General features: G+C 54.2%; 48 protein-coding genes and 1 riboswitch (1 of these 49 running past the window's edge). Of the genes, 35 read left to right on the forward strand and 13 right to left on the reverse strand.

Annotated elements, in window-relative coordinates; all coding sequences use genetic code 11:
- Positions 1-249 precede the first annotated feature (249 nt).
- The 16 genes from KDN35_RS15000 (at position 250) to KDN35_RS15075 (ending at position 18079) form a co-directional block, all read left to right on the forward strand.
- Positions 250-1203 carry a quinone oxidoreductase family protein gene (locus KDN35_RS15000; RefSeq protein WP_212133114.1) on the forward strand — a complete coding sequence of 318 codons (954 nt, stop codon included), beginning with the start codon at positions 250-252 and terminating at the stop codon, positions 1201-1203.
- Positions 1161-1646: a MarR family winged helix-turn-helix transcriptional regulator gene (locus KDN35_RS15005; RefSeq protein ID WP_249179132.1), complete on the forward strand. Its 486-nt coding sequence runs from the start codon at positions 1161-1163 to the stop codon at positions 1644-1646. Before KDN35_RS15000 ends, KDN35_RS15005 begins: the two co-directional genes overlap by 43 nt.
- A 148-nt stretch (positions 1647-1794) precedes the next feature.
- Complete coding sequence (locus tag KDN35_RS15010; RefSeq protein WP_171563944.1) at positions 1795-2097, forward strand: ArsR/SmtB family transcription factor; 303 nt, start codon at positions 1795-1797, stop codon at positions 2095-2097.
- Positions 2098-2225: 128 nt separating this feature from the next.
- The gene (locus KDN35_RS15015) at positions 2226-3413 is read left to right on the forward strand and encodes an MFS transporter (protein WP_212133115.1); all 1188 of its coding nucleotides are present in this window, start codon (positions 2226-2228) and stop codon (positions 3411-3413) included.
- Positions 3414-4036: 623 nt separating this feature from the next.
- A complete protein-coding gene (locus tag KDN35_RS15020) occupies positions 4037-4618 on the forward strand; it encodes a TetR/AcrR family transcriptional regulator (RefSeq protein ID WP_171563946.1) in 582 nt (193 codons plus the stop codon).
- Between the two features lie 121 nt (positions 4619-4739).
- Positions 4740-5636 carry an NAD(P)-dependent oxidoreductase gene (locus tag KDN35_RS15025; RefSeq protein WP_212133145.1) on the forward strand — a complete coding sequence of 299 codons (897 nt, stop codon included), beginning with the start codon at positions 4740-4742 and terminating at the stop codon, positions 5634-5636.
- 8 nt (positions 5637-5644) lie between these two features.
- Positions 5645-6868: an MFS transporter gene (locus tag KDN35_RS15030; RefSeq protein ID WP_212133116.1), complete on the forward strand. Its 1224-nt coding sequence runs from the start codon at positions 5645-5647 to the stop codon at positions 6866-6868.
- Positions 6869-7094: 226 nt separating this feature from the next.
- Entirely contained in the window at positions 7095-8717 is a 1623-nt protein-coding gene (locus KDN35_RS15035) for an MFS transporter (RefSeq protein WP_212133146.1), read from the forward strand.
- A 137-nt stretch (positions 8718-8854) separates the two neighbouring features.
- Entirely contained in the window at positions 8855-9310 is a 456-nt protein-coding gene (locus tag KDN35_RS15040) for a ferritin-like domain-containing protein (RefSeq protein WP_212133117.1), read from the forward strand.
- Between the two features lie 168 nt (positions 9311-9478).
- Positions 9479-10408 (forward strand): AraC family transcriptional regulator, encoded by a 930-nt coding sequence (locus tag KDN35_RS15045; protein ID WP_212133118.1) that lies wholly within the window; start codon positions 9479-9481, stop codon positions 10406-10408.
- Positions 10395-10847 carry a VOC family protein gene (locus tag KDN35_RS15050; RefSeq protein WP_212133119.1) on the forward strand — a complete coding sequence of 151 codons (453 nt, stop codon included), beginning with the start codon at positions 10395-10397 and terminating at the stop codon, positions 10845-10847. The genes KDN35_RS15045 and KDN35_RS15050 overlap by 14 nt, the downstream gene beginning before the upstream one ends.
- A gap of 168 nt (positions 10848-11015) precedes the next feature.
- Positions 11016-12281, forward strand: coding sequence for an MFS transporter (locus tag KDN35_RS15055; RefSeq protein WP_212133120.1), 1266 nt, complete (start codon positions 11016-11018; stop codon positions 12279-12281).
- Between the two features lie 418 nt (positions 12282-12699).
- The gene (locus KDN35_RS15060) at positions 12700-14202 is read left to right on the forward strand and encodes a malate:quinone oxidoreductase (RefSeq protein WP_171563952.1); all 1503 of its coding nucleotides are present in this window, start codon (positions 12700-12702) and stop codon (positions 14200-14202) included.
- A gap of 286 nt (positions 14203-14488) precedes the next feature.
- The gene (locus KDN35_RS15065) at positions 14489-16537 is read left to right on the forward strand and encodes a BglG family transcription antiterminator (RefSeq protein ID WP_212133121.1); all 2049 of its coding nucleotides are present in this window, start codon (positions 14489-14491) and stop codon (positions 16535-16537) included.
- Positions 16534-16809: a PTS sugar transporter subunit IIB gene (locus KDN35_RS15070; protein WP_171563954.1), complete on the forward strand. Its 276-nt coding sequence runs from the start codon at positions 16534-16536 to the stop codon at positions 16807-16809. Before KDN35_RS15065 ends, KDN35_RS15070 begins: the two co-directional genes overlap by 4 nt.
- Positions 16810-16816: 7 nt before the next feature.
- Positions 16817-18079 (forward strand): PTS ascorbate transporter subunit IIC, encoded by a 1263-nt coding sequence (locus tag KDN35_RS15075; protein WP_171563955.1) that lies wholly within the window; start codon positions 16817-16819, stop codon positions 18077-18079.
- Between the two features lie 79 nt (positions 18080-18158).
- Here the strand turns inward: KDN35_RS15075 and KDN35_RS15080 are convergent, their stop codons facing one another.
- Positions 18159-18536: a hypothetical protein gene (locus tag KDN35_RS15080; protein WP_212133122.1), complete on the reverse strand. Its 378-nt coding sequence runs from the start codon at positions 18534-18536 to the stop codon at positions 18159-18161.
- A gap of 80 nt (positions 18537-18616) precedes the next feature.
- On the reverse strand, positions 18617-18838 hold the full coding sequence (locus KDN35_RS15085; RefSeq protein WP_171563882.1) for a hypothetical protein: 222 nt from the start codon (positions 18836-18838) through the stop codon (positions 18617-18619).
- Between the two features lie 17 nt (positions 18839-18855).
- Between KDN35_RS15085 and KDN35_RS15090 the strand changes: the two genes are divergently transcribed.
- From KDN35_RS15090 to KDN35_RS15110, 5 genes are all read left to right on the forward strand, one after another.
- Positions 18856-19860 carry a FecCD family ABC transporter permease gene (locus KDN35_RS15090; protein WP_371808863.1) on the forward strand — a complete coding sequence of 335 codons (1005 nt, stop codon included), beginning with the start codon at positions 18856-18858 and terminating at the stop codon, positions 19858-19860.
- Positions 19857-20882 carry a FecCD family ABC transporter permease gene (locus KDN35_RS15095; RefSeq protein ID WP_171563958.1) on the forward strand — a complete coding sequence of 342 codons (1026 nt, stop codon included), beginning with the start codon at positions 19857-19859 and terminating at the stop codon, positions 20880-20882. Before KDN35_RS15090 ends, KDN35_RS15095 begins: the two co-directional genes overlap by 4 nt.
- A 21-nt stretch (positions 20883-20903) precedes the next feature.
- The gene (locus tag KDN35_RS15100) at positions 20904-21728 is read left to right on the forward strand and encodes an ABC transporter ATP-binding protein (RefSeq protein ID WP_212133123.1); all 825 of its coding nucleotides are present in this window, start codon (positions 20904-20906) and stop codon (positions 21726-21728) included.
- 528 nt (positions 21729-22256) lie between these two features.
- Positions 22257-24020 (forward strand): ABC transporter ATP-binding protein, encoded by a 1764-nt coding sequence (locus tag KDN35_RS15105; protein ID WP_212133124.1) that lies wholly within the window; start codon positions 22257-22259, stop codon positions 24018-24020.
- Positions 24021-24022: 2 nt separating this feature from the next.
- Positions 24023-26131, forward strand: coding sequence for an ABC transporter ATP-binding protein (locus KDN35_RS15110; RefSeq protein ID WP_212133147.1), 2109 nt, complete (start codon positions 24023-24025; stop codon positions 26129-26131).
- A gap of 41 nt (positions 26132-26172) precedes the next feature.
- Here the strand turns inward: KDN35_RS15110 and KDN35_RS15115 are convergent, their stop codons facing one another.
- The gene (locus tag KDN35_RS15115; protein ID WP_171563961.1) at positions 26173-26352 is read right to left on the reverse strand and encodes a small acid-soluble spore protein H; all 180 of its coding nucleotides are present in this window, start codon (positions 26350-26352) and stop codon (positions 26173-26175) included.
- A 168-nt stretch (positions 26353-26520) separates the two neighbouring features.
- On the opposite strand from KDN35_RS15115, the gene KDN35_RS15120 reads away from it, so the two are divergent.
- Positions 26521-27882, forward strand: coding sequence for an MATE family efflux transporter (locus tag KDN35_RS15120; protein WP_212133125.1), 1362 nt, complete (start codon positions 26521-26523; stop codon positions 27880-27882).
- 62 nt (positions 27883-27944) lie between these two features.
- Here the strand turns inward: KDN35_RS15120 and lplT are convergent, their stop codons facing one another.
- From lplT to KDN35_RS15140, 4 genes are all read right to left on the reverse strand, one after another.
- Positions 27945-29162 (reverse strand): lysophospholipid transporter LplT, encoded by a 1218-nt coding sequence (gene lplT / locus KDN35_RS15125; RefSeq protein ID WP_212133126.1) that lies wholly within the window; start codon positions 29160-29162, stop codon positions 27945-27947.
- Positions 29159-31273 (reverse strand): AMP-binding protein, encoded by a 2115-nt coding sequence (locus KDN35_RS15130; RefSeq protein WP_212133127.1) that lies wholly within the window; start codon positions 31271-31273, stop codon positions 29159-29161. The genes lplT and KDN35_RS15130 overlap by 4 nt, the downstream gene beginning before the upstream one ends.
- 128 nt (positions 31274-31401) lie before the next feature.
- Positions 31402-32040: a response regulator gene (locus KDN35_RS15135; protein WP_212133128.1), complete on the reverse strand. Its 639-nt coding sequence runs from the start codon at positions 32038-32040 to the stop codon at positions 31402-31404.
- Positions 32041-32054: 14 nt separating this feature from the next.
- The gene (locus KDN35_RS15140) at positions 32055-33443 is read right to left on the reverse strand and encodes a sensor histidine kinase (RefSeq protein WP_212133129.1); all 1389 of its coding nucleotides are present in this window, start codon (positions 33441-33443) and stop codon (positions 32055-32057) included.
- Positions 33444-33598: 155 nt separating this feature from the next.
- Between KDN35_RS15140 and fumC the strand changes: the two genes are divergently transcribed.
- Complete coding sequence (gene fumC, locus KDN35_RS15145) at positions 33599-34987, forward strand: class II fumarate hydratase (protein WP_212133130.1); 1389 nt, start codon at positions 33599-33601, stop codon at positions 34985-34987.
- A gap of 31 nt (positions 34988-35018) precedes the next feature.
- Here the strand turns inward: fumC and KDN35_RS15150 are convergent, their stop codons facing one another.
- A complete protein-coding gene (locus KDN35_RS15150) occupies positions 35019-37199 on the reverse strand; it encodes a histidine kinase dimerization/phospho-acceptor domain-containing protein (RefSeq protein WP_212133131.1) in 2181 nt (726 codons plus the stop codon).
- Positions 37177-37869: a response regulator transcription factor gene (locus KDN35_RS15155; protein ID WP_212133132.1), complete on the reverse strand. Its 693-nt coding sequence runs from the start codon at positions 37867-37869 to the stop codon at positions 37177-37179. The genes KDN35_RS15150 and KDN35_RS15155 overlap by 23 nt, the downstream gene beginning before the upstream one ends.
- A gap of 299 nt (positions 37870-38168) precedes the next feature.
- Here KDN35_RS15155 and KDN35_RS15160 point away from each other — a divergent pair, with 299 nt between their 5' ends.
- Positions 38169-39035 (forward strand): transporter substrate-binding domain-containing protein, encoded by an 867-nt coding sequence (locus KDN35_RS15160; RefSeq protein ID WP_171563970.1) that lies wholly within the window; start codon positions 38169-38171, stop codon positions 39033-39035.
- Positions 39036-39167: 132 nt separating this feature from the next.
- Here the strand turns inward: KDN35_RS15160 and KDN35_RS15165 are convergent, their stop codons facing one another.
- The 3 genes from KDN35_RS15165 to glpQ form a co-directional block, all read right to left on the reverse strand.
- Complete coding sequence (locus KDN35_RS15165; protein ID WP_212133133.1) at positions 39168-40046, reverse strand: putative RNA methyltransferase; 879 nt, start codon at positions 40044-40046, stop codon at positions 39168-39170.
- Positions 40043-40933, reverse strand: a complete 891-nt coding sequence (erm, locus tag KDN35_RS15170) for a 23S ribosomal RNA methyltransferase Erm (protein ID WP_171563972.1) — start codon at positions 40931-40933, stop codon at positions 40043-40045. The genes KDN35_RS15165 and erm overlap by 4 nt, the downstream gene beginning before the upstream one ends.
- Positions 40934-41228: 295 nt before the next feature.
- Positions 41229-42335 carry a glycerophosphodiester phosphodiesterase gene (glpQ, locus tag KDN35_RS15175; protein WP_171563973.1) on the reverse strand — a complete coding sequence of 369 codons (1107 nt, stop codon included), beginning with the start codon at positions 42333-42335 and terminating at the stop codon, positions 41229-41231.
- A gap of 339 nt (positions 42336-42674) precedes the next feature.
- Here glpQ and KDN35_RS15180 point away from each other — a divergent pair, with 339 nt between their 5' ends.
- The 9 genes from KDN35_RS15180 (at position 42675) to KDN35_RS15220 (ending at position 54896) form a co-directional block, all read left to right on the forward strand.
- Complete coding sequence (locus KDN35_RS15180) at positions 42675-44069, forward strand: PTS mannitol transporter subunit IIBC (protein WP_171563974.1); 1395 nt, start codon at positions 42675-42677, stop codon at positions 44067-44069.
- A gap of 60 nt (positions 44070-44129) precedes the next feature.
- Positions 44130-46238, forward strand: a complete 2109-nt coding sequence (locus KDN35_RS15185; protein WP_212133134.1) for a BglG family transcription antiterminator — start codon at positions 44130-44132, stop codon at positions 46236-46238.
- 2 nt (positions 46239-46240) lie between these two features.
- Positions 46241-46678 (forward strand): PTS mannitol transporter subunit IIA, encoded by a 438-nt coding sequence (locus KDN35_RS15190; RefSeq protein ID WP_171564192.1) that lies wholly within the window; start codon positions 46241-46243, stop codon positions 46676-46678.
- A gap of 2 nt (positions 46679-46680) precedes the next feature.
- Entirely contained in the window at positions 46681-47841 is a 1161-nt protein-coding gene (locus tag KDN35_RS15195; RefSeq protein WP_171563976.1) for a mannitol-1-phosphate 5-dehydrogenase, read from the forward strand.
- Positions 47842-47859: 18 nt separating this feature from the next.
- Positions 47860-49587 (forward strand): phosphoenolpyruvate--protein phosphotransferase, encoded by a 1728-nt coding sequence (gene ptsP / locus KDN35_RS15200; RefSeq protein WP_212133135.1) that lies wholly within the window; start codon positions 47860-47862, stop codon positions 49585-49587.
- Between the two features lie 15 nt (positions 49588-49602).
- Complete coding sequence (locus KDN35_RS15205) at positions 49603-49860, forward strand: HPr family phosphocarrier protein (RefSeq protein ID WP_171563978.1); 258 nt, start codon at positions 49603-49605, stop codon at positions 49858-49860.
- A gap of 226 nt (positions 49861-50086) precedes the next feature.
- Positions 50087-51490 (forward strand): alanine/glycine:cation symporter family protein, encoded by a 1404-nt coding sequence (locus KDN35_RS15210; protein ID WP_171564193.1) that lies wholly within the window; start codon positions 50087-50089, stop codon positions 51488-51490.
- A 231-nt stretch (positions 51491-51721) separates the two neighbouring features.
- Positions 51722-51821, forward strand: a riboswitch (purine riboswitch).
- Positions 51822-51909: 88 nt separating this feature from the next.
- The gene (locus tag KDN35_RS15215) at positions 51910-53343 is read left to right on the forward strand and encodes an NAD(P)/FAD-dependent oxidoreductase (protein ID WP_212133136.1); all 1434 of its coding nucleotides are present in this window, start codon (positions 51910-51912) and stop codon (positions 53341-53343) included.
- Positions 53344-53549: 206 nt separating this feature from the next.
- Entirely contained in the window at positions 53550-54896 is a 1347-nt protein-coding gene (locus KDN35_RS15220) for a sigma-54 interaction domain-containing protein (RefSeq protein ID WP_212133137.1), read from the forward strand.
- Positions 54897-55001: 105 nt separating this feature from the next.
- Here KDN35_RS15220 and KDN35_RS15225 read toward each other — a convergent pair whose 3' ends face one another.
- Complete coding sequence (locus KDN35_RS15225; protein WP_171563985.1) at positions 55002-55340, reverse strand: winged helix-turn-helix transcriptional regulator; 339 nt, start codon at positions 55338-55340, stop codon at positions 55002-55004.
- Positions 55341-55605: 265 nt separating this feature from the next.
- Between KDN35_RS15225 and KDN35_RS15230 the strand changes: the two genes are divergently transcribed.
- Complete coding sequence (locus KDN35_RS15230; RefSeq protein WP_171563986.1) at positions 55606-56832, forward strand: MFS transporter; 1227 nt, start codon at positions 55606-55608, stop codon at positions 56830-56832.
- A 34-nt stretch (positions 56833-56866) separates the two neighbouring features.
- Positions 56867-57671, forward strand: the 5' portion of a protein-coding gene (locus tag KDN35_RS15235) for a TIGR03571 family LLM class oxidoreductase (RefSeq protein ID WP_230077857.1). It continues 164 nt past the right edge of the window; only the first 805 of its 969 coding nucleotides appear in the window; the start codon lies at positions 56867-56869; its stop codon lies off the right edge, out of view.

Consider the following 57671-nt stretch of genomic DNA (forward strand, 5'->3'; position numbering starts at 1 on the left):
TTCCCAAGGGGTTTTTCCAATGTCTACTTTAAGGGGTGCACTCTACAATCGGCGGGGGAGTTTTATCTTGTGCCACGGGTGTAAGCAGCGCAGGTGTCGCTCGCATACATGGATAAAATTGTACGGCCCCTTGCCCAGGAGCTGTCTTCACATTGGGCAGAAAAATATGTGCATCATGCACATATTTCGTGCTATACTCAATTATGTGCAAAACGCACATAATTTGAGCGAAAGAAGGGTGAAATTACGATGAGGGCAGCGATCGTGAAGGAGAAGGGAACACCTCCTGTACTGGGCCATTTTGATCCCCCCGTTGTGACAGAGGGGAACGTTGTCGTTAACGTTTCGGCAGCAGCCTTGAGTCGAGTGAGTAAGTTCCGTTCACTCGGCATGCATTACTCCTCTGAAGGTAACTTTCCAATGGTGGCCGGTATGGATGGCGTTGGGACCTTGGAAGATGGGACTCGTGTCTACTTTGCAATGCCTGCATGGCCTTATGGCAGTTTGGCTGAACAAACCATGGTGAGTGAAAAGCTGATTGTCCATTTGCCGGACGGTGTTGATGACGTAACTGCGGCCGCGATAGCCAACCCGGCGATGTCATCATGGGCGGCGTTGGTATTTCGAGCGGGCTTCAAGTCCGGGCAAACGGTTTTGATTAATGGAGCCACGGGGGCATCAGGCAGCTTGGTGGTTCAGATAGCCAAGGGGCTGGGAGCCAGGAAGATTATTGCAACCGGGCGCAGTGAAGCGAAATTACAAGCGCTTGAAGCCGATACAGTCATTTCATTTGATATGACAGCAGAGAACGGACAAACCAGCTTTGAACATGCTCTCATGCCCGTTATGGCTGAAGGCGTTGATGTTGTATTGGATTACCTTTGGGGCGACAGTGCAATCGCCATCATGTCAGCTGTTGCCAAGGTAAATACGGATCGTGCAACCCGCTTCGTGAGCATTGGCACTGCATCTGGTCAAGAAAGCATACCGTTGCCTTCATCAATTCTGCGTGCATCAACCATTGAACTGGCAGGCAGCGGGGGCAAGAGCGTTTCGAAAGCAGATATGTTATCTGCGGTAAAAGGGGTTTTTGAGATGGCAGCCGCGGGCAAATTAACCATTTCCACAACGGAGTTTGCTTTGGAAGATATCGAAGCTGCTTGGAACGCTCCATTGACGCCCCGCCCGGTGGTTACGGTATAATAAATGGCATGGAACGTGAAATTTTCAAAGCGCTGATCGATATCGTTTCCCTTCTCAATCGGCCGGATCGTGATCTGAAAATGATTACCAAGGCCGGTGTGAATTTGGAGGCTGCTGCCTTCCGCGTCCTGGTGGGGATCGCCCATCTCCAATCAACGAGTGTTGGAGAATTGGCTGCCATGATGGGGAAAAGTTATTCGAGTGTCAGTCGGCAAATTGACAAGTTGGAGAATGCCGGGTTGGTTCATACGTATCCGTCACGTTCGGATTCGCGCATACGCGTGTCTGAATTGACAAAACACGGGGAGGAAATCATTGCAATCATCAACCGTACCCGTGAGCGCATGATGCAAGAGGCTTTGGCTGAATGGACTCCGGAGGATAAAGAAAGCATGTTGATGAATTTAAGACGTCTATACCAAACGATGAAGCGGCTAGACTAGCTCCTCTTGTGCAAATCGTGATGCAAGACAGCCCTTGTTGCGGATGAAGGTCCGTTACAGGGGCTGTTTTTTTGCTGCCGGCTTTGTTGACCCGCCTGTGTGCTTGAGTGATATTGACATATCGAAAAATGTAGATATAATAAAAGCCATGGATCCAATTGAAGTATTCAAGGCGTTGTCGAACGAGTCGAGGTTACAGATTTTACAGTGGCTGAAGGAGCCCGAAAAACATTTTGTGCCCCACGAAGGAGTGGATATGAGGGAAGTCGGGGTGTGTGTCAGTCAAGTGACGGAGAAGTTGAACATGACACAGTCGACGGTTTCGCAGTATTTGTCCATTCTGCAGCGGGCCGGACTGATTCGAACCAATCGGATCGGCAAATACACGTACTACAAACGAAACGAAGAGAAAATAAAAGAAATAGCTGATTACTTACATCAGACGCTCTAGTCTGAACTGAATACCTCAACCGTATTCAGTTTTTATTTGGCTAAACAAATCGACATATCGCGATATGTATATTTGATAAAAGTTGTTGCATTGGTACCTATTCGAACAAAAAAGGAGAAGTGAACGCAATGTCTAACACGTGGAGAGTCTATTTATTGGCGTTGGTCACTTTTTTGGTGGGGACATCCGAGTATGTTATTTCCGGCATCCTGGATAAGATCTCGAATACGATGGGGATTTCCGTTACTTCTGCGGGGCAGTTGGTCACGATCTTTTCCCTTGTGTACGCCATCGGCACCCCGATCCTGATGGCGTTGACGGCGAAGGTGGAAAGGCAAAAACTGCTGGTTTGGGCGATGGGTGCCTTCGTAATCGGGAACATTCTCTCTTTCGTTTTGTCTGGCTATGCATCGTTTCTCGCGGCTCGCGTCATCATGGCTCTGGGCGCGGGAATGGTTGTGGTAACCGCTTTGGACATCGCCGCGAAAATTGCTGTCCCAGGCAAACAAGCCAGCGCGATTGCTACCGTGGTCATGGGCTTTACCGCTTCCCTGATTATCGGCGTGCCTCTTGGACGTATCGTTGCAGCACAATTCGGATGGCAGTCTGTTTTTGGCATATTGGCACTGGCCGGTCTGGTGGCGATGTTCATCCTGTATGCTATCCTCCCCCGAGTTCAGGGAGATAAACCGATGCCGCTGTCCAAGCAACTGGCCTTCCTGAAAAACGGAAACGTAGCGCTGGGGCTTACGATTACCTTTTTCTGGCTCGGCGGATACTCGGTCGCCTACACCTACATTTCACCGTATCTGCTGAATGTGGCCGGATTGAAAGAAGGAATGCTGAGCGGAGTGCTGTTGGCGTTCGGCATCGCTAGCCTGGTCGGTTCCAAATTCGGCGGCTTCAGTGCGGACAAATGGGGGGTATTCCCGACGCTGTCAGGGGGAATGCTCTTGCATGTCATAGCGCTGCTTCTCCTCTCGCTAACCGTTACCTACACGCACTCGTGGCTGCCGATTGTCATCCTTCTGATCTTGTGGTCGTTTTCGGCATGGTCTTCCGGTCCAACGCAACAAGTCAATCTGGTGCGGATTGAACCGAATTATTCGGGAATCATGCTGAGCCTGAACCAATCCATGATGCAGCTGTCCATGGCTGCGGGTGCTGCAATCGGAGGCGTTATGGTCGACCGGGTGTCTCTGTCATCCATTACATGGGCGGGGATGGTCGGAGTCGCGATTGCGATCGTGGTGGTGTCGTTCTTGAGGATGCGAATGAGTGCCGGCAGTCAAGGTGCCGGACAGTATCCTGGATGAAGTCTAAATGACTGTAGTGCATCATCTTCTGGTTTTCGGAAGATGATGCATTTTACCTACATGACGCGAGGATGCGGATAAGTGGTGGTGGAAGCAAAATAGTTTACAACATTTATTCGCATGGTTCGTCCTGATCCCGGAACATTCGTTTTATACAATTGATAAGGGATTCAAAATTATTAATATAATAATCGCAGTATTTGGACCAGATGATGAAAATACCGTTCGTCATGGTTCATGGATTTATCACCTGGATATGTTTGATATGGGGATTTATGAAATGGAGCGACGAGCCTTATCAGTGGTCATGAGATAGTGCGGTAAATTGGTGAAAACCAATAAAATGTGACCACCCTCAACATAATACCAATAATTTACATGATTTACTACTTTTTTTTGCGCCTGCTTTACTTACGTTAAATGTATCCAAGCCATCTCTAGCACTTTTGAGATTCAGTTAAACGAATTGACCGCCCGATAAAGACGCCGCCCAATCCACCACTGGATAGCCGAGCTTCAAAGTGAGACCACACAGGAGATCCTGCACAATCTTGACAGAAAGACGATAAAGATTTATGTTTGTTTTGGAATGAACGTTTCAAAACAGAACAGGAGGTGAGCATTTGCGCCCAAAAGAGTTTGATCCAGATGATGTAGTGGATGCAGCCATGCAAGTTTTTTGGCAACGAGGCTATACTGCGACCTCGATTCAAGATTTGGTGGAAGGCACTGAACTGGGACGAAGCAGTATTTATAATGCCTTTGGCAGCAAACACGAACTTTATAAGCATACGCTTCGCCGATATCAGGAGTTGAAGGCATCGCAAATTGCGGTGCTGTCCGGACCCGGTTCAGTAAAAGAGCGCGTTAGGCTGCTATTGATGGATGTCGTCGAGGAAGAGCTTGGCAAAGAAAAAGGACTCGGATGCATGACTGCCAACGCAGCACTAGAGCTTGCAAGTCATGATTCGGAAATCGCTGCTATTGTGGCGCAAAACTTTAAAGAATTGGAATCCGCATTATACGAGGCATTTTCTCGTGCCCAAGAAAACGGTGAAATTGCTTCAGACAAGAATGCTCGCGCACTGTCTCGCTTCATACTGAATACGATTCAAGGGTTGCGCGTATTAAGTAAAGGATATATTGGGCATAACCGGCGTCAACTGTTACTTGATGTGGTGGATGTTGCAATTCAGGCGCTTTAAAGGCGGATTGAGCAGAGCATCTCTGCATCCAACTGGAAAAACCTGCATTACCTTGCAGGAATTTTTTTGCAACGTTTTGTAATGATCGTTCCAAAACATAATGGCGTGAAGCATGTTCGACATGCGGAGCCCTTTTTCCCAAAAGGAGGTTTTTAAAATGAAATTACATCGAAAAACGATCACCGTACTTGGCACCGGCATCATTGGTGCACCAGTGGCTCGTAATTTACAGAAGCATGGTTTTTCCGTGCGTGTATGGAATCGGACACGTGGCAAGGCAGAGGCGCTTGCATCATCCGGTGTGGATGTATTTGAATCGCCACGGGAAGCTGTGCAGGATGCGGATATTATCATTACGCTGCTTAAGGATGGAGCGTCCGTGCTGGATGTGATGGAAAGCGCTGCTTCCGGTTTGTCCAAAGGAGCTATCTGGATTCAGATGAGTACGGTCGGCATCAAAGCGATCGATGAATTGGCGGTCTTCGCCGAGCAGCGCGGGCTCAGGTTGTTTGACGCCCCCATTCAGGGCACCCGTCAACCAGCGGAACAGGGACAACTTGTCATCATGGCATCCGGACCAACTGAAGATCGGGATACCGTACAGCCGGTGTTTGACGCGATCGGCAAACGGACAGTGTGGGTGTCAGAGCGGATTGGAGCGGCCAGCCGTCTCAAGCTGGCATTGAACAACTGGGCGTTTGCGTTGACGCATGGTGTCGCTGAAAGCTTGGCAATAGCCAAGGGGCTTGGCGTCGATCCGGCGTTGGTAGTGGATGTCGTGAAAGGCGGACCTATGGACAGCGCATTTTTTCAGTCTAAAGCTGCTTTAATACTTGCAGATGATTACCCTGTCAGTTTTTCGATTGCGAATGCGCTCAAAGACGCCCAACTGGTTATGGAAGCTGTTGAGCAGGCTGGCATCACTGCGGATGTTGCCGCTGCCGGGCTAGAGAGATTCCGACGCGCGTTCGAAGCGGGCCATTCAGACAAGGATATGGCCGCATCCGGATTGGTGTGAGTAGAGCTATGAACAATGTCAAAAATAATGAATGTACTGGCATTGACTTTCAGGATGCACCTGCTGCAGATCAGCTTCCCGTTTTGCGACTTCTGGCGTTTACAATGGCCGGTTTTATCGCCATATTGACCGAAACGATGCCGGCGGGGTTGCTGCCGCAAATCGGCAGGGACTTTGGCATCTCAGAGGCGTTGTCGGGTCAACTCGTGTCGCTCTATGCTTTTGGCTCGGTGGTGGCGGCAATTCCGATTATAGCCGCGACACGCAGCTGGCGCAGAAAACATGCATTGTTACTGGCAGTCGGAGGCTTGTTTCTTTTCAACGCTGTAACTGCATTGGCCACTGACTATTTCGTGACATTAGGAGCTCGATTCGTTGCGGGCATGGCCGCAGCGTTGACCTGGGGACTGCTTGCCGGTTACGCGCGAAGAATGGTGCCGTATCATCTACAGGGGCGTGCATTGGCGATTGTGGGAGTCGGTCAGCCTATCGCCTTATCTCTAGGCGTGCCGCTTGGTACCTGGCTTGGAACGTTACTCGATTGGCGGGTTATCTTTGGAATGATTTCAATGCTTACGCTTGCCCTGTTCGTATGGATACTTGCTGCAGTGCCCGATTATCCAGGGCAAGCGTACCAACAACGGCAGCCCATTCGCAAAGTTTTCATGCTTCCTGGGATCCGCTCGGTATTGTTTGTCGTTTTTGTATGGATTTTGGCTCACAACATCCTCTATACCTACATTGCGCCATTTATGGCTCACGTCGGGCTCGTGGATCGTTTGGACCTCATCCTGCTAATCTTTGGCTGCTCATCTATAATCGGGATTTGGATTATCGGCCTGTTTATAGACGTACGGCTTCGTTTCCTGACACTTATTAGCCTTGCTGGGTTCGCATTGGTATCATCCATAATGGGGATTGCTGGCGAAGCACATGCGATAACCTATCTAGGCGTATCTATTTGGGGCTTGACTTTCGGGGGCGCACCGACGTTACTGCAGACGGCCATAGCGGATGCAGCAGGGGAGGGAGCTGATGTGGCGCAATCCATGCTGGTGACCATCTTTAACCTTGCAGTGGCCGGAGGTGGCGTCATTGGCGGTCTCCTGCTGGATCACACAGGAGCGGGATCAATTCCTTGGGCCGTTGCACTGCTTAGCCTGATCACCTTGTTCACGGTATGGAAAGGCAAGACTTACGCTTTTAAGCCTGAACGCCGTTCATTCGGATAGCTTCAAATTGATGAATGTTTCCCTTCTCGCCAAGGGGTTAGAGGGCAAGGGATTTGAGGGCTGCGACAGGTTTAGCCGCAAGCAACCTGTGGCAGCCATTGTTTTTCTCGTTTCACGGTAATGTGATATGGATGGAAAGAAATAGAATAAATATCAGCCTTTCCGGACAAGCTGAATGTAGTCTGTCACCAAAATCAAAACAACATGAAATCATTAGTATGTGATCCTGTTGGCAAAACAATCCTCCCAATATTGGGCGCTGATTTTATTTTCAATCGGCGTATTTATGGCACAGCTTGATAACGGGATTATCAGTTCAGCGCTTACCACCATTAATCGTCATTTCGATGTGAGCGATAACTGGGGCGCCTGGGGGATTACCATTTACACGCTGGGTTTAGCGATCAGCTTGCCGATTGTGGGCAAACTTTCCGACAGGTATGGCAGAAAAAAACTATTTATTATCGAAATCGCCTTGTTCGGCATCGGTTCGTTGTTGGTAGCGCTTAGCCCCTCGTTTAGCTTTTATTTGGCTGCACGCTTCATTCAAGCTCTTGGCGGCGGCGGCATCTTCATTATCGGCAACTCGCATATTTTAAGCACGGTTGAGCCGGCGAAGCAGGCCAAATATTTGGGGCTGTTAGGCGCGATGAACGGGGTGGCCGCTATATTGGGACCGAACATCGGTTCATTCTTGCTTGACGTAACAGGGAATTGGCATATTTTATTTCTCATCAACGTGCCGATTGCCATTGGATTGTTCATTTTGGCAATCATGCGGCTGGTGGAATCGTCTGATCCCAGTCCTGGCCGTTTGGATCTGGTGGGAACCGTCATTTTATCGTTTGCCATCTTGTCGCTTATGTATGGCTTGACAAACATCGAAATCGATTTCTGGACAAGCCTTGCCCAACCGGAAGTGTTCGGTTTTCTCGGTGCCGGAATCGGATTGTTTGTCGTTTTGTTCATGTATGAGGCCGCATTCGCGCGCAAGCAAAATGGCGATCCGATCTTACCATTGTATTTAATCAAGCAGCCCCGCTTCTTGCTGGTCCTTGTCATTGGTGCATTATCTGGCGGAATTTTGGCAGCGATGATTTTCATCCCTGGTTTCACAGAAAATGTACTGGGCATCCCGGCGGAAAAATCGGGTTACTGGATGACGCCGCTGGCACTGGCATCAGGTGTAGGTGCCGGATTGGGGGGTGCACTCGTATCGAAACGAGGTCCTGTATTTACGGTGATCATCTCTGGACTCCTCGCATCGGTCGGGTTTGCCTTGTTTCCTTTCTGGATTGAAACGAAATGGCAGTTTGTCATATCCAGCATGGTTGCCGGTATCGGAATCGGTGTCATCTTAGGCGCACCGTTAAACATTCTGGCGACAGAAGGGTTACGATCCAATAAAGGTTCGGCCCTTGCGTCCTTATCACTGCTTCGCCAGGTTGGCATGACCATAGCGCCAACCGTTTACGCAGGCTTTATTGCCCGCGGCTACAACAATATGGGGGAACTGTTCAAGACGGATTTTCCCGATATCCTGCAAGACAACATCGCCAAGGCCAACTTGTCACAGCAGGCACTTGGCGAGTTGGCGCAAATTGGACAGCGGATGGCTTCCGAAGCGGATTCATTCGACGCCAATCAATTGAATGAAATCATTCGCTCCATCCAAGATCCAGCATTAAAGGAAGTGATCCTGGCCAGTGTGTCGGAAGTGACAAAAAGGGCTGCAGAAATCGGTTACGGTGGGCTGTACGGGTCTGCGGCAGTGTTAAGTGTGCTCGTCATCCTCGTTTCGCTTATCTTGGCACCCTTGCGCAAAAAGGTTTCCGCATCAAGTCAATAAAACTACGATGGTACGCAGGCACTGCATATCAGCCTGAAAAGAGGCACCGCGATTGGATGCCTCTTCTTTTTTGTTTCTTTTCGAGGAGGCAGTTGAGCAGCTGTTGGACATACTATTCCCAAAAAGGGGGATAACGTATGGACGAGAAACAGCGACAGCGCGTCATCCGGGAATTGAACAGGTTTTTGCAAGGAAGGTATATGGGCATCCATCAATACGAGTACCTGATTTCACATGCCAAGGAGCCGAAAGTAAGGGAGCTGCTGCAAGAGTTCCAGCAACATGCCAAACTGGGCGCGCAGAAAATTGCCAAACGCATTCAGGATTTGGGCGGTCAGGCAGTAGATGGTGTGGGCGTTATGGGCGAGTTGAGGGAATGGATGCAAACATTTCGGGAGCCACCACAGAATTCAAGGGACATTCTGCATGACGCGCTGCTCGGTGAGAACAAATACGGCATTCACTTCTCGCACAGAATGGTAGCCGGTGACCTGGATGAGGAAAGCAAGCGAATTGTGGATACGGTGCTGGAGGAAGACCAAAAGCGCGTCGATCAGCTGAAGAAACAGCTGCAGTTGTTACCAACTTCCTGACGTCAACATAAGCGGAGCAACCCCTATCACCGCGACGAGATCGCCAAATGAACGAGGACTTCCACAAAGGAGGCGCCTTCCAAGGGGCGGCTCTTTTTTCTGCTTTCATTTGTCAAAAAATTTTGGATAGAATGAAGAAGAGTGGGACGTGAGGAGGATGGAGAGAAAATGCATGAACACCTGGTGAAATGGTTTACTCCATCGCAAGGACTGCCGGTATCCGGCCGGAGTTCCGTCCAGTACCGGGAGTATTCGCCGAGTCCGTCTTTACGGCCGCGTATTGCCTGCTACTGGAGTGTGACAACACGTGCTGAAGATGACACAGGTGAATTCGACGACATTCTCGTCATCCCTGACGGATGTTTTGACTTCGTGTTTACCGTATCCCGTCATCGTACGGTTTCCGGACATCTGTCCGGGGTGATGGAGTCCGCCTTCACCATCTATCCGGGTCCTGACACCGCATGGTTTGGGGTCCGCTTTCGTCCGGGAGGAGCCGTGCCATTTCTTCGCTCGCCGCTGTCCCTGTATCGAGGCGGGAGCTCCCCGTCCCTGACCGAACTGTTCGGAGACGGTGCGCTGCGTCTGTTGGATCGGCTGGCGGACGCGGAGGACCTACCGACACGGATTCGGGTGTTGGACGCGGCTTTGCAGCAGCGGCTTTCGGTTTCCCCTGACGAACCGTTCGATCCGCTGGTCGCCAACGTGTTGCATGAGATGTACCGCCATTCCGGGAATGTTCGGATTCATGAACTGGCCGCCCGCGAAGCGGTGAGCCCCCGGCAATTGTTGCGGCGGTTTGAAATGTGGACAGGCTGCAGCCCCAAACAGTTTTGTCGCGTCGTACGGTTTCAACGAGCTGTTGATTTGATCGCCAAAAGCACAGGCCAGATCCAGGGGGCTGACTTGGCGTATCAATGCGGGTATGCCGATCAGGCGCACTTTGTCCGGGATTTCCGCGCACTCGCGGGCATGTCTCCCGGACATTACATCAGGCGAGCGAGCATGTCCGATTTGTTCAATACGGACAGGTCATTTCCGGCCTATCATCGTATTGAAACGAGTGAGGAGGCTGAGTTTGCCAATGAAACTGGATAACGTACGATTGCTGGTAACCCGTTTTGATGAGTGCTTTACCTTTTATCACGAAAAGCTGGGTTTCCCGGTCCTGTGGGGCGAACTGGGCGGGGGATATGCCAGTTTTGGCACGGCGGAAAGCCAATTCGCGATCTTCTCTCGCAGCGAAATGGCTGAGGCTGTAGGTACAGACCATCTCCCGGTCGCTTCGGATGCCCAGGATCGGTTTGCGTTGATTGTGAGGGTGAACGATCTTGACGCAACCGCAGCCCGCTTAAAAGCGGAAGGCATCTCCATGATTACAGACGTTCAGGACCGTCCAGGCTGGGGAATTCGCACCGCACACCTGCGGGACCCGGATGGAAACCTGATTGAACTGATAGAATCGCTTCCCGCTGAATCGTGGGATGAAGGGCTTCGGAAAGCTGACGGAAAATACCAAAAACAGCAATCGTCATAAGGCGGTTGGGCTCAAATCCGGGAGGGTTTCGAAAGCCGAGACCGTCAGGAAAGAGGTGTCTCGCAGGGGGGGCACCTCTTTCCAATGTCATAGGGATTTGGGTAGAATAAAATTATAAGGAAAAAATAGGAATACAGTCGGCGATTAGATTATAAGGAGACTCCTTTCATGAGTGCAGTTAAACAAGGGCATCTATTTAAAAATAAATGGTTTGCGATATATTTTATCGCCTCATTTTTTTCCAAGATCGGAAGTCAAATCTACCTGTTTGCGTTGCCCTGGCTGTTGTTTGAAATGACCGGTTCCGTAGGTTGGATGAGTACGATGTGGGCAGTTGAAATGCTGCCTTTTGTCCTGGTCGGTCCATTCTTGGGGGTCTTCGTTGATCGATGGGATCGTCGAAAAGTATTAATCCGGTCCGATTTTGCCAGGATGATTTTGGTCTGCTTGATTCCCTTGTTGTATAAGGTGGGATTGCTGAATGTTATCTGGCTCTTTGTAATTGGGTTTTGTCTGTCGATCTTCATGATCATGTTTGATTTGGTGTCAGACTTTTCAGTCATTCCGCAATTGGTAGCAAGAGAACAACTTACCGCTGCAAACTCCTTGTATCGGTCAATGGACAATATCACGACCATGTTGGGACCGGTTATCGCAGGCGCGCTCGTGGGATTGGTCGGAACGGTCGAGTCGCTGTATATTGATGGTCTCTCGTATTTATTCACATTGATTGTCGTGACCATCCTGCCCATCACGCTGCAGAACGAAAAAGCCAGGACACGCATGACATGGCAAACCGTTTTCCTTGACATTAAGGAAGGGATCACGTTTTTATTCCGCTCGGAGATTCTTTGGGTGTTGGCCTTCATTGGAGGGCTCAGCAATTTGGCTGTCGGAGCACTGCACACGGTGATGAGATTTTATTTGGCAAACGAACTGCATAACGCTTTGTTGGTAGGAACGATGTATTCGGTTATTGGCATTATGACGACAATCGGGTCTGTTTGCGCGCCGCTGTTATTAAAACGCATGCCGATCGGCCGAGCGATTATCCACGTCTCGAATGCAATGTTTATCGGCGGCTGCATCATGGTAATCCCGACAGGATGGTTCATGCCTTTGATCGGCTACGGCATTATTACCATGGCTGCAACGATTCGCGTCGTCTATACTTTTACGATCCGTCAGTTGGAAATACCAAATGAATTTATGGGACGGATTAATGCTGCATTTCGCATGATTTTAACGGTATCTTTCCCGTTATCGGCCTTGCTGCTTGGCGGGTTGGCCGATGCATACGGGACGAGGATCGCGTTCATGTGCACTGCCTTTATCTTGCTAATCGTGTCCATTTGTCTTGCACGTTCCAACGTTCGTGCGTATGAGATCAAAAGCAGTGAGGAAAGGAACACGACCTTAGAGAACACAATCTAAAGGTATGACTGGATGACAAATGGTTCTGTACTTGTCCAGCTTAAATGGGGGATGATTGCATTCAAAAAACACCGGAAGCAACATATTCATGGGTCAGGATGCATCACTGTTTATTCTTGATGCTCAAAAGTAGTTGGCAGGCAAAACAACATTCGCAAACAAACATACTCGCCTTACCCCTTGTCAGAAGCCGGGGTAAGGCTAGTTTTTTTGGGTGTTTTCAGCCTCTCGCAAGCAACTACCCATCATTACCAGCCCCCAAATGGAGAATCCCCATCAGTTTATAGTAGATATTTGCAACCATAGGTATCATAATAGAGTATGATGGTCGAATTTTGACGGTGTGTTCCGAGGTGGGGGGCCTTCCTTTTGTAATGTCTATGCAGGAGCGCCTACTCTTTTAAAAGGAAGGGGTATCATGAGCAATATCCAGAAGAAAACAGACGTTATCTTGATTGGTGCCGGAATCATGAGTGCGACTTTGGGAACATTGCTGAAAGAGTTAGCACCGGATTGGGAGATCAAAGTGTTTGAGAAACTCCCGGTCGCAGGTAATGAGAGCTCGAATGAATGGAATAATGCAGGGACGGGCCATGCTGCTCTTTGTGAGCTTAACTATACACCGGAAAAATCGGACGGGTCTGTCGATATTACCAAAGCGATTAAAATCAACGAACAATTTCATCTTTCCAAACAGTTTTGGTCTTATCTCGTCAAACGTAATCTGATTCGGAATCCGAAAGATTTTATCATGCCCATTCCCCATATGAGTTTCGTACAAGGGGAAAAAAATGTCGCGTTCTTGAAAAAACGTTTTGAAGCGCTGTCGAACATCCCGCTGTTTGAAGGAATGGAGTTTTCCGATGACCCGGCTACATTGCAGGAATGGTTCCCGCTGATCATGGAAGGCCGTACCGTGAATGAACCGATCGCGGCCACGAAAATTGACTCAGGAACGGATGTCAACTTTGGTGCGTTGACGCGCATGCTGTTTGAGCACTTGCAGAAGCAGCACGTCGAGATTCACTACAAGCATCACGTAAAGGATATTACACGTGCGAGCGACGGTTCGTGGAGTGTGAAGGTGCACGATCTCGACAGCGGTCAGATCGAAACCCATACGGCAAAATTCGTGTTTATCGGGGCAGGGGGCGGAAGCCTGCCGCTGCTGCAAAAAACGGGGATTCCGGAGGCAAAACACATTGGCGGTTTCCCGGTAAGCGGACTGTTCATGGTATGTAAAAATCCGGACGTGATCGCAAAGCACCATGCAAAAGTATACGGCAAAGCCAAGGTTGGCGCTCCACCGATGTCTGTTCCGCATCTGGATACCAGATATATTGAGAATCAAAAAACGCTGCTGTTTGGACCGTTTGCCGGCTTCTCACCCAAGTTTTTGAAAACGGGTTCTTATTTTGATCTGATCCGATCCGTAAAACCGGACAACGTCCTGACGATGCTGGCAGCAGGCGTAAAAGAAATGGCACTGACCAAGTATCTGATCCAGCAGGTTCTGTTGTCGAATGAACAGCGCATGGAAGAACTGCGCGAGTTTATTCCGACTGCCAACAGCGCAGATTGGGATATCGTGGTAGCGGGTCAACGTGTGCAGGTGATCAAGGACACCAAGGAAGGCGGCAAAGGCACCCTTCAATTCGGTACGGAAGTGGTTACGGCTGCTGACGGCTCGGTAGCTGCGCTGCTCGGGGCTTCTCCGGGTGCTTCTACGGTTGTTCATGTGATGCTGGAGGTATTGGAAAAATGCTTCCCGCAGCAAATGAATGAGTGGAGACGGAAAATAACCGAAATGATTCCGTCTTATGGGGTGTCGCTTGCAGATAACCCGCAACTGCTGCAAGAAATTCAAAAGTCGACCGAGCAGACGCTGGGTCTGGTCGAAAAAGAACTGGTCTACAGCTGAAAGTAGACGCAACAGACAAGCCATTGCCTATCTTCGAACATTTAATCTGCTAAATTTCGCGCGGATTAAAGGTTCTTTTTTTTTGTCGTCCGCCGCGACAGGCGGGCTTTTTTGTGCTGTGAGCACAATTTTTGCACATTCACGTGGGGTAAATTCGGTCTAACTGTACAAGCAGATTTGATGTAAAGTAGAACCATAGAGACGTACAATCAATCAGTAAGTGCAGCAATTTGTGCATGATTTTGTGCTAAAGGTGGCCGCCATGTTAGACAAAAGAACGATGCAAATGTTGCAACTTCTTGTGCAGTCTCGTCATTCCCTGTCCGTCAAGGAATTGATGGAGCATTTCTCGATCTCGCGACGAACGTTGTACTACGACATCCATAAAATCAATGAATGGCTTACAGAAGCAGGTCTGCCGCGAGTCCAGTACATCTATGCAAAAGGCTACTATTTGGATGAAAGCAGCAGACAGGCAGCAGCCCGGATCATCGGGGACAAGAAGCCGAATGTGTATGCCCTGCGACCGGAAGACAGGCAAATCTATTTGCTGTTGTATATACTTCTGGCAAATCAACGCATTACCACGCACGAGTGCATGGAGAAGACAGGTGTCAGCCGCAATACGATTCTGAACGATCTCAAAAAGGTCAGAGCAGAAGTGAAAAAGCACGGTTTGCGCCTCTCGTACTCCTACGCTTGCGGGTATAAAATTTCCGGCGATGAATTGACGATTCGCAATCTGATCAGTCACCATGTTCATTCCCTGCTGCATGAAGGTCAAGACTTGCTTTTGCAGGATCTCCATGAGGACGATCCCGACGTCCTGATTCCCGACATCATCATGCAGTGGTTGAACGATTGCGAAAAGCATTTGCAGGTCCAGTTTGCCGAAGATACGGTGAAGTCACTTAGCTACCTCTTTACGTATTGCGTGCAGCGGGTCATGGGAGGAAATGCGATTGCTTTTCCGCAGAGGCGGATCAAGCGCATCATGGATACCATACATTACCAGGTTGTGCAGACTTTGGAGAAGGTCTTGCCGCTGCGGCTCCCGCAGGATGAAAAGTGTTATCTGGCCACACTGCTGTTAAGCGCAAAGGTGCACCGCTTCGGGAAATTGGCGGAAGCGTATGAAATTCCCGCGTTAAGACAGGCGATTACCGATATGGTTGATCTGTTTGAGATGCGGGCTTGTGTTGTATTTGATCAGCGTGTTCAGTTGGAACACAATTTGTATATTCACCTGCAGCCAGCCTATTATCGGTTTCTTTACGACATGGACGTCACCAACCCGTTGAAGGACGTGATCCTGCGCCAATACCGTGATATTTACGAACTTACGAAAAAAAGCATTTCCCCCTTGGAGAAGTTGGTCGGCAAATCCATCAGCGAAGATGAGATTGCCTATATCACGGTCCATTTTGGGGGATGGATGCGCCGGCAAGGTATCGCCGCAACCACCCTGAGGCGGGTGCTGCTGGTATGCGCAAACGGGGTCGGCACGTCGCGCATACTGGTACAGCAGTTGGACGGGTTGTTTTCCAACATCGATCTGCTCGGGCCGATCACTCTCAGGGAGTATGATGACTTTCGGGGAGACGTGGATTTGGTTGTGTCCACAACCAAAATTGCGAACCCGCGTCATCGGATCATCTTGGTGAACCCGATCTTAACAGATCGCGACAAGTTGCAGTTACTAAATGAGATGGAAGCGGTTACCCATCGTGCGCCCTCGCATATAACGGCGCAAACGATCGTCGATATTGTGAAAAAATATGCGGTCGTGGAAAACGAAGAACAGTTGGCAGAGGAAATCAGGCAAGTACTGCACCAGCAGAAACAGATCATGAGGGAGAGAAAGCCGATGCTCGACGAGTTGTTGCAAGAAGAATACATCCAGCTAAAAGACTCCGTGAGCGATTGGAAGGAAGCGATTCGTCTGGCAGCCGAGCCGCTCCTGAAAAGCCAGTCCATCACAGAAGCGTATGTGCAAGCGATGATTGCCAATGTAGAAGAAAATGGTCCCTATATCGTGATCGCACCCAGGGTGGCGCTGCCGCACGCGAGACCGGAGCAGGGGGTAAATCGAATCGGCATGAGTCTGCTTCGGTTGAAACAGCCGGTTTCATTTTCAAACACGCAGGAGCGTGATGCACAGCTCATCATCGTCCTGGCTGCCGTCGATAATGAGACCCATCTCAAAGCATTGGCCCAACTGTCGATGATGCTGTCGGAAGAAGACAATATCGACAGGATCATTGGTGCGCAAGACAAGGAAACCATTCTTCACTATATCTCAAAGTATTCCAACAACAGGGGGACAGAAGCATGACAAAGATTCTGGTTGTATGCGGAAATGGATTGGGCAGCAGCTTTATCGTGGAGATGAATGTAAAGAAAATTCTGGGGGAAATGGGCATTCAGGCGGAAGTATCCCATACCGATCTGGCTACGAGCAAAACGGAACAGGCTGATGTGTATATGGGTTCAAAAGATATTGTCAGTCAATTGGAAAACGGCAAACGTTACGTGATTGGCCTGAAAAACATTTTGGACCAGAACGAAATCAAGGAAGCTTTACAACAATACTTCGCAAAGGAATGATGTATGGATGCTCGACTTGATCATGAAAGACATCCTGGGCTCACCGTCCATATTGGTAGGCTTGTTTGCCCTGATCGGGTTGCTGCTGCAGCGTAAAGGCGTGGCAGACGTCGTATCGGGAACCTTGAAAACCGTCATGGGCTTTTTGATCCTGTCAGGCGGTGCAGGAATCTTGGTTGGTGCACTGGGTTCTTTCGGGAGTATGTTTGACGAAGCGTTTCACATCCAGGGGGTTATTCCCAACAATGAGGCTATCGTAGCCCTGGCGCAGCAAACATTTGGCGCGGAAACGGCGTTGATCATGCTGTTTGGGATGATCGTCAACATCTTGCTTGCCCGCTTGACTCCTTTTAAATACATATTCTTAACCGGTCATCATACCATGTTTATGGCTTGTCTGATTGCCGTCATTTTATCTACGGGCGGTGTCAAAGGAGTCCCGTTGGTGGTCATTGGATCGCTGATTCTTGGCTCCGTGATGGTCCTGTCTCCTGCCATGCTGCAGCCGTTTATGCGGAAAATCACGGGGAACAATGACATTGCGATGGGGCACTTCGGTTCCATTGGTTACCTGGTGGCAGGCTATATCGGAAAAGTCGTCGGGAACCCGGAAAAATCGACAGAAGATATCAAAGTGCCAAAATCGCTCGGTTTCTTGCGGGATACATCGGTGTCCGTCTCGTTAACCATGACGGTCCTGTTTGTCGTCGTGGCCATTGCAGCGGGGCCTGCTTTTGTGGAAGAGAATTTGAGCGCTGGCCAGAATTATGTGGTGTATGCCATCATGCAGGCGATTACGTTTGCAGCAGGTGTGTACATTGTCATGGCAGGGGTGCGGATTTTGCTCGCGGAAATTGTGCCCGCATTTAAAGGGATCGCGGAAAAACTGGTGCCCAATGCCATTCCGGCACTGGATTGCCCAACGGTCTTTCCGTTCGCATCCAATGCGGTTGTCATCGGATTTTTCGTAAGCTTTATTGCGGGACTGATCTCCATGTTCCTGCTGCCCCTGTTCGGATTGAAAATTATTGTGCCGGGTCTTGTCCCGCACTTCTTTACAGGGGCTGCGGCCGGCGTGTTTGGAAATGCGACAGGCGGACGGCGCGGCGCCATCGCCGGGGCATTCGTCAACGGCCTCTTGATCAGCTTTTTGCCGGCGATGCTGCTGCCGGTGCTCGGCTCGCTGGGGGTTGAAGGAACCACGTTTGGTGATGCCGACTTCGGGTTTGTCGGGATTATCCTGGGCAAAGTAATGGCTCTGTTCAATTAATAAGATTTGACAAAACCCCTTTCCACCGTATGGAAGCGAACGTACGGCGGGAAGGGGTTTTCCATTCTGCTGATGCTCTCTAGTCTTGGGAGAAGAAGGTGAAGTTCAGTTCATCTGGCGAATGAGAGGTGATTGCTGATAGAAGCGTTTTTGTTACGTGTTCCACACGTTGATTTTCATAGAATTCAATATTCCAACTGCAATGGGCTTGTGCCACGTGAGACAGAAACACACCAATGATGGAACAGAGCTCATCTTTTTCCGCAGCATCAAGTGAATGCGGTGTTACAATATGGCATTTGATGTGGTTCTCTCGACTCTCTATGTCTTCATTCAGGTATGGATAATCCTCTTGAGAAGGGGGTCTGCGCAGATCCATAATCATTAATCTGCAGCGCTTCTCGTTGATTGTCAGGTCCCAGGCTTCTGCATCCTTGAATCGAAACACGCGCTCCATATCCCAGAAATTCACGATTGTGCATTCCGCCCCTTTCAGTGAGTCCGTACAAATCGTACTCTCCTCTGAAATTAACCTTTTCATTCGGCATGGCTCCAGTTGAGTAAACCATACGGCTTCACCCGTGCGAGATCCTCCAAGGGTCTCGCTGTATTTTTTTCGGAAAGAAAGGTACTGGCAAGTAACGGCTTGATTATTGACAGATGCAAATGAAAACCATTATCATTAACCTGTCTAAATGTGGCAGCGACAATCATGATTACGGAATGAATGGAAGTGGGTTTCACAAATGTCAGCAGCATCCAAACCAAAACCCCCCATGCAAACTCGGCCCGTTTTGGCTTTGTTCATTCTCTTCGCCGGGTTGATACTGCTTGTGCTTGGTTTGACCCTTTCGATTTCCGTTGGGACAGCTGACATTCACCTGCTGACAGTATGGGAAGCGCTCTTTCATTTTCAGTCAGATGTGACACAGCACCAAATCATTCAGGAGTTGCGATTGCCTCGGGCGTTGTGCGGAGCGCTGGTTGGCGCCGGTTTTGCCGTGGCGGGCGCGATCATGCAGGGGATGACCCGCAACCCGTTGGCAGACCCCGGCCTTCTCGGCGTGAATGCCGGTTCGGGCTTCGTGTTGGCGCTTTGTTTTGCATTGTGGCCCAGCCTGCCTTTTCCGTACGTGATCCTGTTCTCCTTCCTCGGCGCCGGTCTGGGGGCGGGGCTGGTGTATGGGATCGGTTCCCTGGCCAAAGGAGGATTGACTCCGGTCAGGCTGGCTTTGGCTGGCGCAGCCGTCAGCGCCCTGCTCGTGGCCCTCAGCGAAGGCGTGGCGATCTACTACCAGGTGGGGCAGGAACTGGCCTACTGGTACGCAGGCGGCGTAGCGGGAGCCACGTGGCTTCACATCAGGATCATGTTCCCGTGGATTGTGGCTGGTTTGGTCGCGGCCCTGATGCTTTCCCGTTCCATCACGGTGTTTAGTCTGGGAGAAGAAATGGCAGCCGGTTTGGGGCAGCGAACAGGTCGCGTCAAGCTCGCCGGTGCCGTGATCGTTTTAATCCTGGCGGGGGCGGCGGTGTCTACGGTCGGCATGATTGGCTTTATCGGTTTGGTTATCCCGCATGTGGCTCGTTTTTTGGTAGGCGTAGACTACCGGTGGATCATTCCGTGCTCTGCCGTGCTAGGCAGTGTGCTCATGGTGTTTGCCGATATTGGCGCGAGAATGATCAATCCGCCTTACGAAACGCCGGTAGGCGCCCTGATTGCCCTGCTCGGCGTGCCCTTTTTCCTCTGCTTGGCCCGCAGGGAAAGGAGGGAATTGGGATGAAAGCGATGGCAGGGTCCGTGGAAAACCGGCGAAAAATCCGCGCAGCCAAGGTTATGGCCGTGCTGGGCGTATTGATGTTTGCGTCGTTTTTCATCAGCATGAACACGGGGTTTATCAAACTCTCGCCGTGGGATGTCATGAAGACGCTGGCAGGCGCAGGCACCGAGAAACAGGAGCTTGTCTTGTTTGACTTTCGGCTGCCTCGTATCGTTCTTTCTGTGCTGGTGGGAGCGGGGTTGGCTGTCTCCGGGGCGATATTGCAGGGCGTTTCCCGGAATGCACTGGCTGATCCGGGCTTGTTGGGAATCAGCGCAGGGGCAGGCCTCGCGGTGATCCTGGTTATTTCCTTTTATCCGATGACGGAAGGCGCGCCTGTTTACCTGCTGCCGTTGTGTGCATTTGCAGGCGCTTCCCTGACTGCCGCACTCATCTACTCCCTGGCCTTCCGAAAGGGACAGGGCGTTGCGCCGACGCGGCTCATTCTGGTGGGGATTGCCGTTTCTGCGGGCATTAGCGCCGCCATGATCGTGCTTACGATCAAGCTGAATCCCGAAAAATTTCAGTTTGTTTCCGTGTGGCTGGCGGGCAGCATCTGGGGAGCGAACTGGCACTTTGTCCTGGCTTTGCTGCCCTGGCTCATCATCCTGCTTCCCTATGTCATGGTGAAAGCGCGGGTAATGGATATCCTGCGCTTGGGAGAACCGCTCGCGATTGGTCTTGGCACGTCCACGGAACGGGAACGGATCAGACTGCTTGCCGCAGCGGTCGGGTTAGCGGGCGCAAGCGTGTCGGTCGGAGGCGGCATCGGCTTTGTCGGTCTGATTGCGCCTCACCTGGCGCGGCGGCTGGTCGGTCCCCATCACCAGTATCTGATTCCTGCTTCCGCACTGACGGGAGGACTGCTGTTAATCGTGGCGGACACACTGGCTCGCTGGATTCTGCAGCCCTCGGAGATTCCCGTCGGCATTGTCGTGGCCGTTATTGGCGCACCGTACTTCATCTATTTGCTGATGAAGACCTGATGAATGGAGGCGTAAGTGTTTATGGGACGTCTGTATGCACAGCAGGTAGATATCGCCTATGGTGATCGCATCATTGTGGAACAGTTGAATCTGAGCATTCCCACGGAGAAAATCACGGCCCTGGTGGGTGCCAACGGTTCCGGGAAGTCTACGATCCTCAAGACGCTGGCGCGGATCATGAAGCCGAAAGACGGGGCCGTTTTCCTGGACGGGAAGGCCATTCACAGCCAGTCGACCAAGGAAGTGGCGAAGCAGCTTGCCATTTTGCCGCAAAATCCAACGGCCCCCGACGGGCTTACCGTCTCCGAGCTGGTCGGCTACGGGCGGTTTCCTCACCAGAGAGGATTCGGTTCGTTGACGCAGGAGGACAAGCGAATCATTCAGTGGGCGATTGAGGTCACAGGCATCGTGGAATTTCGTGACCGCCCGGTTGAACAACTGTCCGGTGGGCAGCGGCAGCGGGCATGGATCGCCATGGCGCTGGCCCAGCAAACCGATTTCTTGTTTCTCGATGAGCCCACGACGTTCCTGGACATGGCTCACCAACTGGAAGTTCTCGAACTGCTGCACAAGCTGAATCAAGAGGAACAGCGCACGATTGTCATGGTGGTTCATGACCTGAACCATGCGGCGCGTTACGCCCAGCACATGATCGCGATCAAAAAGGGCAAGGTCGTTTGCGAAGGCGCTCCCGATCAGGTGATGACGCATGACGTGCTGCGTGAAGTATTCGGGATTGAAGCGGATATTGTTGCCGACCCCCGAACGGGGGTGCCGCTGTGCCTGCCGTATGGGTTGGCGCATGCATCGGTTGAACGAGCGCATTCGCATGAAAAAGGGGCATGAACCTGATTTTCAATCAAAACGAACACGGTACAAGCGACGGAGAACGGTTGGTCGCACCGTGTTTTTCTTTTTTGCTGCGGCTTGCCAGAACAGATGGTTCTGTCAAATGCTGACATCGGAAGGATCGGCGAGCACGCATTAACCGTCTGACGGCTTCCCCTGGACGAACCAGGGAGGACAGTGGCGATGGCCCGTCGCGGGAAAAGGAATTGACAGTGGTATCCATTCATGTTACCGTACCAGTATACGCAACGATAAAATTTTCTGAAAAGGAGGGGTGTCTGTCATGATCCGGAATTGGATTTCGTTTGATGCCGGTCACAATTCCATAGCTCATGATGTGACCTCCCTTCTGACGCCAAGAGCAGTACAGTGCACACGTATCATTTTTGCTGCATATGCGTAAGCAGGCGCAGGTCACGCACCCTCGTGGCATGCGATTTTCTTAACTTCAATCGTTGTGACAAGCACACCGCTCCCGAGTGGTGTGCTTTTTCGTCTTGACATGAGAAGAGGAGGGGAAACCACATGCTGTCGGTCATACAAAAGCTGGGATGGTTTTTCAGGCGCGAGTGGAAACGGTATACGCTTGCCGTGTCGCTGCTCATCTTTGCCGGCATCCTGGAGGTGATGCCGCCGATGATAGTGGGCCGTTCGATTGACGCCATTCAGCACGGGACGCTGACGTGGGCAGGGTTGACACAGACGCTGATCTTGCTGGGTGTAATCGCAGTGGCCGTGTACATCATCACCTACGTGTGGATGTATCAGCTGTTTGGAGGGGCCTTTGTGGTGGAGCGGCTGATGCGGTCCCGGCTGATGCGCCATTTTCTCAAGATGAGCCCGCCCTTTTTTGAACGGAACCGTACAGGTGACTTGATGGCCCGGGCAACGAACGACCTGCAGGCGATTTCGCAGACGGCCGGCTTTGGGATTTTGACGTTCATTGACTCCACGGTGTGGATGGCGACGCTCCTGGTGACGATGGTTTCGTTTGTCTCCTGGAAGCTGACGCTGGCGGCTGTATTGCCGATGCCGATCATGGCGGTGCTGATCAGTTTTTACGGGAAATGGATGCATGCGCGGTTTACGGCGGCGCAGGATGCGTTTGGCGAGATGAATGACGGCGTACTGGAGACGATCTCGGGCATTCGCGTAATCCGGGCGTACGTGCAGGAGCGGGCGGCAGAGAGGCATTTTGCCGATGTGACCCGGAACGTGCTGGAGAAGAATCTGGCCGTGGCCAGGATCGACGCCCTGTTCGAGCCGACGATCAAGATATTTGTCGGGGCCAGTTACCTGATCGGGCTTGGGTACGGGGCCTCCCTGGTCTTTCACAACGAATTGACGATCGGCGGTCTGGTGGCCTTCAACGTTTACCTGGGCATGCTGATTTGGCCGATGTTCGCGATCGGCGAGATGATTAACATCATGCAGCGCGGCAATGCCTCTCTGGACCGGGTCAGTGAAACGCTCAACTGTCCTCCTGACGTTCCCGAACCAAAGGAGACGATCGCGGTGGAACGTCCCGAACGAATCGAATTTAAGCACGTGACATTTCGGTATCCGACGTCTGCCGTCAACAATTTGGAGGACGTGACCTTTACCCTGGAAAAAGGACAGACGCTGGGGCTGGTGGGACGCACTGGCAGCGGCAAAACGACGCTCATCAAGCAATTGCTGCGGGAATATCCGCCGGGAGAAGGGGTGATCACCATCTCCGGCATCCCGATCGAGCGGATTGACATGGATCAGCTGAAATCGTGGTACGGGTATGTGCCGCAGGAGCAGTTTTTGTTCTCAAGATCGGTGAGAAACAATATTCTTTTTGGCAGTGGCGGTGCGACAGCGGAGCAGTTGGACGAGGCGATCGCGGCGTCGGCGTTTCAAAAGGACTTGGCTTACCTGCCGCACGGGTTGGAAACGCTTGTCGGGGAAAAAGGCGTCGCGCTCTCGGGCGGACAGAAACAGCGGGTCTCCATCGCACGGGCGCTGATTAGCGATCCGCCCATTCTCATCCTGGACGATGCGATGTCGGCGGTGGACGCGCGGACAGAGGCGGAGATCATCGCCAACATCCGCCGAGCGCGTGCCGGCAAAACCACGATCATCGCGGCGCACCGGCTCTCCGCTGTTCAACACGCCGATCTCATCCTGGTGCTCGACGAAGGACGGATTGTGGAGCGGGGGACGCACGATCAGCTTATGAAACAAGACGGCTGGTACAAAGAGCAGTTTGAACGCCAGCAGGTGGAAGCAATACTGACCGGAAGCAGGGTGAACCAAACGTGAGTATGGAGAGGAAAACGTTTGATTTGGAGATGGACCGGACTGCTGGCAGCCTGGCCAAAACAGGCAGGCGGCTGATTCGATACGCACTGCATTTCAAGACCTCGCTGATCCTGGCGCTGCTCATGCTCGCCGTGGCCGTGGGCACGGATCTGGCCGGGCCGCTGATCGCCAAGCGGATGATCGATGTGCACATTTCCGGCATCGAGCAGCCCTGGTACGAAACGAAAGCGGAAGGGGCGTATGCGGTCGCGTACGGCGAAAAGCTGTACAAACGGGCGGACCGCTTTGCAGCAGACGAGCCGCGCGGTGCGGAGGTCAGGGTCCTGCAGGTGAACCGGGACTACTATTTTGTCGAAAGCCCGCTTGCTTTTGACGGTGATCGATCCATCACGGAAGACGGGCGCTTGCTGATTACAAATGGGGAGCAAAGGCAGACCTACGAAGCACGCAGGCTGACGGTCGGAGAGATGTATATGTTTTTCCGACCGGAGATGAACGGGCTGCTTCACCTCTGCCAGTTCTATTTCGGGTTGGTCGTCTTGTCAGCGCTGTTCAGCTACGGTCAGCGGTACCTGCTGCAGGCCACGGCCAACCGCATCATCCGCAAAATGCGGACGGACGTGTTTGCTCACATTCACCGGCTGCCGATCCGCTATTTTGACAATCTGCCGGCGGGGAAGGTCGTGTCGCGGATCACCAACGACACCGAGTCAATACGAGAGCTGTACGTGTCGGTATTGGCCAACTTTTTCACCGGTTCAATTTACATGATCGGGGTGTTTGCCGCGCTATTCGTGCTGGATGTCCGGTTGGCGGCAATCTGCCTGTTCATCGTGCCCGTGCTGGCGGTGTGGATGTATGTCTACCGGCTGTATGCCAAGCGGTACAACCGTGTCATTCGCTCCACCCTCAGCGAAATCAACGCCATGATCAACGAATCGATCCAGGGCATTGCGGTGATTAAGGCGTTTCGCCGGGAAAAACAGACAGAGCGGGAGTTTGAGGAGCACAATACCCGCCACTTCACGTACCGCAGCAAGCTGCTCAGCTTAAACGCCCTGACCGGCCACAATCTTGTCGGGTTGATTCGGACGATCGCCTTTGTGGCGCTGATCTGGTATTTTGGCGGTGTCTCCATCTCCGGAGTGGAGGGAGCGATCTCGCTTGGCGTGCTGTATGCGTTTGTCGATTATCTGAACCGGCTGTTTCAGCCGATTGTCGGCATTGTGAATCAGCTGCCCAACCTGGAGACCGCGCTTGTCTCCGCAGAGCGGGTATTCGTCTTGCTGGACGAGAAGGGCGAAGATGTCTCGGACGACAGGATGGAGCGGTTCAAGGGGAAAGTGACCTTCGAGGACGTCTGGTTTGCCTACAAGGATGACGAGTACGTGCTCAAGGGCATTTCGTTTGAGGCGATGCCGGGACAGACGGTGGCGCTGGTCGGACATACGGGGTCCGGGAAAAGCTCCATCCTGAACCTGCTTTTTCGTTTTTACGACGCTAGCCGCGGACGCATTGCCATCGACGATCGGGACATTTGCGAGATACCCCGTCAGACCCTGCGGGAGCACATGGGTATCGTACTGCAGGACCCGTTCCTGTTTACGGGAACGATCGCGTCCAACGTGTCGCTTGGTGATCCTGCCATCTCCCGGGAGCGGGTGGAACAGGTGCTGAGCGAGATTGGAGCGGATCGCCTGCTCAAGCATTTGCCCAACGGCATCGACGAGCCCGTAGTGGAAAAAGGCAGCACCCTGTCGGCGGGACAGCGGCAGCTCATCTCGTTTGCCCGCGCGCTTGCATTTGATCCCGCCATCCTGATCCTTGACGAAGCCACTTCCAACATTGACACGGAGACAGAAGCGATTATTCAAGAGGCGCTGGACGTGGTGAAACAGGGGCGGACGACGTTTATCATCGCCCATCGGCTGTCGACGATCAAACATGCCGATCTGATTCTCGTCCTGGACCGGGGCGAAATCGTGGAGCGGGGAGACCACGAGACGCTGATGAAGCTGGGCGGCCGCTATTATCACATGTATCAGCTGCAGCAGGGAGAGCGGGTGTCAATGGGCGAGAAGACAGGGACACTGTCTCCGGGCACGGTGTAAAAAACCTCCTTTATCAGGAGGTTTCTTGATCGTTTCTTGTCTTAGTGCTCGATCAGGCTATCCAACGGCACTGTCCGTTCTTTCTCCGGCTCACCCAGGGGATAGATGCGGGCCGTTTCGTTTTGCTCATCGACATGTTGGATGTAGACGGGAATGCCGTCGCAGGTCACGTTTGCCATGACGGGGGAAGCGGCAATTTCTTTTGCCCGTTGTACGTTCATCGTTTGCCCTCCTTGTCGTTGTTTCCAGTGATATTGTGTGCTCGCGAAGTTATCCATATGCGGACGCAAACGAGATCACATGGTAGAATAGACGGAGCATCTCTTGGGTGAAAGCGGGACGAATCATTCACATTCGCTGTATTTGCCGTATTCGGAGGAGAACAAATCATGTATCAAACGCACACGCTCCAAGAAAAATTGCGTCAGTTCCTGTCCGTGCTGCTGCCGATTCTGGTCTCGCAGTTGGCCCTGTTTTCCATGACCTTTTTTGATACGATCATGTCCGGCCACGCCGGTCCCGTCGACCTGGCGGGCGTGGCGATCGGATCGAGCATCTGGGTCCCGATCCAGTCAGGGCTGACCGGCATCCTGCTGGCGGTGACGCCGATGGTGGCCCAACTGGTGGGGGCGATGCGGAAGGATCAGGTGCCGTTTACAGTCATACAGGCGCTCTATTTGTCCGTCGTGATCGGCGTCGCTGTCATCCTGTGCGGTGCGCTGGTTCTTGAGCCGATTTTGAACAGCATGAGCCTGGAGACGGACGTACGCGAGATTGCCAGGCGATACCTGATTGCGCTGTCGTTTGGCATCGTCCCCATGTTTGTCTACACGGTGCTGCGCTGTTTTATCGACGCGCTCGGCATGACGCGGGTGACGATGATCATTACGCTGATTTCCCTGCCAATCAACGTCGCGTTGAACTACCTGCTCATTTTCGGGAAGTTCGGTTTTCCCCGGCTCGGGGGCGTCGGTGCGGGGGTGGCATCGGCCATCACCTATTGGTGCATCACCCTGATCAGCTTGTACGTGGTGCATCGCGTTCAGCCGTTTACCGAATACAGGATGTTTTCGCGGATGTTCCGCTTGTCCTTGCCGGCGTGGAAAGAACTGCTCCGGCTTGGCGTGCCGATCGGCTTCTCGATCTTTTTCGAGGTGAGCATTTTTGCCGCCGTCACGCTGCTGATGAGCCAATTCAACACGGTTACGATCGCGGCGCACCAGGCGGCGATGAACTTCGCTTCGTTTATTTACATGGTGCCGCTGAGCATCTCCATGTCGCTCACGATCGTGGTCGGGTTTGAAGTGGGGGCCAAACGATTCCGGGACGCCCGCCAGTACAGCTTCCTGGGCATCGGCATCGCCCTGATGATGGCGAGTTTGTTCGCCGTCGGGCTGTTCCTGTTTAGCCAACAGGTGGCCGGTTTTTACACGACCGACCCGGACGTGCTTCAGCTTACACAGCATTTCTTGATGTACTCCATTTTGTTTCTCTTGTCGGACGCAGTGGCTGCACCGATCCAGGGCATTCTGCGCGGGTACAAGGACGTGACGGTCCCGTTCGTCGCCGCGCTTGTCTCCTACTGGGTGATTGGCCTGCCGCTGGGCTATCTCTTGGCCAACTACACCTCCCTGGCCGCGTTCGGGTATTGGATTGGCCTGATCGCCGGACTGGCCGCAGGCGCCGTGTTTTTGTTCGGCCGGCTGCTCCTGATGCAGCGGCGGACGGTCAAAGCCGACGCAGCTGCTTGAGCGGCTGCGGCAGTTCAACACAGCAAGAAGCCGTGACACGAAGCGCGTCACGGCTTTTTTCATCACAGGCCCGGGCTGCTTTCCACCCGGCCGCGGGCAAACTGCCTGGTCTGTGCGTAGAGATAGAGCAAAAAGATCAGCAGCAGGCCCCCCTGTGCTACGATTGCAGCGGATACGCTGGCGCCGAAGTAGACGATGACGTAGTAGATGCCGGAGCCGACCAGCATCAGGATGTTTTCGACGAAATTTTGGATCGCAATCGTCTGCCCTGTACCGACGACCTTTTTGCCTTCTTCCTGCAGCACGGTGTTCATCGGGACGATAAACACCCCGCCCATGAAGCCGACCATTAGCAGGAACAGGATGGCGATCGCCGTGACGTGAAACCAGGGGAACAGCAGAATCAACAGGAACATGCCGAATCCGTAGACAACTGAACGGTAGAACCGGTTCAGCGGGATCAGCCGGGGCGCGAGAAACGCGCCAAAGATGATCCCGATCGAAGTGGTGGCCAGGATCAGCGAGACGGAAAAGCTCTCCGGATGGATGCCGAGCGCGGCGGGAATCCAGGCCAGCACCGCGACCCGCAGCACGGCTGAGCTCATCCAGAACGCGCCGGTGCCGATCAGGGAGAAGCTGGTCTTAGGCCGTCCCATCAACTGGCGAAAGTTGTGGAAGAACCGCCGCGCCTCCGTGCCGTAGCGAATCCGGGGATTGCCGTGGAGGCGCGGGATGAAAAACGTCAGCGCCACGGAACAGACGTACAGGACCATGCAGATCAGCGAGGAGATCAATGGGGGCGTCATTGAGGCGATCGCCCCTCCGCCGCCAATCCCGGTCAATATGGCGAAGATCGTGTACGCTTCGATTCGTGCGTTGGCGCGAAACAGCTCGTCTTCGCTATGCGTCAGCTCCGGCAGAATCCCGTACTTGGCCGGAGAGTAGACGACAGCGCCCACCCCGACCGTGAAGTAGCTGAGCATCAGCATCAGGATGCTGGTGTGGTCGGTCACCAGCAAGAGCAGGACGCCGAACGCCTTGATCAGGTTGCCGATCACCAGCACCACTGATTTGGGGTGCTTGTCGGCAAACGGTCCGACGACCGGGGCGAGGACGATGTACGGCGGGAAAAACGACATCGAGACAAGTGCGAGCATCGCGGGAGAAAAGCCGTTCTCCCGCAGCAGATTGGCGATCACGAACAAAATCATGTTGTCGGCAAATGCGGACAAAAACTGTGTGAAATACAGGGCTTGAAGCGGCTGCCATCTCGTCTTCACGACGCGTTCCTCCCTTGTTCGGCAAACTGTTTCAGCGTGACGTAATCGGTTTTGCCGCTGCCCAGAAGCGGCAGCTGCTTGATGACTTGCACGGCGGATGGGAGCAGCAGGGGAGAGAACTGCCTCTCCGCCAGGTATGCTCGCAGCCGGTCCATGCGCACGGATTCGTCCGTCGTGTACAGCACGATTCTTTCGCCTCTGCGCGGGTCGCTGACGGCGATGGCGGCCAGTTCGGAGTGGCCGAAACACTGGGCGGCCAATTCTTCCACCAGATTGAGCGAGACCATCTCGCCGGCGATTTTGGCGAAGCGTTTCAACCGCGACTGGATCGTGAGAAAGCCGTCGGCATCCTGTTCCACCAGATCGCCTGTCGGGTACCAGTCGTCTGCCGGGAGGAAACCCTTGCCGTGGATCAGGTACCCTTTCATCACATTGGGCCCTTTGACCAGCAGATGACCCCCGCGGGCGATGCCCTCCACCGGCTCCAGACGGGATTGGATGCCAGGCAGCAGCCGTCCGACGGTGCCCGGCCTGTTGGCCAGCGGCGTATTGAGCGACAGGATCGGAGACGTCTCCGTCGCGCCGTAGCCTTCAAAAATCCGCACTCCGAATTTCTCCATCCACAATTGCCGTACATCCGGTTTCAGCTTCTCCGCACCGGCAAAGACGTAGCGGAGCGAATAGAAGTTGTAGGGATGGGCGGCTTTGCCGTACCCGGCCAGGAAGGTGGAAGTGCCGAACAGGATCGTCGCATTCTGGTCGTAGCACAGTTCGGAGATCACCTTGTAATGCAGCGGGCTGGGGTACAGAAAGACGGGGACCCCGGCGACGACCGGAAGCAGGGTGCCTGCCGTCAGCCCAAAGCTGTGAAACATCGGCAGCGCGTTGAAAATCTTGTCGCGGGCGGTGATGTCGATCACGCTGGTCACCTGTTTGATATTGGCGTACACATTGGTGTGTGTCAGGACAACGCCTTTCGGTTTGCTTTCGCTGCCGGAGGTGAACAGGATCAGTTCGTTGGCGCCTGCCTGCGACCGCTGGCGGGTCAGGTAGCGGTAAAGGGCAGTGAGCTTGTTGCCGGTGGTCGCGGAGGCTTTCACATCCTCCAGGTAGATGATCGCGACGCGCTCGGAAAGGCCCTGGATCAAATGCTCCAGTTTCCCTTTTTCGATAAACACGCGGGAGGTCAGGACGGTGTCGATGCCTGCCGTCTCGCAGCAGTCTACAAGCGACCGGATGCCGAGCGAGAAGTTCAGGATGGCGGGAGTGATCCCGACCCGGAACAGGGAGAGCAGGGTGACCAGATGACCGACCGAGTTGGGCAGGAGCACGCCGACGGACTGTTTGCCGGCCAGGAGCGTCTTCCACTTGTCGCCGAGCAGGTAGCTGGCGACCAGCAAGGTGCGATAGCTGACGGAGGTGGTCAGATCCTTGGCGATCACCTGCCGGGCACCGTGGATGCGGGATGCCTCCAGCGCCTCGTCGAACAGGTTGATGTCCTGCTTCATCCGCGCCTGGAACAGCTCAGTCTGCAGCGTGCGCAGGATAAAGTCGCTGGCCGCTGCCTTTTGCTCGCGCATCGATTCGTGATCGTTTTTGTGCAAGGTGAACGGCGTGCCGACAGTAATGGTCACTTTGGGGAACCAGGCGATCCGCACTTTGCCTTTCAGATAGGAGAAGACCGACCGTTCCAGCCCCTGGATGATGACGGGATAGACGGGAGCACCGGTGCGCATGGCCAGGTAGCCGACGCCGCTGTAGATTTTCATCAGGCCGCCGGTGGTGGTAATCCGGCCTTCGGGGAAAATCACCAGCGATTCCCCGTTTTTGAGCACCCGCAGCATGTGACGGATCGAGTACGGATTAAGCGGGTCGACTGTGACATGCTTGCGGAATCGAAGGAAAAATGAGAATCTTTTGGCGATTTCTGTGTTGGCGACAAATGTGGTGCTGGACGGCAAGAAAAAGGCCAGCAGAACCGCGTCCAGGAGCGAGACGTGGTTGGGGATGATAATGCAAGGCCGCGAGACGTCCAGTTTGTCGAGGCCCCGGAAGCGGGGGCGGAACCAGAGAACCAGGATCCACTTGACCAAATGATACATGAGTGCCATTTCGGACCACACCTTTACGAAAAAATAAGTGCTGTTAGCTTTCATTCTAAGGAGTGGCCCCGGCAAAAAAAGTACCAACTTTCATTGGTACCTGGTCATAACACCTGCTGGGACATTGTGGAAACGTCTCAGATCATCTTTTTCTGTTTCGCTTTGGCGGCCGCTTCCTTGCTGGTTTTGACGCCCATTTTTTTTAAAATGCGGTTGATGTGATTTTTGATCGTCCGTCTGGTAATGTGCAGGGTTTGTTCAATCTGGGACTGGGTGCGGCCTTGGTCGATCAGCCGCAGGATGTCTTTCTCCGCCGGAGAGAGCAGCTTTTGGGCCTCATCCTGTTTCAAGCGCAGAAACTCGCTGCGCAATGCGGCGGCAGCGGTGGGGTGGATCGCCGATTGGCGGTGGTGGGCCGCCCGGATGGCATCGGGGATCTCGTCAAAGTTTGCCTTGCTGATGTAATTGACGGCACCTGCGGAAAAGGATTCCACAATCACGTCCTGCGCCGTCAGGGATGTCAGCATGATGATGCAGCAGTCTTCCCGCATGTCGGCGAAGGCAAGTGCGGTGTCGATGCCGTCGAGATTGTTGTCGCTCAAATTGATGTCCATCAGGACCACGTCGGCTTCGCAGTTTTTAAAGCGCTCGATCGCCTCTTCTCTGGACCCGGCTTCGCCGACGACAGTGATGTCGTCCTGCCGGTTGAGATAATCAGCCAGGCCTGTTCGCCAGGCCGGGTCGTCTTCCACGAGAAACACGCGAATTTTTTCCATGGTTGTTTACCCCCCTAGTGAGCCTCCGCTCTTCCGGCTCGCGCGACACGTCTGCGCGGGAAGAACAAAAACACGGTCGTACCTTGGTTCTTGACGCTGTATATCTCCATCATGCCCTGGTGCTTCTGCATTACGTTGTAGCAGTAGGACAGCCCCAGGCCGAAGTTTTGGCCGGTCTTCTTGGTGGAAAAAAACGGGTCAAACACGTAGGGCAGGTGCTCCTGGGCAATTCCCACGCCCGTGTCGGCCACCGCGATGACCAAATGTTTGTTGGACAAGAACAATTGCAGCGTGAGTGTGCCGCCCGCTTTCATCGCCTCCAGGGCATTCATGCAGAGGTTGGTGAGAATCTCCCGAAGCTGTACGCGATCACAAGTGAGCCGCAGTGTTTCGTCCAGCTCGGTGACGATCTGGACGTGCTGCTCGTCGGCACCAGGCTTTAGCGTGTGCAGCACCTGGGCAATCACTTCGCTGGGGTTCACCGTTTCCTCGCGCAGCACGATGTCCTGCAGTTGTCCCTGAATCCGGTTGGCCATATTTAATATATGCTGGGCCGATTGGGACAAAATCCGCGCGTCTTCCATCAGAGCCGGCTGGTTGGTCTCGGCGGCGCGGGTTTGGATCCGGTCGGCGTAGAGCAGAATTTTGCCCACTTCGTTCTTGATCGTGTGGTTGACGATCTGCGCCCCGGAGGTCATCGCCCGCAGCGTGCTGTCCAGGCGGCGCTTCTCCACGCGCAGCTTCACGCCGAGAAACCCGTACTTTACGCTGATGAACAGTATCAGAAAAAACTGAATTCCAACGACCAGGGTGTTGTACCGCCAGGCGTCGTACAGGTTTTGCGTCCGCATCACGTAGATCAGGATGAACACGAGCAGCAGGGGAATGATGACGAGTATGTTGGTAAACAGACGGCTCTTTTTGACGAGCGGGTCTTTTTCCTTTAGGTACAGCAGCACGAGCATCAGACTCGCTGCGATGAAATAGGGAAAGACCCAGGCGACCATGATCCAGTAGTTAAACGCCAGCACCGGGTAGATCGGCGTGATCGCCCACATGACCAGCGGGGGCACGAGGGCGGCGTACTGAATCAGCCGCTTCGTCTTGCGCGTGAACCAATCACCGGAGTGGACGGCAAACATGAGGTACGTGTACGGCAGCCCCACCTGACAGAGAAAGGAGGCACTTCGGCTGGTGAACAGCAGCAAAGCTGCCAGTGCCGGATAGCGGGCCGCATAGTCCTGCAACAGGGGAAACAGCGTCTCGTCGATCACGGCGGAGAAAAAGCCGCCTCCCCCGACAAACGCTGTAGCGCTCCCCCAGCGGGCGTAAGTGCTTTTCGGATCGGTGAAGAGGACAAATAACCCGAAGGCCCAGATGGCCAGCAAAATCAGGATCATCATTGCGAAAGTCTCCTGTCATTCGTCTATGCTTATTATACTGTAATGAAGTAGCGGGGGAGACGGAAGATTTCGGGCAGGCATGAAGAACAGCAACATGTGAAAAAAGGCGCGTTGGACATCATATACTGTGCATATTCCATGAAGGAGGAAGCGGCATGGCGTACAGAATCGAAAGGGATACCCTGGGAGAAATGAGGGTGCCCGCGGACAAACTGTGGGGGGCGCAGACGCAGCGCAGCTACCAGAACTTCCGGATCGGCACGGAACGGATGCCCCGGGAGATCATTCGGGTGTTTGCCGTATTGAAGAAAAGCGCGGCTTTGGTCAATCAGCGGCTGGGCAAACTGGACAGCGAGAAGGCGGAGGCCATCGCGGCGGCGGCCGATGAGGTGCTGCAGGGGAAGTGGGACGAGCATTTTCCCCTGGTGGTGTGGCAGACCGGCAGCGGCACGCAGTCCAACATGAACGTGAACGAAGTGATCGCCAACCGGGCCAACCAGCTTCTGGAGCGGCAGGGAAGCGCGCTGCGGGTCCATCCCAACGACGATGTCAACAAGGCGCAAAGCTCCAATGACACGTTTCCGACGGCGATGCACGTCGCCGGGCTGATCGCCGTCGAAGACCAGGTGCTGCCCGCTCTGGCCGCCCTCAAGGAAACGCTGCGCCAGAAGAGCGAGGAGTACCGGGACGTGATCAAGATCGGCCGCACCCATCTGCAGGACGCCACCCCGCTGACGCTGGGACAGGAGATCAGCGGCTGGCACCGCATGCTGGAAAAAAGCGAACGGATGATCACGGAGAGCGCGGAATACCTCCGGGAGCTGGCGATCGGCGGCACGGCCGTCGGCACCGGCATCAACGCTCATCCCCGGTTCGGCGAAATGGTGGCGGAAGAGATCAGCAGGCTGACGGGGAAGCGCTTTGTCTCCGCGGTCAACAAGTTCCACGCCTTGACCAGCCACGATGAGCTGGTTCACGTCCACGGCGCGTTCAAAGCGCTTGCCGCCGATCTGATGAAAATCGCCAACGACGTCAGGTGGCTGGCCAGCGGTCCGCGCTCCGGCATCGGCGAGATCACGATTCCGGCCAATGAGCCGGGCAGCTCCATCATGCCCGGCAAGGTGAATCCGACGCAGAGCGAAGCGCTCACGATGGTCGTCTGCCAGGTGATGGGCAACGACGCGGCGATCGGATTTGCCGCCAGCCAGGGCAACTTTGAGCTGAACGTGTTCAAGCCGGTGATCATCTACAATTTCCTGCAATCGGCCCGGCTGCTGGCTGACGCCATGCGTTCGTTTTGCGACAACTGCGCAGTCGGCATCAAACCGAACCGGCCGGTGATCGAACGGAATCTGGAACGCTCGCTCATGCTGGTCACCGCGCTGAATCCGCACATCGGCTACGAAAAGGCGGCGACAATCGCAAAGCTGGCTCATCAGGAAGGGATCACGCTGCGGGAGGCGGCGGTCAAAAGCGGGCTGTTGTCGGCGGAGGAGTTCGACCGGATCGTTCGGCCGGAGAACATGATTCATCCGAAAGAATAGCAAGCAGGGGGCATTCCAGGTGCCCCCTTCGTTACGCCTTTTGAAACTCGACGATCACTTTGAACAGATCGCCGTCCAGCTCGATGGCCAGCCGCCCTCCCTGCAGTTCCATGATGCTTTTGGCGATGGCCAGTCCCAGACCGGAGCCCTCCGTGTGGCGCGATTGGTCGCCTCGTTTGAAGCGTTCAAACAGTTCGTCCGGGTCAAAATCAATCTCGTAGGCGGAGATGTTTTTCATCGTCAGCACGACGCTGTTCTCCTGTTCGGTCAGCGAAATGTAGACCCTGGTGTGGGGCAGCGCGTACTTCAGGACGTTGGTGATGAGATTTTCAAAGACTCGCCAGGTTTTTTTCCCGTCGGCCAGCGCGTGGATGTGCGGCTTTTCCGTCTGGACCCGGAACGTCAACGAGGATTCGGTAATGGCATCGTTAAACTCCGCCAGGGCCTGATTGAGCAGGGCGGCCACATTGACGCGCTCCATATGCAGCTCGACGGACCCGCTTGCCATTTTGGATGCTTCAAAGAGGTCGTCGATCAGCACCTTCAGCCTGTGGGTTTTGCGTTCCAGCACATCGATGTAGCTGCTGACCTCTTCCGGCGACAGATCGGGGCGTTTCAGCAGATTCACGTAGTTGATGATGGAAGTGAGCGGCGTTTTCAAATCGTGCGAAACGTTGCTGATCAGCTCCGTTTTGAGGCGCTCGCTCTTCATCTGACTTTCCAGGGCGTGGCGCAGTCCCAGCTTGATGTTGTTCAGGCAGCGGGCCAGATGGGCGAGATTCCCTTTGCCGCGCTCTGCGATGAGAGAATCCAGATTGCCGGCGGCCATTTCGTCCGCTCCCCGGAGAATGTTGTTCAGCAGGGCGACCCGGCTGAGGATGTACGGCAGCACGAATAGAAGGCACAGCAGCGTACAGCTTGCCCCCATCAAAAACAGCCGCTTCGATCCATAATAAAGGCTAGTCAGAACAAAACCCATGCCCGTCCCCAGGCCGATCGTCAGCACAAAGATGAGGCTGGCCTTGAAAAATACGGATCGATTGGCGAAGCTCTCAGCCAGTAGCGTGCGGAATTTGCGATACAAGCTGGACTCCCACTGCTGCCGAATGAGCGTGTGGTCGTTGATTAAACGCCATGCCTCGCTTGCGTTGATCCCCAGATAGGCGATGCATGCCGCCGTAAAGGAAAGCGTTGTCACATGTTTCAGGCCGATGGGAAAATAGAAGAACGATTCGTCCCTGACCCAGCTCAGTGTGACCAGCCCGACCGTGAGAACTGTCGCAACTCTTGCATCGAGGGGAACCCGCCGCAACAAGGAGGCGCATCTGTCGACAAGCGGGAAATCCCACGGACTGCGCTTCCGCAGATAAACGAAGAGTCCAACTGCCGTGATAACACTTACGACCAACAGGATACATTCGTTCAGCAGTCGCTCCCGTATGCCGAGCGCATAGGTGTAATCGTCTTGAAAACGTGAGTACCCCGCGGCTGCCTGGGGGATAATGAAATACCCTTCGAGATTGTTGGTGAGAAAGAATTCATTCGCCTGCTGTATCGACCAATTTTTCGGCGAAGCCAGCGGGAAATGAATCGAGTAAGCCGCCTTTTTTTGCAGGTCCCGGATGATGTTGAGGTCGGAGGAATGGTTGGTGTAGACTTTGCCCGTATTCCGATCGTTGATGTAGTATTTGATCGTGTCGCCTTGTGCGGCCAACGCGTTTTTCGCCTGTTCATATGCTCGATCCCGGGCCGCTTCCCATGACTTGATCTGCTCATCCATCTGCTGTTGAAGTTCCTGCTTCACTCGGGCCAGTTCCTGATCGCGCGCCTGCGCGAGTCTGCCGGCTTCGGCGTGATTGCCGCTGCGCTCTGCCTCCATGATGTCGGCTGCATATCGTTCTGCAATTTCCGCTTCTTTCTCCCGGAGATCGGCCGCAAACGTCTCGCGGATTTGCTCCGGCGTTTTGGTGCCCGCCTCTTCCGTTTCGATCAGATAGGGATCATTCTTCTCCTTGAAATGAACCATGATGGCCAGGTGAACGACCTCCGCCAGTTCCTGGTGAAAAGACGGGCTGCGAAAGTAGTAATCCTTGTCCAGGTATTCGCGGTGCCGAATCACATCTGCGGTCGCCAGCAAGGCCAGAGCCGACAGGTGGACAAGCAGGACCAGCGCGATGACCGGCCCGTATTTATTTTTCAATCTTGTAGCCAATGCCCCACACCACCTTGAGATATTGAGGTTCTTTCGGGTTGATCTCGATTTTTTCGCGAATTCTTCTCACGTGCACGGCTACCGTGTTATCCGCGTTCAGGCACGGCTCCTTCCACACTTTTTCGTAAATCTCTTCGATCGAAAAGACCCTGCCCCGATTCTCCATCAATAGCTCCATAATCTTGTATTCCGTAGGGGTAAGCCTTGTTTCCTCGCCGTCCACGTACACGGTTTTTTCCCGCTTGTTCAAGACGAGTCCCCGCACCCGGATTTCATCTTCACTGGCGATGTAGTTGCCCAGTTGGGTGTAACGCCGCAACTGCGATTTCACCCGGGCGACAAGCTCCAGCGGATTGAACGGTTTGGTCACGTAATCGTCGGCACCGACGGTCAGCCCCAGAATCTTGTCGGTGTCTTCCGATTTGGCCGACAGCATGATGATCGGGATGTTTTTGCTCTCCCGAATGGCAAACGTCGTTTTGATCCCGTCCATCTCCGGCATCATGATGTCCAGGATGATCAGATGAACCTCTTCCTGCTCCAAAACCGCCAGGGCCTCCTGCCCGTTTCCTGCTTTCAGCACACGGATGTCTTCGTTTTTCAGATAGATTTCGATTGCGTCCCGGATTTCCGCTTCGTCGTCCACGACCAGGACATTGTACGTTGGCATGATCATCACCCGTCTTGCTTGGTTAAATGTGTCGTGTACCTGAGCCACTTCTATCTTACCGAGAATGTTTTACAAATCACCTTGGGAAATCCTTACAAAATTCTTACGAAATGGTCCCGACCTTCCGCGTCGGCGGGGAGGCTGGCCTTCATTTTTCAATTTGTGTTAATCTTTTCGCATATTTTAACACGGAAAAAAGTAACAAAACATGTAGGGAGGGGAGAGCCCCTGCTTGACAGCCCGCAAAGCAAGATCGACAAGAGAAACTGACAAAACGGCTACAAGGGAGGAGAACGACAATGAAAAAATGGAAAAGCATGCTGATTGCAGGAACAGTGGCGGTTTCCCTGGCGGGAACGGGCTTGGCCGCTTATGTGACCGCCGCAGGTGCCCAACAGGCCCAACCGGCGGCGACCGTCGCGGATAGCGCCGCAAAGCAGGAAGCCAAGAAAAAATTCGAATCCCGGCTGGATGAAATCATCGCGAGAGGGTACATCCGCATCGGAACCACCGGAGATTACAAGCCGTTTACATATCTCAACCCGAAAACAGGCCAATACGAAGGGTACGACATCGACGCGATGAAAGAGTTCGCCAAAAGCCTGGGCGTGGAAGCCCGCTTTGTGCAAACTTCCTGGCCGACACTGATGAACGATCTGCTCGCCGACAAGTTTGACATTGCCGTGGGCGGCGTGACCCGCAACACCGACAGACAGAAAACTGCCCACTTGAGCGAGGGGTACGTGCAGTTCGGCAAAGTGCCGCTCATCCGCGCGGAAGACAAGGACAAGTACAAAACCATCGAGGACATCAACAAACCGAACGTCCGCATCGGCGTCAACCCGGGTGGAACCAACGAAAGTTTCGTGCGTGAATATCTGCCGAATGCAAATGTAACCGTGGTGCAAAACAACCTCGACATCCCGGGTCTGGTGGCCAACGGCACCTACGACGTCATGATCACCGACACCTTTGAAGCGATTGTGTACGCGAAAAACGATCCGCGTCTGTACGCCGCCCGCGTGAACGATCCGTTCACCAAAAGCGAAAAAGCTTACATGATCCGGCGCGGCGACTTCATCTTCGCCAGCTACCTGGACGTATGGCTCGACGAAATGAAGCTGCAGGGCAAATTTGACGAGCTGTACAAAAAATGGGTCGAGTAGCACCCGGCTCCCATTACCATGACACGAAGAAAAGAGGGCATGTTCCATCGCGAGGAACATGCCCACTTTTGTATGAAAAAACGGCCCGGATGATCGTGCCATCCGGGCCGTTTCTTTATCACATGCCTATGGTTATTGTTTTTTACCCACCAGCACCTCGATATCGACGGTCACATAGGAAATGCCTGCATGAAGCGCCTTTTCCAGATTTTCTTCCGCCGTGCCCCAGGAGAGGGGCGTCATGTGAATCAGGTGCGTCAGGCTTGTTTGATCCAGCCGTTTGCCGCAGCGAATGTGAAAGGTCTGAACCAGGGGGAAGTGCGACCGGAAATGGCTGACCACATGGTCGTTGGAATAGGCATGCCGGTCTGTCTGCTCGTAGAACAGCGCTCGCAATTCCTGGAGGTAGCCGGGGCCGGGAACCACCTTGATCAGGAGACCGTCATCGCGAAGCATCCGGGTAAATTCCGTATAGTTGGACGGGGAGAGGATGTTCAGGATGACGTCGAACTGCTTGTCCGCGAAGGGACTACGCGCCAGATCGGCCACGCACCAGATCAGGCCGGGATACTCCTTCGCAGCGAGATGTATCCCGTCTTTGGAAAGATCCATGCCGACCCCCACGATCGCTCGTTCCGCCGTCATACCCAGGCTTGTTGTCAAACCAGCCAGGTGGGAGCCTTCCCCGCACCCGACGTCCAGTATGCGGAGGGTGCGGGTGTCTTTGGTTTCACGGCTGACGATGTCCCGGATCTGCTCGATTACTTCGTCAAAGAAACCGTTTCGGCACATCGCCTGTCTGGATTCGAACACCGCTTTGCCGTATTTCGACGGTCTTGCCGTTCGTGACAGCAAGTGAATATATCCGTGTTTGGAGAGGTCAAAGCAGTGACGGTTCGTACAGATCAAACTGTTGGACTCGTTCATATTCATGCCGGCGCTGCACAGGGGACACCTGAACATCTCACTGTGCTGCCGAAAGAGGCGGGCGGCCTGCTCGATTTTTTTCATGTGGTCCACCCCGCTTTAGGTACCCTCGGCCAGCGGTGCGGGTCCACATAATGTCGCATGGCATCATACGTGAGGGCCCACTGCGTTTCATTCAACGAGCAGATCGGCTCGTTCCGATCGATTCCCAGATTTCTCGTCAAACGCGTGATTTGGGGAACCGTGAATATGCCGCTCAAGGCCTCGCGCACGGGCATGTACGGAGAGCGCAGGGCATGCAGGGCCAGCCCCATAAAGCGGCGATGTTCCCCGATCGCCACAGGCGGCCTGCTTTTTCTGCTGATCAGCAAAATGGCCGCATTCACCCGAGGCGGAGGTGAAAAATGAACGGAAGAAACGGTTTGCACGAAGGTGATATCAAACCACATGCGCCAACCCAGAATCCGCGGGTTGGTGATCGGATCAGCCGTAAACCGGCGAGCCGCCCCGTATTCGACGATCAGCACGGCACGTTGGAACGGCATTGCCGGCTGATCCATCAGTTTTCCGAGAATGGGAGTCGTAATGGAAAAGGGGATGTTGGAAACCACCACGAACGGCTCCCTGGGCAGCGTACACTTCAGCACATCGTTTTCAATGATCCGTATATGGTCGGCTTCACCGCATTTCTTCCGCAGCTTTTCTGCGAATGCCGGGTCGTTCTCAATTGCCAGTACCCGCAACCCTTCCTGTGCCAGCGGCATCGTAATGGCACCGGTTCCGGCGCCGATGTCCAGCACAAGGGAGTGCGGCTTGGTTTCAGCGAGCTGGATCATGCGGCGAACCAGTCGTTTGCTGCAAATCAAATGTTGGCCGGAACTGTTGGGACCGTATTTGCCTGTCCCTTGCGTTCCTCGGTTCCCGTTTTTTTGCGATATTCGGCTGTTTTTGGACACAAAAAAGCACCTCATTCATTCGTAATCGGGAATGAATAAAGGTACAGCACAAATAAACCCGACCCATTGTCAAATGTTGGCCGAGCCTACATGTTCTGTACCTTCCATTACCGAATCCGAATGAAATAGATGCCTGTGTAACGCAACATGTATGAGTGTCCTCCATCTTGGTTTTATCAGCCGCCAGGACAATTTGAATTATATCATTGCTTGAGTGTGCGGTTCAATCGTTGCCCGATTTTTCCGATACGGGCGGTCAGGGGGAAGCGCCACGGGAATCGCAACGCTCCCCGCATTTCGCCGGGCCTGGTCAGTTTTGACTGTACCCGTTTGCCCGGAATTCAGCCCTGCGTAAAAACTGGACGGCCCGGTCAGGGAAGTCGGTAAAGACGCCGTCGACATCGGCAGTAAAGTAGAACAGGTCGAGCAGTTCTTCAAAGCTGGCCGCAAAGGCGGGGATTTGCCCGTCGTCCAGGCGGAACGTGTAGGGATGCACCTCCAGTCCGGCGGCGTGGGCTTCTTTGACCAGATTGGTGATGTTCAGGCGATCCCGCGTTGAATCTTCCCGGATGACCATCGGCCACCACGGCCCGACGCCGTCCGCGTACTCGGCGATCTTCTTCATTGCCCCTGGTTGAAACATCCAGTCGTAATCATAAGGGACGGCCTTGCCGTTTTGATAAACCATCGTTTCGTTCCAGTCGTTCACGGCCATCAACTGCACCAGCTTTACGTCCATCTGCAGCTTGGGGAGGAGCTCGTCGTGAATGCGCTTGGTTTCATTCGGGTCAAAACACTGCACGTAGACCTTGTCGTCGCGGCTGTCGTATCCGTACGATTTCAGCACCTTCAGCACGGCGAGACTGATGTCCTTGCCTTCATGCCGGTGGAACCACGGGGCTTTGATTTCCGGGTAAATACCGACGTTTCTACCCGTGCTCTTGTTCAACCCCTGGATCAGCTCGATTTCTTCTTCCAGCGTACTGATCTGAAACGAGGATTTCCACATCGGAAAGCGCCCTTCGTAATTGGGAACCTGTGCACCGTTTTTGAGGTCGAAGCCTTCCGTCACACGCAGACGCTTGATTTCGTCCAGCGTAAAATCAATGACGTAATACCGTCCGTCCGCCCGCTTTCTGTCCGGATAGACCTCAGCCACGTTGGTCACCCTGTCCAGATAGTGGTCGTGCAGGATGACGAGCCTGTCATCCTTTGTCATGACGACGTCCTGTTCGATGTAATCAGCCCCCATGGCATATGCCATCGCCTTCGCTTCCAGCGTGTGCTCCGGCAGATAGCCGCTGGCGCCGCGATGGGCGATCACCAGCTTTTGTTCCTGGGCATGGCTGGTGCTGGTGTACCCCAGTCCGCAGCTCAACGTAAGAAGCAGCACGAGAGACGACAATACCTTTTTCATTCGCATTCCCCCTGTTTCAGTGTGTGTTGCCGGCAGCGGAGCATAAAAAAGATTCACATACTCCAACAAGCGTTTGACACGCAAGGGAATATTGTGAATCTCCGTCATCTCCGCCACAAATATTCAAAATATTTTGTTATTTAAAATATACAGGCGCAATCCTATGTTGTCAACCAGAAAATGCCAAGTCAGACTATTAACTTTTGTCAACAACTTAATGGACAAATGCCCACTTTCATTTTGTTGAGACCGGAATGTAAACGCTTTATATTTGTATTAGGAGTCGTACAATTAAATTTTGTCAACAATATAGAGAAAAAAGAAGGGGGATGCAGCAAGATGGAGAGCGGACTTCGCGTCTCTGTGCAGAAGTTTGGGCGTTTTTTAAGCGGCATGGTCATGCCCAACATTGGCGCGTTTATCGCCTGGGGCTTGATTACGGCGCTGTTTATTCCGACGGGCTGGCTGCCCAATGAACATATGGCCAAACTGGTTGGCCCGATGATTACCTATCTGCTGCCGCTGTTGATCGGTTACACGGGCGGCAAGATGATTCACGACGTGCGTGGTGGCGTCGTTGGTGCGGTCGCTACCATGGGTGTCGTCGTGGGTGCCGACATCCCGATGTTTCTGGGTGCCATGATCATGGGGCCGCTTGGCGGCTGGGTCATGAAAAAGCTGGACCAGTTGATCGAAGGGAAAGTGCGCTCCGGCTTTGAGATGCTGGTCAACAACTTCTCTGCCGGTATCGTCGGCGGGTTGTTGACGCTGCTGGCGTTCAACGCGATCGGGCCGGTCGTAGCCAGCTTGAGCAAAGCGCTTGCTTCCGGCGTACAAGCGATTGTGGATGCCGGACTGCTGCCCTTGGCCAGCATCCTGATCGAACCGGCCAAGATCCTGTTCCTGAACAACGCGATCAACCACGGCATTCTCAGCCCGATCGGACTGGATCAGGCGGCGAAGGCCGGACAGTCGATTTTCTTCCTGCTGGAGACCAACCCGGGACCGGGTCTTGGCATCCTGCTGGCCTACTGGCTGGTGGGCAGAGGCACGGCGAAACAATCGGCGCCCGGTGCGGCGATCATCCACTTCCTGGGCGGCATTCACGAGATTTACTTCCCGTACATCCTGATGAATCCGCGCCTGCTGCTGGCCGTCATTGGCGGCGGAATGACCGGTGTCTTTACCTTTACACTGTTAAACGCGGGCCTTGTGGCGCCGCCATCGCCGGGCAGCGTATTCGCACTGAGCGCCATGGCACCCAAGGGTGGGCTGCTGCCGGTCCTGACCGGGGTCGTCGCGGCAACCGTCGTCTCCTTCCTCATCGCAGCGTTCCTGCTGAAAATGGGCGGGCAAGCCGAGAGTGAAGAAGAGCTGGAAAAAGCGACGGAAAAAATGCATCAGCTCAAAGGCAAAAAGCAAGAGGAAGCTCAAGCCGACACGGCGGTGGCGGAGAAAAAAGAAATCAAGAAGGTCGTCTTTTCCTGCGATGCCGGCATGGGTTCCAGCGCGATGGGGGCAGCGTCCCTGCGCAAGAAGTTCAAAGATGCAGGCATCGACATCACTGTCATCAATACGGCGATCAACGACATCCCGGACGACGCAGACATTGTCATCACGCACAAATCGCTGACGGAACGGGCCAAGTTGAAGGCACCAAATGCAGAACACATTTCCATCGACAACTTCCTGAACAGTCCGGAGTACGAGAAATTGGTCAAACGTTTAGGGTAAACGGAATCAACGCTAGTGCAAACTAGCGTTTTCCGGCTTTTTACAAAAGGGGATGGAACGATGAGTGTTTCCTCGAGACAACGGACGATCCTCGAGATGCTGCTGCAGGGCGGACCGGGGCTCACCGTGGGCGCGATCGCCGAGCGGATCGGGGTCAGCGCCCGGACGATCCACCGGGAACTGGACGCTCTGGAAGAGACGGTCCGCGAGCACGGCCTGCAGCTGGTGAGGAAGTCGGGGTTGGGCGTGGAGCTGCAAGGTTCGCCGGAGCAAAAGGAAGCGCTGCGCCTGGCGCTGTTTGACCTGACGACGACCGAGTACACCGCGGAAGAGCGGAAAGTGATCATTTTGTGCACGCTGCTGGAGGCGACAGAGCCGGTCAAGCTGATCTCTCTTGCGCTCGACCTGAAAGTGACGACGGCCACGATCAGTCATGATCTGGACGATCTGGAGGACGTGCTGGACAAATACGGTCTGTCGCTGGTGCGCAAGCGGGGCTATGGCGTGGAAATCCGGGGCTCCGAGTCGGCCAAGCGGCAGGCGATCAGCCGGCTGATCCTGGACCATTTGAATGAACACGAACTGATCGGGCTGATCAAGGAAAACATCCAGAACAAATCGCTGCGCGACATCGACTCCATCTCGGAGCGCCTGTTGGGGCTCGTCGACAAGGAAAAGCTGATCAAGGTGGAAAACGCCTTGAAGCGCCTGGATGACGACCTGCCGTACCCACTGGCGGACAGCGCCTACATCGGTCTGGTGATTCACCTCGCGCTCGCCGTCGAGCGGATCGAAAAGGGAGAGAACATCCACTTTGACGAACACACCTTGCACGAATTGCAGGGCACGCCGGAGTATGAGGCAGCGCAGAGAATCATGGAGCGGATGACGCACATCTTCCAGATGGACATTCCTGCCGCAGAAATCGGGTACATCACCATGCATCTGAGGGGAGCCAAACTGCGCAGCTCCCATGAGGACATCTACTGGCCGGGAAATGTGGAGCTGATGGCCAAGACACAGCGGTTTATCCGGCTCTGCGAAGATCGGCTCCAGATTCCTCTGCGGTATGACTCCTCCCTGTTTCACGGTCTGCTGACGCACATGGAGCCGGCGCTGTACCGGCTCAAGCGCCAGATGGAAATCCGCAATCCGATACTGGAGCAGATCCGGGACAATTACCCGGAATTGTTCCAGGTTGTCCGGGAGGCAGTCTCGAAGGTGTTTCCCGAGCTGCATGTACCGGATGAAGAGATCGGTTATCTGGTGATGCACATTGGCGCGGCCGTGGAACGGACGTCACAGACGCATCGGCGCTATCGGGCGCTGGTCGTCTGCTCCAGCGGGATCGGCTCTTCCAAGATTCTGGCCACCCGGATCAAAAAAGAGATTCCGGAGATCGTCAGCCTGCAGAATCTTTCGTTGTTCGAGGTGGGGCGCATCCCCAAAAGTGAATATGACGTCATCATTTCCACCATCCCCTTGCCGATGGACCCAAGCGAGTACGTGGTGGTCAGCCCGCTGCTGCCAAAGGAGGACATCCAGAAGATCGCCTACCATCTGCACAACCTTAGTCGCTCGCGCGCATCGCGCGCCGCAGTGGCCGTTCGTGCGGACGGGGAAGGACCAAAGCAGCGCTTGAATGCGATGCACCAGTACGCCGGACATGCCGTTCAACTCCTCGACGGGTTTCAACTGCGGCGGCTGGAAGATCACAGCGATGACATCCGGGTGCTTCTGGATCAAATTTGCGGTGATTTGGTCCAGCTTGGCGTGATCCGGGAAGCCGAGCCGGTCGTCCGGCAGCTCCTGCAGCGGGAAAGACTGGGCGGTTTGGGCATTCCGGGCACGACGCTGGCGCTGTTTCACGGCAAATACGAACAGGTCGTCCGGCCGTCGTTTACCGTGCATGTGCTTTGCCAGCCGATCCTGCTGAAGGCGATGGACGAGCGGGAGATGCCGATCCATACCCTGCTGATGCTCCTGGGGCCAAGGGATGTGGCAAAAGAAGGGTTGGAAGTGCTGAGCGAGGTCAGCTCTCTTTTGATCGAGGACGAGATGATCGACGCGCTGGAAGCGGGCGACCGGCAGCGGATCGCCGACTGTCTGGCAGAAGGACTCTATCAGTTTTGTCGAAAAAAAACAGGAATGGAGAGAACGCAATCATGAGTATGGCAACCAAAGTAGTATCCAAAGAAAAAATCATGCTGAATGCAAAAGTGGCTGACAAGACGGAAGCCATCCGCCTGGCTGGCGAGCTGCTGGTGAAGGCGGGTCACGTCACGCCGGACTATGTGGACAAGATGCTCGAGCGGGAAGAGATTGTGACCACCTATATCGGAAGCGGCGTGGCCATCCCGCACGGCACCAACGAATCCAAAGAGTCCATTCGCTCGACCGGCATCTCCGTCGTGCAGATTCCGGACGGCGTCGATTTTGGGGAAGGAAACACGGCGTATCTGCTGATCGGGATTGCCGCAGTCGGTGACGAACACCTGGAGCTTCTGTCCAACATCGCGGTAATTTGCTCCGACGAGGCCAATGTCAACCGTGTTGTTCACGCGAAAACGGCAGAAGAGATTATCACGCTGTTTGAAGAGGGGATGTAATCATGCTGGCTGTTCATTTTGGAGCGGGGAACATCGGAAGAGGCTTTATCGGTCAACTGCTGCACCAGGCTGGGTACGAGGTCTGCTTCATTGATGTCAATCAGGAGCTGGTCGATGAGATCAACAGCCGCAAAGCGTACTCGGTGCAACTGGCGATGGAAGGAACACCGGTTTCCGTCGTGGAAGGTGTCCGCGCCATTCACGGCCAGGATACGGAGGCTGTCGCCGAGGCGATCGCAAAGGCCGATCTGGTCACCACGGCTGTGGGGCCCAATGTGCTGCCCCATATCGCTCCTGCCATCGCGGCGGGCATTACCCGGCGGATCGCACAATCCGATCGGCCGCTGAACGTCATCGCGTGCGAAAACATGATCGGCGGCAGTGAGCAGCTGAAAACCCACGTGTTCGCAAAGCTGGATGATATAGCCCGGGAAAAGGCACAGGAGCTGGTCGGCTTCCCCAACGCGGCCGTCGACCGCATCGTGCCGCTGCAAAAACACGAAGACAAGCTGCTGGTGACAGTGGAGCCGTTTTTCGAATGGGCTGTCGATCAATCGCGCATCATCGGGGACATCCCGCAAATCGAAGGTGTCACGTATGTAAATGACTTGACCCCCTACATTGAGAGAAAGTTGTATACTGTAAATACGGGGCATGCAGTAATTGCCTATCTGGGCTTTCAAATGGGGTATGCCGCCATTGATGAAGCGATTCGGGACGACGAGATTCTTCGCGCGACGCGGCAGGCCCTGCAGGAGACAGGAGCGCTTCTGGTCGCCAAACACGGCTTTGACAAGGGTCAGCATGAGGCGTACGTGGAAAAGATTCTTGGCCGTTTTGCCAACCCGTACATCACCGACCAGGTGACGCGCGTGGGACGTTCGCCCATTCGCAAACTGGCGCCGCAAGACCGGCTGGTTGGTCCGGCAATGCAGTGCTTCGATTACGGAATCGTGCCGGAGCACCTGGGGCTGGGGATCGCAGCCGCGCTGCTGTTTGATTTCCGGGAAGATCCCGAGGCGGTCCAATTGACGGAAGAGATCAAGCAGTTCGGACTGGAACACGTTCTCAAGACGTATACCGGCATTCGCGTGAATCACGCCCTCTTTTCCATCGTGATGAACCACGCCCGGGAGTTGCAGGCCAGAAGAAAGACAAACTAAGAGAGGAGGAGAGGGCAAGTGTCCAAAACAATTGTAGGCGTTGCCGCATCGTCCGGTGTGGCGATTGGCAAGGCGTTTGTGCTCACCAATTCCCACCTGCAAATCGAAACGGTCTCGATCGAGGACCCGTCGAGCGAAATCAAACGGTTGACGGATGCTCTGGAACAGGCGAAGGCAGAACTGCAGGAGATCAGCGAGCGCGCAGAAAGGGAAATGGGGCCGGACAAGGCGGCCATTTTCCAAGCCCATCTCCTGGTCCTGGAAGATCCAGAACTGGTGGAGACGGTGAAGGGAAAAATTGCTGCGGAAAAAGTAAATGCGGAGAGCGCGCTGCATGAGACGGCGCAGATGTTCATCGAGCTGTTTGAGCAGATGGACAACGAGTACATGAAAGAGCGGGCGGCGGATATTCGCGACGTGACCAAGCGAGTACTCAGCCATTTGCTGGGCGTGAAGTTTGCGGCGCCGAGCGATCTGGCGGAAGAGGTAATTATCGTGGCGGAGGACCTGACGCCGTCGGATACCGCCCAATTGGATCGCCGCTATGTCAAAGGCTTTGTCACGGACATCGGAGGCCGTACCTCCCACTCCGCCATCATGGCCCGCTCGTTGGAAATCCCTGCGGTGGTAGGGACGAAGGACGTAACCAAGGAAGCAGCAGCCGGGGTGACGATCATTCTGGACGGGCATGAAGGACTTGTCATCATCGACCCCACGCCGGAAGAGATCGAAACATACCGGAAGAAACAGGCTGAGTACGAGCGGCAAAAGAGCGAGCTGGCCAAACTGGTTCATACCGCTACCACCAGCCAGGACGGCGTTCACGTCGAGCTGGCCGCCAACATCGGCAGTGTGCAGGATCTGGCCGGTGCTCTGGAGAACGGAGCGGAAGGCGTCGGGCTGTTCCGCACGGAATTCCTCTACATGGGGCGGGATGATTTCCCGTCGGAGGACGAGCAGTTCCAGGCCTACAAGCAGGTGCTGGAGCAAATGGGTGAAAAGCCCGTCGTGATCCGCACCCTTGACATCGGCGGGGACAAGCATTTGTCCTACATGAACCTGCCGCAAGAGATGAACCCGTTCCTGGGATTCCGCGCCATTCGCCTCTGCCTGGAGCAGCAGGACCTGTTCCGGACACAGCTTCGCGCTCTGCTGCGGGCAAGCGCTTACGGCAATCTGAAAATCATGTTCCCGATGATTGCCACCCTGGAAGAGTTCCGGCAGGCCAAAGCGGTGCTGGAAGAAGAGAAACAAGCCCTGCTTGAAAAGGGCATCGCCGTATCGGAACAGCTGGAAGTGGGCATCATGATCGAGATTCCGGCGGCAGCGATGATCGCCGATCTGTTTGCCAAGGAAGTGGACTTTTTCAGCATCGGCACCAACGATCTGATTCAGTACACGATGGCGGCCGACCGGATGAACGAGCGCGTCTCCTACCTGTACCAGCCCTATCATCCCGCTGTGCTGCGCCTGATCCACCGCGTCATCCAGGCAGCTCATGCGGAAGGCAAGTGGGTCGGCATGTGCGGCGAAATGGCCGGCGATCCAGTGGCCATCCCGATTCTGCTGGGCATGGGACTGGACGAGTTCAGCATGAGCGCCGGCAGCATCCTGCCCGCACGCTATCAGATCAGCCGCTTGTCCAAGGAGGCAGCGGCGGCTTACACGGACACCATCTTGTCGATGAGCACGTCGCAAGAAGTGGAAGCATTTGTTCGCAAAACCTTTGCAGGAAACAGCATGTAAGGAAGGTGTACATTCATGATCGAAAAGAAAGTGGTCGTCGAGCTGCCGCACGGTCTGCACGCGAGACCGGCAGCCAATTTTGTGCGTCTGGCATCGTCCTTTGCCAGTGAGATCAAGATTGTCAAAAACGAAAAAACAGCCAACGGAAAAAGCATCATGGGCATTATGTCCATGGCGGTCGCCAAAGGCGAGGAAATTACGCTGATTGCCGACGGTGCCGACGAAGCGGAAGCTATCGCGGCTCTGGAGAAGGCGCTGAAGGAAGAGGCGTAACTGCATCTGCCGGTTACGGCCTAGCGAACACTCTGTCCGGTGAGGACAGGGTGTTCTTTTGTTGTCGTGGTGGGAGTAATTTCCTTGCCGCGACATATATGTTGGCAGGGTTTCATTTTGAAAGTTTTGTGATAAACTATCTTTTGTATTAACTTTTGATATATTCATATATTCAGGCTGTGGGGTGATTGGTCTAGTGTCGTTCCTTTTTGAATTATCAGAAAAAATGATTGCGGTAACAAACGATTTGCTCTGGTCCAAGATTTTGATCGCCTTGTTGATTGTGGTAGGCATCTATTTTACTTTACGTACAAAGTTTGTACAGTTCCGATTGGCGGGCGAAATGTTCCGTCTCCTCGGAGAAGGCGCAACGGACAAGAAAAAGGGGAGCATCTCGTCCTTTCAAGCATTCTGTATCAGCACCGCATCCCGGGTCGGGACCGGGAATCTCGCTGGTGTGGCCATGGCGATTTCCGTCGGCGGCCCCGGTGCGGTGTTCTGGATGTGGCTGATCGCCCTGATCGGTTCGGCGTCCGCCTTTGTGGAAAGCACGTTGGCGCAAATTTATAAAGTGAAAGATAAAGACGGCTTCCGCGGCGGCCCTGCCTACTACATGGAAAAAGGGCTGAAAAAGCGCTGGATGGGCATTCTGTTCGCCATACTGATCACGTTCTGCTTTGGTCTCGTCTTCAATGCCGTGCAGGCCAACACGATTTCGCAGGCGTTTCAGACGGCGTATGGCGTTCCTCCTGTCGTGATGGGGCTGATTCTGGCGGCCATTACGGGCTTCATCGTCTTTGGCGGTGTCAAGCGTGTGGCAAAAGTCGCCGAATTCCTCGTCCCGTTCATGGCGGGCGCGTACGTCCTGGTGGCGCTGTACGTGGTCGTGACCAACATCACCCAACTGCCGGGCGTTCTCCTCCTGATCGTCAAATCTGCGTTCGGCCTGGAACAGGTTGCCGGCGGCGGAATGGGCGCTGCGCTGATGCAGGGAATCAAGCGCGGTCTCTTCTCCAATGAGGCGGGGATGGGGAGCGCGGCCAATGCTGCGGCCACCGCTGATGTGACCCACCCGGCCAAACAAGGGCTGATTCAAGCGCTGGGCGTGTTTGTCGACACGCTGGTGGTTTGCAGCGCGACGGCGTTTATCGTGCTTCTGTCCGGCATGTACACGACAGAGGGGCTGGACGGCATCGCTCTGACGCAAGCGGCGCTCAGTACGCATGTGGGCGCATGGGCGAGTGTGTTTGTCGCTTTAATCGTATTCCTGTTTGCCTTCAGTTCGGTCATCGGCAACTACTATTACGGGGAGACCAACATCGAGTTCATCAAGACCGACAAAACCTGGTTGACACTCTACCGCCTGGCTGTGGTCGGCATGGTGATGTTTGGGGCCGTGGCGAAAATCAGCATCGTCTGGGATCTGGCCGACCTGTTTATGGCGTTCATGGCGCTGTTGAATCTCGTTGCGATCGCGTTGTTGGGAAAAGTCGCGTTCGCCGCATTGAACGATTATACGAAACAATTGAAGTCCGGTCAAAATCCGGTTTTCCGTGCCAGCAACATTCCTGGGCTGTCTGAGGTGGAATGCTGGCAGGAAGACAAGGCAAAGAACACGATGGCGTCGTAACAGCCGGATAAGTGAAAGAAAAAAGCGGGAGCAATCCCGCTTTTTTTATACATGCAGCGTCCTATTATACTTGATGAAATGAGCATCTGATAATGTTCGGATTTTGGTTGTCTGACGACTGTGTTTGTACATGTTATTCGCCTGTTTTTCGTGAAACACGAATAAAATTAACCGAAGTGGTTGACATGATTAACATCGTGCGTTATTATGCAAAGTGTTGTCAAACCGCATACGCATACATTTCGCACGATTCGTATATCCTCAATAATAGGGTTTGGGGGTCTCTACAAGGAACCGTAAATTCCTGGCTACGAATGGGTGTCATTGACATACCCGTTCGTCGGTCAGGATTTTTTTGTGCAGCGGTTCTGCGAACGGGATTCTTCAAGGGATTGTCCGATACGGAGGAGGTTGCGATCATGAACAAATACGATGTCATCATCGTAGGGGCGGGCCCTGCGGGAATTTTCGCCAGCTATGAGTTCACACTGAAGGCGCCGGGCGCCAAAGTGCTGTTGATTGATAAAGGGCACGACATCTACTCCAGGCGTTGCCCGATCCTGGAGGAAAAGATCAAGCTGTGTCCGCCGCCGGCCGGTAAAAAGGAGTACGCCGGCTGTCTGCCCGCCTGCTCCATTACCAGCGGATTTGGCGGAGCGGGTGCATACAGCGACGGGAAATTCAACATTACCACCGAGTTTGGCGGCTGGATGACCGATTACCTCAGTCCGTCCCAGGTGCTGGAACTGATCAAGTACGTGGACCAGATCAACCTGAAGCACGGGGCGACGACGACGATCACCGACCCGACCACGGAGACGATCAAGAGCATCGAGCAGCGCGCGTACGCTGCCGGGTTGAAACTGCTGCGTGCGCAGGTGCGCCATCTGGGCACGGAACAAAACCTGCAGATTCTGCAGTCCATCTACGAGTACCTGAACGAGCGAATCGACATGATGTTCAAGACGGAAGTAGAGGATATCCTGACGGTGAAGGAAGAGGACGGGTATCGCGTCACCGGCGTGGTATTGAAGAACGGGGACGAGTATCACAGCGACCACGTGATCATCGGACCGGGGCGGGACGGTTCCGCCTGGCTGACCAGCATCCTGAAAAAACGCCGCCTGAAAATGTACAACAACCAGGTGGACGTGGGCGTGCGCGTTGAGACGTCCGATGTGGTGATGCGGGAGATCAACGAGCATCTGTACGAGGGAAAATTCATCTTCAACACGTCGGTGGGGACGCGGGTCCGCACGTTTTGCAGCAACCCGTCCGGCCACGTGGTGGTGGAAAACCACAGCGGGGTGATGGCGGCCAACGGCCACTCCTACAAGGATCCGGCGCTCGGCTCCAACAACACCAACTTTGCGCTGCTGGTGTCCCACAAGTTTACCGAGCCGTTTGACAAACCGAACGAGTACGCCCGCGAAATCTGCAAACGGGCCAACGATCTGTCCAACGGCGGCGTCATCGTGCAAAAGTACGGGGACATCCTGCGCGGCAGACGCTCCACGGAAACGCGCATCAAGGAAGGTTTTCTGGAGCCGACCTTGAAAGAGGCGGTGCCGGGCGACCTCGGTCTGGTCCTGCCGTACAACACGATGAAAAGCCTGATCGAAATGGTGGAAGCACTGGACAAGGTAACGCCGGGGATCTCGTCGGAACACACGCTGTTCTACGGGGTGGAGGCGAAGTTTTACTCGGCCCGTCCCAAGCTGACGGTCGAATTTGAGACGGAAATCAAGGGGCTGTTCTGCGGCGGCGACGGCGCGGGCATCACCCGCGGATTGGCCCAGGCCGGTGCGGCCGGCGTGTGGATGGCCCGCAATATCATAAAGCGGCTGTCGTAATCCGTCTGCTGCCTGAGCATCGCAGCGCATTGAGCCTGCCTCGACAAAAACGAGGCAGGCTCTGTTCATTGGGGCCCCGATCAACAGCGGCCGGGGTTTCTCAGAAAAAGGAGTACCTACCTTGCCGTTACCTGCTTTATAATGGCTGGTAGTACACACGTATCGGGAGAAGGGAGGGCTCTTTTACGGAACAGAATCCCTCAACCATGGGCGAACTGCTGGAAGCTGTTTTCGAGAATGCGTATGAAGCCATAGTTGTGACGGATCCAGACGGGAAGATCCTTCTCATGAACCGAAGTTATCGTGAGTTTTTGGGCGTGGACAACGTGGTCGGCCGCCACGTCACCGAGGTGATCGAGAACACGCGGATGCACATCGTGGCGCAGCAGGGCAAGCCTGAAATTGCGGAAATTCATCGAATAAAAGGACAAAACATGATTGCCACCCGCATTCCGATCATGAAGGACGGGAAGGTCATCGCCGCGCTGGGCACCGTGATGTTTCAGGACGTGCAGGAATTGTCGGGATTGGCTGCGGTGGTGGATCAGCTGCGGGACGAGCTGAGTTACTACAAACGGGAGCTGCAGCGGCGGCTGGGGGCGATTTACCACTTTGACGAGATCGTGGAGCGCAGCCCCCGGATGAAAGAGCTGAAAGCTTTTTGCCAGAAGGTGGCGAAGAGCGATTCCACCGTGTTGATCACCGGGGAGAGCGGAACGGGGAAAGAGCTGTTTGCCCACGCCATTCACGCGGGGAGCCGGCGGAAAATGGGGCCGTTTATCCGGGTCAACTGCGCCGCAATTCCCGATACGCTGCTGGAGTCCGAACTGTTTGGATACGAAGAGGGCGCGTTCACCGGGGCGGCGCGCAAAGGGAAAAAAGGAAAGTTTGAATTGGCCAACCACGGCACGATTTTGCTGGACGAGATTGGCGACATGCCGCTGCCGCTGCAGGCAAAATTGCTGCGTGTGCTCCAGGAAAAAGAAGTGGAGCGGGTAGGCGGGGTCCGGCCGATTCCCATCGATGTGCGGGTAATCGCCTGCACCAATCAGGATTTGCCCAGCCGCATTCGCGAGGGGGCATTCCGGGTGGACCTGTACTATCGGCTAAACGTGGTGTCCCTGAACATTCCGCCGCTGCGGGAACGGCTGGAGGATCTGCCGGAGCTCGTTTCCACCCTGCTCAAGCAGATCGTCGAGACAACCGGCGTCCACGTGCGGGAGATTGACGATGCGGTGTGGGACGTGCTGCGCAGCCACTCCTGGCCGGGAAACGTGCGGGAACTGCGCAATGTCCTGGAGCGGGCGGTCCATCTGATGGATGGGGACGTGCTGAAAAAGGAGCACATCTGGCTGCCCGGATCGGGAAAGCCTCTCCCTGTTTCACCGGTTCGTCCCTTGAAGGAGACGTTAATCGCGGCGGAAAGGGAGGCGATCATGCGGGCGATGGAGGCGGCTTCCGGAAACAAGCTGGAAGCAGCGAGACTCCTCGGGATCAGCAAGTCCAGCTTCTATCAAAAATGGGAGAAATACAACCGGGACAAATTGGTGTAAGCGGTCCGGACAACGGATACGCACATCTGACGCCCGGCGGAACGATAAGGCAAATTAAAAAGCAGAGGTCGGGAACGCCTGTTTTCCGACACCTCTGCTTTTTTCTTATTTCTTGATGGCTTGTCCCTTTTTGATGTACTCCTCCCCCCATGCGCACAACTGATCCAGGACAGGCTTCAATGTCCACCCGAATTCATTCAGTTCATAGACCACTTTCGGCGGAACCTGGTTGTACACAATGCGGTTGATGACGCCATCTTCCTCCAGTTCGCGGAGCTGCTGAGTCAGCATTTTTTGCGTGATGGCAGGCATGGCTTTTTTCAGTTCGCTCGTGCGCATCGGCCCATGGGTCAAATGGCAGAGAATCACCGTTTTCCACTTGCCGCCGATGACTTCCAATGTCGCTTCTACCGGAATGTTGTACGTTTTTTCCGCCTTTTTCATGCGCTATCACCTCTCCTTGTATCAGCTCAGTTACAATTTGTTGCTTATATTACTGAAAGGTGCCTATAGCACTAAACAGTAACAATGGCACAAAAAAGTACGTACTTTCTATGCTGTCCTATATGTTACATAATACGATATGTCGTTGTCGATAAGAAATCCTGACAACAGACAGGAGGGATGACTCCGGGTTCACTGTTTGTCAGCGTAATACCTATTTTTCCTATCGACATACAATTATTTAAGTTCAAGGAGGTTGCCATTTATGGCTGTACTCAATCATTCTCACGCCAATGGCAACGGGACAAAGCACCATGGTTTCTTTGCCCTGCTTGCGCTGGCAATCAGCGCCTTTGCCATTGGGACAACAGAATTTATCAGCGTGGGCTTGCTTCCATCCATCTCGGAGGATATGCACGTTTCCGTCACCACCGCTGGGCTCACCGTTTCTCTCTATGCCCTGGGAGTGGCGTTTGGCGCCCCGATATTGACGTCCCTGACCTCAGCGATGTCCAGAAAGACGCTGCTGATGTGGATCATGATTGTATTTGTAATCGGGAACAGTATCGCCGCCACTGCCACGAGCTTTGAGATTCTGCTCCTCGCCCGAGTCATTTGCTCCTTTTCCCACGGGGTGTTTATGTCCATCGGTTCAACGATTGCGGCTGATCTGGTGCCGGAGGATCGGCGGGCGAGCGCCATCGCGTTCATGTTCACCGGCCTGACGGTGGCCATGGTGACAGGTGTGCCGTTTGGAACCTTTATCGGGCAAACGTTTGGCTGGCGCTATTCCTTTGCGGGGATTGCCGCGATTGGCCTGCTTGCACTGGTGGCCAACACCATTTTGGTTCCGGCGCGTCTTCGTCAGGGTGCACCCACCACATTCGCGGATCAATGGAAACTGATTACAAACGGCCGCTTGCTTCTTGTCTTCATTATCACGGCGTTGGGTTATGGCGGGACGTTTGTCGTCTTTACGTATCTCTCTGTGATTCTGCAGGAGATTACGGGATTTCAAGCCGGCACGGTAAGCATCATCCTGCTTGTCTACGGGGGCGCGATCGCAATCGGCAACATCATAGGCGGCAAAGCATCCAATCGCAATCCCATCCGATCGCTGTTCTACATGTTTATTATCCAGGCGATTGTGCTGCTGCTGCTGCTGTTTACCGCACCGTACATGGGGGTGGGACTTGTCACGATCATTTTGATGGGACTGTTTGCCTTCATGAACGTTCCGGGACTGCAGTTGTACGTGGTCCAGCTGGCTGAGAAGTACGTGCCGTCTGCAGTTGATGTGGCTTCTGCTATTAATATTGCCGCATTCAATGCCGGCATTGCGATCGGGTCTTACCTGGGTGGCATCGTCACCGATTCACTGGGGCTCCTCCATACTTCTTGGGTAGGTGCCTTGATGGTGGCGGGAGCCGTGGTTCTCTCCCGGTGGAGCATGGTTCTGGAGCGAAGCAGCCGCGTTGATTCCATCGCATGAGAAACGTATGAGAAAGGAGGTGGTGCACTTGGGTATGACGGCATTGAAGAAAATGATTCCGTCGCGGCGCATGACATTTGGCGTTGAGCTTCCCCTGGATACCGACTGGTCACCGGCGGGACTCAAACAAGCGGAACAAGAGGGACGTCCCTTCGGTGTTCCGAACATGGAGCGTCATGCGGAGTATGCCCGATTGGTGGATCGGCTTGGCTTTACATCGATGTGGCTGCGGGATGTGCCCATTTTTGATCCCCATCGTTTTGGCGATGCCGCTCAATTGTTTGACCCCTTTGCGTATTTGGGATATCTCGCTGCCATTACGAATGAGGTCATCCTGGCCACGGGGGCGATTGTGCTCCCGCTGCGCCATCCGTATCATGTCGCCAAAGCCGCTGCCACTGTTGACCAGCTGTCCGGAGGGCGTTTCGTGATGGGGATTGCTACCGGAGACCGCCCGGTGGAGTTTCCGCTGTTCGGGGTGGAAGCTGAGCGGAAAGGGGAAATCTTCCGCCAAAGCGTCCGCATGATCAGGCATGCGTGGAACCGGGATCAGATGTTGGTAGACAACGAGCTCGATCTGCTCCCCAAGCCGGTTCAAGCAACGATCCCGCTCGTCATGGCGGGGCGGGGGACGCAAACACTGGACTGGATCGTTCAGCATCTGGATGCGTGGTTCAACTATCCCCGAGGAATCGCAGCGACTGAACAGCAGATGGCCGAGTGGATCAAAGCGCATGAGGACCATGGCATAACAGAGCGGAAACCGTATATTTCCGCGTATCATCTGGATCTCCACGAGGATCCGGACCACCCGGCAGAGCCGTTTAAGTTCGGGGCCA

Origin of the sequence: Brevibacillus sp. NL20B1 (genome assembly GCF_018195675.1) — a bacterium.
Lineage (GTDB): Bacteria > Bacillota > Bacilli > Brevibacillales > Brevibacillaceae > Brevibacillus > Brevibacillus aydinogluensis.

Bases quoted from the DNA above. Each gene is read 5' to 3' on its own strand.
- KDN35_RS15000 (WP_212133114.1), top strand. From the start codon at position 250: ATGAGGGCAGCGATCGTGAAGGAGAAGGGAACACCTCCTGTACTGGGC.
- KDN35_RS15010 (WP_171563944.1), top strand. From the start codon at position 1,795: ATGGATCCAATTGAAGTATTCAAGGCGTTGTCGAACGAGTCGAGGTTA.
- KDN35_RS15015 (WP_212133115.1), top strand. From the start codon at position 2,226: ATGTCTAACACGTGGAGAGTCTATTTATTGGCGTTGGTCACTTTTTTG.
- KDN35_RS15025 (WP_212133145.1), top strand. From the start codon at position 4,740: ATGCGGAGCCCTTTTTCCCAAAAGGAGGTTTTTAAAATGAAATTACAT.
- KDN35_RS15030 (WP_212133116.1), top strand. From the start codon at position 5,645: ATGAACAATGTCAAAAATAATGAATGTACTGGCATTGACTTTCAGGAT.
- KDN35_RS15040 (WP_212133117.1), top strand. From the start codon at position 8,855: ATGGACGAGAAACAGCGACAGCGCGTCATCCGGGAATTGAACAGGTTT.
- KDN35_RS15045 (WP_212133118.1), top strand. From the start codon at position 9,479: ATGCATGAACACCTGGTGAAATGGTTTACTCCATCGCAAGGACTGCCG.
- KDN35_RS15050 (WP_212133119.1), top strand. From the start codon at position 10,395: ATGAAACTGGATAACGTACGATTGCTGGTAACCCGTTTTGATGAGTGC.
- KDN35_RS15055 (WP_212133120.1), top strand. From the start codon at position 11,016: ATGAGTGCAGTTAAACAAGGGCATCTATTTAAAAATAAATGGTTTGCG.
- KDN35_RS15060 (WP_171563952.1), top strand. From the start codon at position 12,700: ATGAGCAATATCCAGAAGAAAACAGACGTTATCTTGATTGGTGCCGGA.
- KDN35_RS15065 (WP_212133121.1), top strand. From the start codon at position 14,489: ATGTTGCAACTTCTTGTGCAGTCTCGTCATTCCCTGTCCGTCAAGGAA.
- KDN35_RS15070 (WP_171563954.1), top strand. From the start codon at position 16,534: ATGACAAAGATTCTGGTTGTATGCGGAAATGGATTGGGCAGCAGCTTT.
- KDN35_RS15075 (WP_171563955.1), top strand. From the start codon at position 16,817: ATGCTCGACTTGATCATGAAAGACATCCTGGGCTCACCGTCCATATTG.
- KDN35_RS15080 (WP_212133122.1), bottom strand. From the start codon at position 18,536: ATGGAGCGCGTGTTTCGATTCAAGGATGCAGAAGCCTGGGACCTGACA.
- KDN35_RS15085 (WP_171563882.1), bottom strand. From the start codon at position 18,838: ATGCTGCTGACATTTGTGAAACCCACTTCCATTCATTCCGTAATCATG.
- KDN35_RS15090 (WP_371808863.1), top strand. From the start codon at position 18,856: ATGCAAACTCGGCCCGTTTTGGCTTTGTTCATTCTCTTCGCCGGGTTG.
- KDN35_RS15095 (WP_171563958.1), top strand. From the start codon at position 19,857: ATGAAAGCGATGGCAGGGTCCGTGGAAAACCGGCGAAAAATCCGCGCA.
- KDN35_RS15100 (WP_212133123.1), top strand. From the start codon at position 20,904: ATGGGACGTCTGTATGCACAGCAGGTAGATATCGCCTATGGTGATCGC.
- KDN35_RS15105 (WP_212133124.1), top strand. From the start codon at position 22,257: ATGCTGTCGGTCATACAAAAGCTGGGATGGTTTTTCAGGCGCGAGTGG.
- KDN35_RS15110 (WP_212133147.1), top strand. From the start codon at position 24,023: ATGGAGAGGAAAACGTTTGATTTGGAGATGGACCGGACTGCTGGCAGC.
- KDN35_RS15115 (WP_171563961.1), bottom strand. From the start codon at position 26,352: ATGAACGTACAACGGGCAAAAGAAATTGCCGCTTCCCCCGTCATGGCA.
- KDN35_RS15120 (WP_212133125.1), top strand. From the start codon at position 26,521: ATGTATCAAACGCACACGCTCCAAGAAAAATTGCGTCAGTTCCTGTCC.
- KDN35_RS15130 (WP_212133127.1), bottom strand. From the start codon at position 31,273: ATGGCACTCATGTATCATTTGGTCAAGTGGATCCTGGTTCTCTGGTTC.
- KDN35_RS15135 (WP_212133128.1), bottom strand. From the start codon at position 32,040: ATGGAAAAAATTCGCGTGTTTCTCGTGGAAGACGACCCGGCCTGGCGA.
- KDN35_RS15140 (WP_212133129.1), bottom strand. From the start codon at position 33,443: ATGATGATCCTGATTTTGCTGGCCATCTGGGCCTTCGGGTTATTTGTC.
- fumC (WP_212133130.1), top strand. From the start codon at position 33,599: ATGGCGTACAGAATCGAAAGGGATACCCTGGGAGAAATGAGGGTGCCC.
- KDN35_RS15155 (WP_212133132.1), bottom strand. From the start codon at position 37,869: ATGCCAACGTACAATGTCCTGGTCGTGGACGACGAAGCGGAAATCCGG.
- KDN35_RS15160 (WP_171563970.1), top strand. From the start codon at position 38,169: ATGAAAAAATGGAAAAGCATGCTGATTGCAGGAACAGTGGCGGTTTCC.
- KDN35_RS15165 (WP_212133133.1), bottom strand. From the start codon at position 40,046: ATGAAAAAAATCGAGCAGGCCGCCCGCCTCTTTCGGCAGCACAGTGAG.
- erm (WP_171563972.1), bottom strand. From the start codon at position 40,933: ATGAGGTGCTTTTTTGTGTCCAAAAACAGCCGAATATCGCAAAAAAAC.
- glpQ (WP_171563973.1), bottom strand. From the start codon at position 42,335: ATGAAAAAGGTATTGTCGTCTCTCGTGCTGCTTCTTACGTTGAGCTGC.
- KDN35_RS15180 (WP_171563974.1), top strand. From the start codon at position 42,675: ATGGAGAGCGGACTTCGCGTCTCTGTGCAGAAGTTTGGGCGTTTTTTA.
- KDN35_RS15185 (WP_212133134.1), top strand. From the start codon at position 44,130: ATGAGTGTTTCCTCGAGACAACGGACGATCCTCGAGATGCTGCTGCAG.
- KDN35_RS15190 (WP_171564192.1), top strand. From the start codon at position 46,241: ATGGCAACCAAAGTAGTATCCAAAGAAAAAATCATGCTGAATGCAAAA.
- KDN35_RS15195 (WP_171563976.1), top strand. From the start codon at position 46,681: ATGCTGGCTGTTCATTTTGGAGCGGGGAACATCGGAAGAGGCTTTATC.
- KDN35_RS15205 (WP_171563978.1), top strand. From the start codon at position 49,603: ATGATCGAAAAGAAAGTGGTCGTCGAGCTGCCGCACGGTCTGCACGCG.
- KDN35_RS15210 (WP_171564193.1), top strand. From the start codon at position 50,087: ATGATTGCGGTAACAAACGATTTGCTCTGGTCCAAGATTTTGATCGCC.
- KDN35_RS15215 (WP_212133136.1), top strand. From the start codon at position 51,910: ATGAACAAATACGATGTCATCATCGTAGGGGCGGGCCCTGCGGGAATT.
- KDN35_RS15220 (WP_212133137.1), top strand. From the start codon at position 53,550: ATGGGCGAACTGCTGGAAGCTGTTTTCGAGAATGCGTATGAAGCCATA.
- KDN35_RS15225 (WP_171563985.1), bottom strand. From the start codon at position 55,340: ATGAAAAAGGCGGAAAAAACGTACAACATTCCGGTAGAAGCGACATTG.
- KDN35_RS15230 (WP_171563986.1), top strand. From the start codon at position 55,606: ATGGCTGTACTCAATCATTCTCACGCCAATGGCAACGGGACAAAGCAC.